Genomic DNA, 50,922 nt, shown 5'->3' with positions numbered 1-50,922 from the left:
GGACAGCCGCCCACGGTAAAAACCAGGAGGGAATCCCCGGATATGAAACAACCGTGAGCGATACGGAGGATTCGGTCAAGGTCGATGCGATATCAGGCCCGACGCCGCCGTACGGGTCGCCTGACCAGGGCTGGGGAAAAGGTATGCGACCTGCCATCACCATGACCCACCATGCCGCGATGGTGTACTGTGAATGGCTCTCGAAGGTCACCGGAAAGAAATTCAGGCTCCCGACCGAAGCGGAATGGGAATACGCCTGCCGCGCGGGAACGACCGGGCCGTACTATTTCGAGGGGAATCCGAAAAAGCTCACCCGCAAGTCGTGGATCAACCGGATGTTCAGAAAGGACACGAGCGCCATCGACCGGTATGTCTGGTCCGCAACGGACAGCGGATACAAGACCTACCCGCCGTTTACCAAAGATGCCAATCCCTGGGGACTGTACAACATGCTCGGAAATGTGATGGAGTTCTGCCTCGACTGGTATGCGCCCGATGCTCTCGATACATATCCCGGAGGCGGTCCGGTCGTTGATCCGGCAGGGCCTCAGACCGGAACGGAGCATGTTGTCCGCGGGGGATCCTATAACAGCGATCCCGCCGATCTGCGCATCGCGAACCGTGACCACACGCAGCACGACCGGTGGCTCGTGACCGATCCGCAGTCGCCGAAGAGCATCTGGTGGTATTCCGACACGAAAGAAGTGGGTTTCCGTGTCGTCCGGGTATTCGATGAGGAACAGACCGGAATGAAGTAATTCCCTTAAATGATGAAGCATACAATCTATACGGAGGTCGGCAGCCATGCTGAAAAAAAGTATCAAAGCAGCGGGTCTGATTCTCGTGAGTCTTCTGATCATCAATGGGGAAAATACTGTTCAAGCAGCGGAAAACGGCGCACTCGCAATCATTCCAAAGCCGGTCAAGGTGCTGCCCCAGGAAGGCTCGTTCACCCTGAAAAAGGGGCTTGTCATCTCACAATCCGGGCAGGTCCCGCCTGAACTCGGACATTATCTTGCGGGTCAAATCGTCGCAGCATCGGGATTCACACCGGCTGTCACGATAGTGTCCGGTGGAAAGGTGCCCGACGGATCGATCAGGCTTTCCCTGGACGAATCGCTCTCCTCCACCCTGGGCGATGAAGGCTATTCCCTCATTATCGCGCCGGTCTCAGTCAAACTGACCGCACCAAAACCGGCGGGCCTCTTTTACGGTATTCAGACACTGCGCCAGCTTCTCGACAGCCGCAAAGGAACGACTCCTGCCCTCCCGTGCGCTGAGATCGAGGATAGACCGGTGTACTCATGGCGGGGAATGAGCCTCGACTGCGCCCGTCATTTCATGACCATCGATTTCATCAAGCGGTACATCGATCTTCTGGCATACCACAAAATGAACGTGTTCCACTGGCACCTGACCGACGATCAGGGCTGGCGTATCGAGATCAAGCGCTACCCGCGCCTCACCGGAATCGGCGCTTGGCGCGAGGAATACGGCGAGCGCTATGGCGGATTCTACACGCAGGAAGAAGCGAAAGATATCGTGGCCTATGCGAAAAGCCGTTATATCACCGTTGTACCGGAAATCGAAATGCCGGGACATGCAACAGCAGCCGTCGCAGCATACCCCCCGCTGTCATGCAGCGGGAAACCGGTGAACGTCGAGACCGGCTGGGGAGTGTTCACGAATCTGTTCTGCGCCGGAAAGGACGAGACGTTTGTATTTCTGGAAAACGTACTCAACGAAATCTGCGAGATATTCCCATCACCGTACATACACATCGGCGGCGACGAAGCGAAGAAAGACCAGTGGGAGAAGTGCCCTCTCTGCCAGAAACGGATCAAAGACGAGGGTCTCAAGGACGAGCGCGAGCTTCAGGGGTATTTCACGAAGCGCATCGATGCGTTCATGCAGTCGAAAGGACGCACGATCATCGGCTGGGACGAGATTCTCGAGGGCGGCATATCGCCCGGTGCGGTCGTACAGTCGTGGCGGGGCATGAAAGGCGCCGAGGAGGGCACCCGGAAAGGCCATCGGGTGATATCCTCGCCCCACGATTACACATACTTCGATTACCCGTTGTATTCCCTCCGCTCGAAAGCATGGTGGATGGGTATCACACCACCGGAGAAAACCTATTCGTTTCAGCCGGCGCCCGATAATTTCACGAAGGAACAGGCCGCGCTCATCATGGGAGGCGAGTGCTGCATGTGGGCGGAATACGCGCCCCAGCCCGAAATCGACCAGCAGGTATTCCCCCGGCTCTGTGCGCTGTGCGAGGTGCTCTGGACGCCAAAGGAACAGCGTGACTGGAACGATTTCTCCGGGCGCATGGAAACACACTACCGCCGTCTGGATGCGCTCGGTGTCGATTACTACAAAGAGGATGTCCGTGTCGGCGGATGGACGTCGGACAGGATTTCACCCACTCTAAAAGATGTAGAATGGGACATCACGAAGTATATGAAGGGTAACGGTCATTACCGGGTGACGTTCGACCATGAAAAAGGCGATGGCGGGATTTCTGTCGAATGGGCGGCCCTGCTCCGTAACGGCGGCGAGATTTCACGGGACCCGCATCCGTTTCAGAGCAGCGACAAGAACCTGTATCAGACCTACCGCTTTACCGTTGACAATCACCGTGATAACGACGTTTATACCCTGCGGGTTCATATGAGCGGAAGAAACGGCACAGACACGACGGGGTCGATCTGGCTTAATTATTTTCATTCGAGTGTGGCACAAAAACAAAAATAAGTTATATGAAATATAATTTACATTATATTTCTATTTATATTCTCATAAGATAACCAGATATAAACAGACAGATGAACTCGTCTTACATCAGATTATCGATCATTGTACAACGATACAGAAATGTAACCACACGAGGAGACCATCATGAGCACGAACGGATTTGAGCTTTCACGCCGGAAATTTTTCGGCACTGTCGCTGCCGCGGGAGCGCTGGCAACGAGCTGCGGTAAAGCAACACCGCCGCCGACTTCGACCACGAAACCGGTATCGAGACCGAATGTTACCATTACCACACTGACCGATACAGCGCCGGACGGCCCCGTGCTTAAAGCCGGGCTTGTCGGGTGCGGAGGAAGAGGCTCGGGCGCGGCGATCAATTTTCTCGGCGCCGGGCCGAATCTCAGGATAACCGCCCTCGCCGATGTGTTTCAGGATCGTATTGACGGCGCGCTCAAACAGATAAAGGAAAAAACGACACAGCAGACTCCGCCCGAAAACATTTTCGTCGGTTTCGATGCCTATAAGAAACTTATCGATTCCGGCGTCGATATCGTATTACTTGCCACACCACCCCATTTCCGCCCCGAACATTTTGCCGCCGCCGTAAACGCCGGAAAGCATGTCTTTATGGAAAAACCCGTGGCGGTCGATCCGGTCGGTGCCCGGTTAGTCATGGAAACGGCCGGACAGGCGAAAACGAAAAATCTGAGCGTGGTAACCGGAACGCAGCGTCACCACCAGAAAAACTATGTCGAAACTCTCAAACGCATCGCTGACGGCGCAATCGGTGACATCGTAGCCGCGCGGTGCTACTGGAATCAGAGCCAGTTATGGTACCGTGACCGCCAGAAAGGCTGGTCGGACATGGAATGGATGATCCGCGACTGGGTCAACTGGGCATGGCTTTCCGGCGACCACATCGTGGAACAGCATGTCCACAACATCGATGTCATCAGCTGGTTCACTGGGATGCATCCGGTCAAGGCAGTCGGTTTCGGAGCCCGTCAACGCAGGGTGACCGGCGACCAGTACGACTTTTTCTGCGTCGACTTCGAATACGAGAACGGCATGCACCTCGAAAGCATGTGCCGCCAGATAGACGGCTGTGTTAACAATGTCTCGGAGTTCATCGTCGGAACAAAAGGATCGACAAACTGCGCCGATACAATCTGGAATCCCGATGGGAGCATCAAATGGAAGGCGGAAACCATTAAAAAGGGCGATCCAAAGGACCCCAGACCGTATGATGTGACGTGGCTCGAAGACCCGCGGGGACCGTACGACCAGGAACACGTCGATTTAATCACTTCCATCCGCACGGGTACACCGATCAACGAAGCCGCCCTCACCGCGGAATCCACCCTCCTTGGCATCATGGGGCGTGTATCCGCTTATACCGGCAAGGAGATAACATGGCAGGAGATGATGGACTCGACCCTGAAACTCGGGCCTGCAGAGTATGCATTGGGACCTGTCAAAATGGAATTCCCCGTCCCCGTGCCGGGTGAAGGGAAAGCCAAATAAATACCCGCAGGTTAAATGACCGGTACTGATGATCGGCTTATGAGAGCAAGGACAGATCATCCCTTTTCCTGTTCAGTATATGCCGAAAAATACGAAGAAGGAGATTAATTGATGAATATGGGACGTCGAACATTCATGGCTACCTCAGCGGCAACCGCCGGAGCTGTGAGCCTGCTTCCGGGTAAATCGGACGCATTCACCCTGCCCGACCCTCCCCGGAAAGCGCAGCTCAGGCTCTCATCCCAGGAGGGACAGCCTCCGGGAAAAACACTCGACGAAAAGCTCGATTTTCTCGAAGCGAATGGATTCACGGGGTTCGAGCCATCCGGTAAAAACCTCCGCAGCCGTGTCGTCGAGTTCAAGAAAGCCCTCAATGGCCGGAAAATCAAAATCAGCGCGATATGCGCCGGATTCAGCGGGGTCATCATCTCCGAAAAACCGGAGGTACGCAAGGAAGCGATGGATTCCATGAAGGAAATCCTGACCGCGGCGGGTGAACTCGGCTCGACCGGGCTCATCATTGTCCCGGCATTCAACGGTCAGACCACACTCGGCCACAAGGAATCCCGCGACCTGCTCGTCGACCTGCTTGGCGAGCTCGGCGAGCATGCCGTCACGGTGAAATCGCGGATTCTCCTCGAACCTCTCAACCGCAAGGAAGCCTTTTTCCTCCGTCTCGTTGCCGATGCCGCGTCGATCTGCAGGGATGTGAACAGCCCCGGTATCTGCTGCATGGGCGACTTCTGGCACATGACATGGGAGGAAACGAGCGATATGGGCGCTTTTCTGTCCGGAGGCCAGTACCTCCACCATGTCCACATGGCGAGCAGAAAAAACCGTAAGATGCCCGGCGAGGACGAGGGCGACAACTATGTGGACGGTTTCAGGGGACTGAAGCTCATCGGCTACCAGGACTATGTCAGCCTCGAATGCGGTTCTGTCGGGGATGTATCTAAGACCATTCCGGCAGCGGCCAAGCTGCTCAGAGAACAGTGGGATATGGCCTGAAAGCCGGTTAAACGATACTATCTGAAAAGCCACTTTCATGTCCATGGAAGTGGCTTTTTTAAAATCGAATATTCAAGGATGAATAGAACGCGGATTTACACGGATTAAGCAGGTTTACAAGGATTTGTATTTTATATATCTTAATAAATGTTAACCATGAATATTGTAGATGCTTTTATAAAAAACCAAATATAAATAATCCATTATATCTTTTGTGCCTTTGTGTCTTTGTGGTTGAATATTTTTTATTAATAATCCGGAATTGACAAAGGGAGGAATTCATTATGCGGAAAAAATTATCTCTATTCAGCACACGATTATTATCTGCCGTACTATTCCTTGTGCTTTTACTTTCTGCCTCATGGTGCACGGGAGAAGAGATTGAATTCACTTTTCGCAGTTCATTCGACCAGACAGAGCAGAAAGCAGTCGCATACATCCCCAATGTCTGCCGGACCCGCACTACCAGTCCGCTCCTCGTGGTTGCCCACTACATGGGCGGGAACCGTTTTACCGGAGCCCGGACGGGGTATTATCCCGAATGCGATGCCCGAGGTTACCTTCTCGTATGCCCCGAGCTCCACGGGAAGCGGACCAGCGGCGAGACTTCCTGCGCCGCGCTTGAAGCCCAGCATGATATCATCGATGCGATAACCTACATGAAACAGAACTACAGCGTCGATTCCTCGAAAGTATACATCGTCGGCCGGTCGATGGGCGGCATGCTCGCCGCGGTCATGGCGGCGAAATATCCCGACCTGTTTGCTGCCGCTGTGGCCGGTCAGGGAGTCATGGACCTCAAATTGTTTACCGAGACAACGATTCCCTCTCTGATAGGGAGCGTGGAGCGCGAATGCGGCCCGTATTCCGAAGCAACGCGATTCGATTACGAGCGGCGGTCGGCTGTTTCATATGCACCGAATTTCCAATACGTACCCCTCATGATGTGGCATGGCACCAACGATACATGGGTACCGCCAGAACAATCGGAACATCTCACCGAGACCATACGCCGGTTTTACCGCTTTCAACCCGATGTTTTCTGGCTCCATGGTGCAGCGCACTGCCCGACGAATTTTACCGCATCATGGGTCTGCGACCGTCTCACATACTACGAAAACAAGTGCGAATCGGGTTTTGAAACGCCCACGCGTTTCTTCCCGGAGCTGACACTGGTGACCGACGAGGCAAAACGCTTCTTCTGGCTCGATATCACTCCGGCCCAAGAAAACTCATTCGCACGGATTCACGCGTCTCTCAAAGACGATGTCCTTTCCGTCAACGTCGAGAACATCAGCCAGGTGAGCATCGATCTCGACTCCGTCTCGAAGCTTGTCAGGGTTTCACGGTTCGAGGTCACCACCGATGCACCGCTGAAACTCACCATCGTAAGGAACGGAAAGGTACTGTTCGAAACCGCAGCGGATAAAAAAATATCCGGAGCGCTGCCGGATAAGCTGTTTGAGAAATAAATGAGGCCGAATGAGGTATCCTGACCCCCTGTAAGGTATGGACAGGGGGTCAGAATAGTAGTATCAGGTGCCGTTCAGAAAGTAAAAATAAGCGCGGTCTGGAATCGTACGCTTGAAATATCCTTTGTCTGGTTTGCTCCGCGATAATAACCGGTTGTCCAGTGGGAGACCTCGAATGCCAGAGATGTCTTATAGGCAATCGGCGTATAGACGTTTCCAAAGACACACCGGTTGGAGTTTCTGGCCGGAAATGCCAGGTTTTCATCTTTTTTCGGCTGATCGATACCCATGCCGGCGTTAAAACGGGTGTTTGCGCCTGTTTTTAACGTTGCGCTGAACCACCCGCCCGTGCTCTCGACTTCACGGTCGAGCTTATAATCGAATCCCTGACCGATACCGGCCAGATACTGGCTGAGCGTTTTACCGGTAAATGCCTCTCCTTTTATCAGCAGGGATTTGTTGATCGCATAGCTTGCATGAAAATTCACCGAATACGACGTATACTGCTTGTCCTTACCCTGCTGATTGGTATAATCCATGACCCCGTAATGCCCCGAAACACCAGTATTGATGGTTGGCGTGATATACGAAAACCGGGCCTGGACTGTCGGAATAACACTGTCTTCGCCATCATCTTTTCCGTCATTATCCACATCGCCAGCAATATTCCTCGACAAGGCGCCGACTACTTCGATGCCGTTTTTGAACGTTGAGCCTATCTGAATCTGCGGATGCCGATACCCGATGTTTCCGCAGTTCCATAGAACGGTATAGTTTACTGTCGTGGGCACAAGCGGAGAAATAACATCCGAAGTCTGACCGGCAAGCACATAATAGCTGCCGAAATCCGCCTTGAGATAACCATGACGTATGAGCGGGATATTCTTGTTTTCAGCACCGCCGCCGTAAAAATCGAATTCAAAACGGGCGGTAACGGGATGTTCCTTGAGACCTTTATAGCTTACATTCCACCCGATACGGCTCTGACGGGCTGTCATGTTCAATTCGTTATCTTTCTTTTTAGGCGGGGGAGTGTCGTTTACCCAGAATACATAGTTACCCGATTCGGCCCGCGCCTGGTCATATGACATATCGAACATGAAATAGCCATAGGGTTCAAAAGCGAGCTTCGGGGTTTCATCCGTTTTTTCAGGTTCGGCGGTTCGAGCCCCGGATTTATTCGACTGCGGCGCAGGCGTGGCTTCAATCTTTTCCTGAAGCCGGGCGATCACCGTATCGAGCTCCCGGATGACATCCTGCGATATCTGAGGATCATCGTTCTTCTTGACCTGATCGATATCGCGGGCAATTCTGGCCACTTCCGATGAAATCCTCTCCATGTCCGTTTTCATGTTTCGAACTTCCGACTGAAGAATCCCGTTCGATGCATCCTGACCGGAGGGGTTCTGAACCGATTTCATTTCGGCAAGCTGTTGCTGAAATACCTGGGTGTCCTTGTCCTGTTTTGTTCCAAGACGATCGAGGTTGTCTTCGATAGTTTTCAATCTGTCCAGGATATTTTTGTATCCCTGGGCATATCCGGGAGAGTTACCCATCGCAGTCAGGAGCGCTATTAACAATAACATGAACACTTTTTTCATTGCAGACCTCCGGAATCCAAGACATATTGTTGTATTACATTGTCCTTATTTTTATTGAACGGCGAATAATCTTTTCATACGTTTTGAAACATGTTTTAAACAGAGTATTTCATTATCGATACGTCATTGTCAGGAGATATTTGAAGAGTGAGGATAGTTTGTCGTTCAATGTGGAAAGGCTCCCGGTAAGACAATTCCACCGGGAGCCTCTCGTGGGATCAGCGCTTAGAATTCCTCGAATTCTTCGGTATCAAGGGGAATAACATCATTCGGTTTCATGACGGATGTTGCAGTCTTTCCCGAAATTTTCTTCGGTATGGCGGTTGTTTTTTTATGGAGATTCGATCCTTTCCTGGGGGAAGGTAATGAAGCGCGTGAATACGATCTGTCAGCGTAGCCCTGCCCGTTATTACCATTACCGTTTGATCCGCCGATAATGGAAATCAGGGTTGAAACCATGGTGTTAAGCTCTGCGGCCTGAGAAGTAAGCTCCTCACTTGCCGATGCCGATTCTTCGGCATTTGCAGCGGTCGACTGGGTAACCTGATCCATCTGGGAGACAGCGGTATTGACCTGCTGGAGCCCCTGTGACTGCTCATTGGATGCGGCGGCTATCTCATCAACCAGTCCGGCAATCTTGACAGAAATTGCCGCATTCTCGTTAAATCCTTCCTGAGCGGCGTTGGTTAATTCGGTACCCTTCTTGACTGCATTGATGGTGTTCTGGATCAACTCGGCCGTATTTTTCGCTGCATCGGCCGACCGCATGGCAAGATTTCTCACTTCGTCGGCGACAACGGCAAATCCCGCGCCTGCCTCACCGGCTCGTGCAGCTTCCACAGCCGCGTTCAGAGCCAGCAGATTGGTCTGGAAAGCGATCTCATCGATAGTCTTGATGATTTTACCCGTTTCTTCGCTCGACCGTGTAATCACCTGGGTTGCTTCGACCAGGTCACCCATCTGCTTGTTGACTTTTTCGACGATTTTATTGGCTTCAAACATCATCTGCTTTGCCTGGTTTGAATTCTCTGCGTTCTGACGAGACATCGAGGCAATTTCTTCCATGGACGATGAGGTTTCTTCGAGGCTTGCCGCCAGTTCACTCGAACCTTCAGCCAGCTGCTGGCTGCTCGACGAGACCTGACTCGATGCCGCGGAGACCTGGTTTGAGCCTTCCGTGAGCACATCGATGACACGGGTGATGGGTTTTGTAATACTCCGTGTGAAGAAAACGAGCGTTACGATGGTTACAGCCAGAAAAATTAATCCGACAATAAGAATCATGTTTCTTATGGCGGTGGGAGCCGCAAGGAATTCCGAAGAAGGCTGGGTAACACCGATGCTCCAGCCGGTCAGTTCAACCGGGGCATATCCGGCAATTTTGGATACTCCTTCAAATACATATGATTCGACGCCGACCTGGTGGGCCAGCATATTGCCCATAATGACTTCCATGCCATTCAGTTTGGCAAGGTTCGTCTGGAGAATGTGATCTTTATTGGGGTGAACTACGACCAGGCCGGTCTTATCCACCATAAAAGAATACCCTGTTTTTCCGACCTTCACCTCGGTGAATTTTTCCGAGAGAAAATCAATCTTGAGAATTGCGGTAACTGTCCCGGTAAAACGGCCTGATTCGGAAAAAATCGGTGCGCAGAAAGGAATAATGGGAGATCCGCTCAGTTTTGATTTGATCGCTTCGCTGATATTAACCCTGCCGCTTTTTGCGATACTGAAATATTCACGGTCAGCCAGTGAAGTCCCTTTATATTTACCCTCGCTGCCATCGGCGAAAACGGTTCCATTCACATCGGTGACAAGTATCGACTCATAGTCATTACCAACCTGTTTCATGATCTGATCGAGCTGTTGAGTAAGAAAATCGCTCGCTGCTATAGCATCTTTATTTTCAGGCCCGACTTCGCTTACCTTCCCTGTAACCTCTACAACCGTATCGAGAACTGACAGCTCTTTTACAAACTTCATTTCTTCCATCAGTACTATCTGAGTCATGTTTGCAAGGTTTTTCGCAATATTTACAGTCTGTTCTTTTGATACCGTTTCAAGAGAAGTCGTTGCCTTTGTGATGGAAAAAAATCCGACAACAACCAGAGGAATCAAAACTACCGCAATGCCGCCGGCAATCAGTTTAAATCCGAGTGTCCGCTTTTTCATTTCTTTACCCTTTCAAGTGAGTGATAAATCGATTCTGAACAGTGTAACGATACTTTTTCTCGCTGAAAAACTGAATGTGTGGTACAACTTAACCGATACTCCTTTCTTCATGGCAATTCCATGGATTAAATAGTAAAATTGTTAACGGTCATTTTTATTTCTGTCCCACTTAAGAGCATAAACCATGCCAAACTATAATGACATAACATTAATTAATTATTATTCAATATGTTATATGAATATATCATCTCGAAGCATGCGTGAGATCGGAGATACTTGAAAGGGGGTAATGTGTCAGATGTGAAACATCGAATCCATGAATTGAAATTATTACAGAAAGGCAGGATACGGATACGGTAGTCAGAAATTACAGGTTATAATCCTTCAAAATCCTGTAGAGTTTTGATCGTGATAAACCGGCGATACGGTATGCCTCGTTTCTTTGACCATCAACCATTGTCATGAGTCTCCGGAAATACTTCTGACTGCATGATTCGGAGAATTTCTCGAATGTCGGGAAACTCTCGAGCTCGACACTTTCGATATGGTCTTCCGGTCTTAAGCTGGATTGGGAAGGTTTTGTTTCGGAAAAAGAAGACTGTGCTATCTTTATCCGGAAAAATGAGGGGAGATGGTAGGGGAAAAGGATGGATTCATGCCGGGCAATAGTTATAACACGTTCCATGGTATTGACGAACTCACGGACATTCCCGGGCCAGTCATAGAGCATCATCGCTTCAAAAAAATCCGGTGATATTCCTTTTATTTCCATGCCGTACATTTCGCAGAATTTCTTCACATAATGAATTATTAGTTCCTTTATATCCTCTTTCCGTTCCCGCAGGGGGGGGAGCTCAAGGGTAAAGGAATTGATACGGAAAAAGAAATCCTTTCGAAATTCGCCGGTTTCTACCATCTGCTCAATATTACGGTTGGTTGCGGCAATGAGCCGGAAATTGATTCGTTTTTCCTTTTTTGAACCGACGGGGAAAAACTGACGCTCCTGAAGAACACGGAGAAACGTCTTTTGAGATACTGGTGAAAGCTCACCTACCTCATCGAGAAATAACGTGCCTCCTTCAGCCTGTTCAATAAAACCCTCGGTCGCGCGTTCAGCTCCGGTAAAAGCGCCCTTCTCATATCCGAACAGAATACTTTCGATGAGGGTATCAGGGAGCGAAGCGCAATCGACCACCACGAAATTTTTTTGTGCGCGGGAACTGTTTTTGTGTATCGTCTCGGCAAAAAGCTCCTTTCCTGTGCCGGTTTCGCCGGTAACGAGAACGTTCGCGTCACTCGATGCTGCCCGGGCTATCAAATCAAGGATTTCCTGCATCTTGGGGCTGTTTCCGATTATTTCGTCTCTCTTAAGCGAGAATAAGCTTTTTTGGGTTTTCTGTTCACGGAACTGGAGGGCGCGGATCAATGAAAGCTTGATATCACTGATAAACGATGGTTTCTGAAGGTAATTCCATGCGCCGTTTTTTATCGCTATTTCAGCACCGTCACGGTCGCCGAAAGCAGTAAGAATTATCACTTCGGGCTGGGAAGCAGAGGCATGAATATCAGCGATTGCATCCAGCCCGCTCCCGTCGGGTAGTCGCACATCGAGGAAGACCACATCATAACTGCCGGAGAGTACTTTTTCCATTCCCTGGGTAAGAGAAAATACACATGTTACAGAATGCCCCAGCTGGATATTTATCTTCCTGAGAATCTGGTTAAAATCTTTGTCATCATCAATGATCAGTATTTCTGCCATTGGTATCAAATATCCTGTTTTACTTTTTTTCAAAAATATTACGGAGAGACTGTGCGATATCACTTCTCCGGAAAGGTTTCTTAAGAATTGCATCGAAACGGATTTTCTCGTGCTCCGAGAGATATTCATTATAACCGGTACAGAGAATTATCGGGATATCGGGACGTATCTCGATGATTTTTCCAGCCAATTCGATTCCGGTCATCTTGGGCATCGTTATGTCGCTTATGATAACATCGAAGTTGTCCGGCTGCTGACTGAAAATATCCAGGGCTTCCACAGAACTCGTGGCAAGCGTGACCATATATCCCAGTTCTTTTAATATTTTTTCAAGAATTACCACAACTTCCCGTTCATCATCAACAATAAGAATCCGTTCATTGCCGCCGCGTATATTTTCCACAGGACCGTGGTTTTCGGACATAACATGCTCGATACGAGGCAAAATCACATGAAAATTACTTCCCTCTCCCGGTTTGCTCTCATACGTGATGGCGCCGTTGAGATCTTTCACAATTCCATGCACTACCGAGAGCCCGAGACCCGATCCTTCGCCTGGAGCTTTGGTTGTGAAAAACGGATCGAATAATTTTTCCTGTATCGAGACATCAATACCTGTTCCCGTATCACTCACCGAGAGTTTCAGGTATCGGCCATGAGGCAGATGGTTAAACACCAACGAATTTTTTTCATCAATATCAAGATCTTCGAGGGAAATCTTCATTATCCCCGGCTTGTTTTTCATTGCATAAGCGGCGTTATTACACAGATTCATCAATATTTGGTGTATCTGTACCGGATCACAAAAAACATATCCTTCGATAGACAATATGTTTTGAACAATCTCAATCGAAGTGGGTACCATCGAACGGAGCATTCTGAGCGCTTCTTTTATGGTATTGGCTATCGGAATTGGCTGCTTTTCCAGATTGGTCTGACGGCTGAAAGTCAGAATCTGGGTAACGAGGTCTTTAGCTCTGCCGGTAGATTTGATTACCTGCTCGAGTTCTTCATGGACCGGAGATTCGTCGGGGAGACTCAACAAAGCAAGTTCGGTGTTTCCGAGTATTGCTGCGAGAATGTTGTTAAAATCATGCGCAATTCCGGAAGCCAGAGTTCCTATCGACTCCATTTTCTGGGCCTGGCGCAGCTGAGTTTCCAGCCTTTTTGAATCGGTAATATCGACTATCACCCCGACCAGCCCCATAACGGTTCCATCCGATTTACCGAACGTTGCCTTGTAAAAGACAGCATTACGTTTGGTGCCATCGGCATGGATTACGTCTCCTTCATAGGTCTGAATCCCAGGATTATTAAACAATTGAACATCCATTTTATTATATATTAAGGCTAAGTCTCTTGGAGCAATATCAAAAACCGTTTTCCCCAAAATATCCCCATCAAAACCCATAAACTCTTTGAAAGCTTTGTTGCATCCCATGTACAAACCGTTGACACTCTTATAAAAAATCGGATTGGGTATGGTATCCATGAGTGTTTGCAGAAAAATCAGCTGTTCCTTGAGCGCAATCTCTGCAAGTTTACGTTCGGTAATGTCCTGGAGTGTTTCCACGGCGCCTGTTATATTTCCTTCAGCATCTTTCAGCGGGGCAGCAGTGAAGAAAAGCCATTTCCCGTTTTTACCCAGATCCGGGAAAAAATCGTCGGCTTCATATGCTTCTTCAATAAAAGAGGATTTATTGAATTTACCGCTGTAATATTTTGAGAAACCATCAGGCTGGCCCCCGTCAACAATGAGGTCGGCCATAATCGGTCTTTCGTCAGCATAAAACGCTTTCCACTGTTTATTCGTGCCGATCACGTCACGGGCCGCAATTCCGGTCATTTTTTCACACGCCTTGTTCCAGTGGGTGATTTTATGATTTTTACCAATGATAATTAACGAAATTGAAATCCCGTCGATGATTTCCAGCAGCTTTTTTTCATTTTCCCGAAGAATTTTCTCGGTCAGTTTTCTCTGTGAAATGTCTCTGGCAACACCTTCCAATCCAATTAAATTCCCTCCGTCATCGATGACCGGTATATATCGAAGCTCGATCCAGACTACAGTTCCATTCTTGTGATTCAATCGAATTTCTATCTGTTTATGAACAGAATCAGATAATTTAAAAATTGATTCGAATTTTTTTCTGTCATCGGGATGAACTATCTCGAAAATGAGTCGCGGATTATTATAAAATTCTTCCGGCGTATAACCTGTTATCGCAGTGGTCAAGGAACTTATATGATTTATTTTCAGAGGTTCAGCCTGAAGATTGAAAACAATATCCTGTATGTTTTCGGTAATGCTCCGAAAACTTCTTTCACTCTCTTGTAATGCCTGTTCGGTTTTAACTTGCCGGGTAACATTCTCAAACATCACCGCAAGGAATTCCATCTTCTTTTCTTTATTACTGATCGGGACAGCAATTCCGGAGAAAAACATGGGTATATCAGGAAATTCGGGAAACAGTTCATGAATATTATATTCAATTCCAGGAATTTTAATGATTTCACCTTTTTTGAGTTTCTTCATTAATTCACGAAAATACGGTTGCCGTAGAAATATTTTATCTTCAAAAAGAGAGTAATCAGGAGGAGGATAGAATTTGATGAGGTCGTGAAAAGCCCGATTCCCCCTGATAAAATGCCCGTCGGCATCATATATGGCAATGCAGAAGGGACTCTGATCGATAAGCGTAGTGAAAATATTTTTTTCCTGAGTCAGCTCATGCTCAATCTGTTTCTGGTATGTGAAGCTCCGGCAGATAATTCCAACCAATTCAACTTCGTCTTCCGGACTCTTTATCGGGTAGAATGTGAACAGGCCATGTTTCTTCAAACCGGCTGAATCCAACGAATGCTCACAGGTTAAATTCTGACCGGTCTCAAAAACGCCTGACTGATGCCTGCGGATAGTATCAGCCATCTCCGGAGGAAAAAGCTCATATACCGATTGTCCGATGATTTCATGGGGAGTGATTTGTAATTCCGGAAGATTTCTGCCTCCGGCCTTTCTGATAATGCCGGATTTGTCCACACAGAAAAATAAATCGTGAGAATGATCGATAAGCCCGCGACTGCACTCTTCTTCTATATGTAATGAATGCTCAATGCGGATATGTTCTTTTTCATACTTTTCCAGTTCGGATATACGTTTCCGCAATTCATTCACTTCGTTGATAAGCTGTTGTTTCTCTGTATCATTACGGTTCACGTACAATCCCCTTCTCAAGGAATATTCTATAACATCGGAAATCCTCAGCACCACTCCGGCTAATACATAATTAAATCCAAGATTTAGACTATATACCTAAACATATCCGGCATGAAACCGCCCAAAATCATCGAATAATCAATGGAGTATTTAAAACCATTATCATTACGATTCCATACACTATATGACCTTGCCACATTAAAGCAGCTCCTAGTATATTATACTCTTGCGATAGTAATATCGAAGCAAAAATATAACTGTGAAATGAGCTCCACAGGAAGGATATTGCATTTATTTATATAGTCTGAGAATATTATAATGGTTTTTTTATAACTCCTTTTTCGAATCGTATTGTAAGGATATCGGTCAAGAAGATAATACCTGCTCAAGAAAGATAACAACATGAAAGATAATAATAATTATCGTTTCTGGAAATAAATGTGTTGGAGAGCACAAAAATATTTTTTTTGTTAAAAAATTGTTAAAATATTATTCAATCCATTATTCCAACCGGCTCTATTTTTCTTCCATATTCCCCGTTACCCGAGCTCGGGACCGCTGATTCCGAACATATACTCCGGCTGACCGGGATTGTTATTGACGTTATAATACATCCGCCCGAAGGACCGTTCTTCAGAAAAACCCATTTCACCGAGCAGCCCGATAAACATATGCTGATTATCCGGTATATCGATAACCACCGGAAGCCCGGCCAGGGCGCCTGTCGCTTCATTAACCAGCCCGAAAGCATCATCCGCAGTCTGTGCCACAACAGGGCCGATCTGATAGAATCCTGTTCCGGGTCTTCCCATACAGTATCCGCGGAGTACACCATCACGAACAATCTTCAAAGCCGTTTCAGGATTGTGTCGTGCAAACGACCGGAGTACTGCAATCCTGTCCGCTCCGAAAACAGCATGATCCATGACTGCCAGCACCGTCCAGTCACTGTCAACGAGAGGAGATATACGGGTGTCCGATGGTTTATCGACCTGTGGGGAACGGGCAATCAGACGCAACAGCCTGTATTCATCCCTGAATCCGAGCCTGTCGTACACCATTTTCCCGAGAGGCGTTGCGTCCAGTTTGATCGTGCCGCATGAGCCAAGGTATTCAAGCGCATGTCTCATGAGCCGTGACGCGATTCCCGTTCTGCGGTATCCGGGATCAACAAGCATCATACCGATCCACGAGATGCTGTCATGGTAGTTGATCGCCGTTATTGTCCCGACAATCCTGCCGTTCATCTCGGCGACAAAACATCCCCCGGGGCTGAGATCAAGGTACAGTTTCCAATCCGAGACTGTCTGGTTCCAGCCTGCCGCTGTTTTCAAACGCATCCCTTCGGGGATGTCATCCGTTTTCATCGGTCGAATATTGAGCAAATCAGTATTCATGGCAACCATGCGGTTCATTCCGGTCAATGAAAGCGCCTTTGTGCTGTCTCTTGCTGCCTGTCATGCGCCCGATGCATCAGAAGAGCCTTTCGACCAGATTGAGAAGCGGTCCTGCGGTTTTATAGAGGGTATACCCGACACTTGCAAAAGTAACCGCAAGCGAAAAAATCATTGCACAATTCCAGTAAAGAGCCTTTTTCCCGACCGGTTTCTCACTCTGCAGGTACCGGGAGCTGTTATGGAGTATGAACCATCCCACATACGCGATGGGAAGCATGAGGAGCCCGAAAACAAAAGCCGGAAGGGCAATCCAGGTTCCCATCGATTTCCACAGGATAACCCCCAGAAACGACGGCGCCGGAATCATGCATGCCAGGCGGTAGCGCCATCCGCTGGGTTCTATTCCGAGCATTTCACATGCGGCGAACCCCGAAACAAGCATCTGGATGGTAACCGTGCTCAGCGTCATGCCGACCAGGCCGAGTCCGAATACAAACCGGCCGACAATCGGCCCGATACCGGTAGCGCCGATCAGCACACCGGCGTTGACGGGATTTATGTCCTCTGCCTCGAAACTCGTCCCGTATATGGTGCATCCGGCGGCAATGACGATGAGCGATGTACCGATAACGAAGGGAATCAAAAGACCGGTAACTAGATCGAACCGTGCCAGCCCACGGTGCTCCTTTCCCCAGCCGCGGGCAAGCTGAGAATACCCGAACAGGAATGTCTGGTTGATTCCCACCGCAGCTCCGAACGCCGCCATGATCTTTGTAACTCCAATCGGATCGGTGGGAACATAGAGGGGCAGAAATCCCCGGAACAACCTCCCCCAGGCTATTTTACCCGCGAGGGAACTGCGTATCACCACAACAAGGAATGCAAGAATAATCATGCCGACAAAGAATTTCAGGATGCGTTCATACAGCCTGACACCGCGCAGCCCGCTTCCGTAATTCCAGGTAATCGCAGTCGAGATAGCCATATAGACAAAACCGATTAAAAGCAATAGACCGTTTCGTCCGGCTCCGGTAGCTTTCCAGTGAGTAACCACGTTTATCATGTCCTCCGTGACACCGGCAGAGAGAGCATACTGTGGAAGCTGAAAAGCAAACGACGCAACGAGCGTGGCAATCGCCCACGCCCATGCCACAGAGGGGTGCACAAACCGTCGCATGGCATCGAACGGCCGTATCGACGTGGAGAGGGTCTGGTACGAGGCGGCCATGAACATGATAATGCCGACAAGCATGGCCAGCGGCTGAACCCACAGAAGCCTGTACTGAAAATGAGCGCCCAGATAGAGCGACGAGATGGCTGTTCCCCCGCCAAGCGTGATTGCGCTCTGGAGCCAGCCGGGGCCCGTTTTTGAAAAGTAACCGCGCCATCGCTTTCCGGGGCTTTTTCCTTCCAGCTCGGCCAGCTCGGCTTTTTCACGGGCTATGACCTCGGGGTCCGAGGCCTTGAACATGGGCAGTCCACGGAGTATTTCCGAACCGCTCCCGTTGTTTTCAGGCATTGCATCCCTTTCATATGGATATAAGAGCCGTTAAAAAATTAACCACGGAGACACTGAGAACACGGAGTTTTTTTCAAGTAATTTTATATTTTAACTGGAAGCTCATAATACTAATTGTACGGGTCATTTTGCAAGGACTGTTTCGTTGAATTTCAGGAGCATACCTGCGATGACCTGATTATGTTTCCTATAAATCCCCGGTTATTACGGATAATTTATAGATTTCTTAGAACGCGGATTTATGCGGATCGGATGGATTTACGCGAATTTATTGTCAATATATCTTTCTCATGACTATTGATAATTACTTATAACAGTACACGTAATTTTGATGTAATTCTCAGTATTTCAGTAGCATTATGACTGCGAGATATTTAAAAAGAATAATCAGGATTATTTCTCTCTCAATTTTATCACCGTGTCTCCGTGTCTCCGTGTCTCCGTGGTTTAATTCATTTTGTTATCCGGCCAGGGGTTTTTTATTTCAGGAGCAGGATCTTTTCGGTTTTCAGGTATTGATCCGCCCGCAAGGTACAGAAGTATATACCGCTTGGCATTCCCGAAGCGTTCCATAACACCGTATAGTTCCCTCTGTCGAGGTACCCTTTGCGAAGTACGCACACGACCTGGCCCGAAACATTGTATATCTGCAGGGTCACGTGGGAATTGCATGGTAAACTGTACGCGATGGTCGTTGACAGATTGCATGGATTGGGAAACGGAGACTCCATGCGGAATTCTCCGGGGACACTCTCCACGAGCGTGACAAGATCCGATGTGACTTTTTTGCTCGCATTATCCGCTCCGACAGCCTGAAGCCAGTAATAATACGGCACTCCGTTCAATGGTACATTCTCATCGGTATATTCCCGTATTCCCACTGCCACGGAATCAATGAGAATAGGATAATATTCATCGGCAGTCACAAGGGAATCGATTGACGTGAATTCGGTGAGCGGAACCGGTTCGGTAAACTCCTTCGATCGCGAGCGATAAATCCTGTAGTACGATACATACCCTTTCCCGTCATCCGGCGATACATCCCATGTGAGATGTATCCTGTGACCCTGATTCGAAGGCAATTCATTCACCGCCACATTCAACGGGGGATCGAGAACATTCAAAACATCGATAGCGGTCGCGAGTGTATCCGCCAATCCCCCGGAATCCGTGACCTCTACCATCAGGAGTATATCGCTGCCGACATCATCGTTGGAAGGGACACCCAAGAAAACACCTGTTTCGGAACCAAGCATCAACCATTGAGGCCCCAGAAGCATCGTATACGTAAAAACGTCCCCTTCATCAGGGTCTTCGACGCGCACGGTATCGGCATATGCCATATCCTGCGTGGCATCCGCCAGTTGAACATTAACGATTACCGGTGCCCTGTCGACATCGAGCACGGTAAGGATAAAGGTTACGGATGCTGATAATGTATTGCTGTCTTCGACTTTCACCGTAACGGAATATTTCCCTGCACGGGTATAGTCAGGTGTCCAGGAAATTACACCCGAGGGTGATATGACCATTCCCTCAGGAAATTCGGTTAAAGAACAGGTCAGTGAATCACCGTCCGGGTCTTCAGCCTCGACATGGAAGACAAACGACTCAAGTTCATATATAGAAGTGTCCGGAATCGCCGATATGACCGGCGCCCGATTTACATGGCGCAGTGCGATATTCACGGTCGTTGTCGAATTGGCATCGATAACCACGTTGTCCACGGAAGAAGATATATAGTCGTCTCTTGCGGCTGTAACCGTGTAACTGTTTCCCGCGGGAATACCGGAAATCCGATAACTCCCGGAACCGTCGGTCACAGCGCTGTAATCGCCGGGACTCACGGAGACCGCTGCATTCTCCAGACCTTTTTCAGTGGAGACATCCGTAACCAGCCCGGCCAGGATACCCAGATTCGATGTATCGATACGGGCTCTGATACATACGTCCTCGTTGAGATGGTAGAAATTAATACCATCGGTCGAGTAATACGAGCGGTTTGAATCTTCCCCATAAACATCATAGGAAATAGCCCATGGGACATTTTCAACCTTGACGCTGACAAAAAAATCTTTGTCCGGTTTGATTATGATCGGCGGAGACGGCAGTTCGACGGTAAACCATCCGGCTGCGGAGGAAACTCCCCGGACAGATGCAAGCAAATTCCCCGGTTTAGAATTTACGAACGAATCATATACAGCCAGTTCATACGTGTAATCACTCAGATAAAATCCGAGATCGACAGCTTTCAATATCCCCGTTTCGGAGGGTGAAAAGAGCATTCCCGACCAGGTATCCCGCGAATCCGACCATCCCCGTCTGCCGGAAAGGCCATATTCGTCATACTCGATTGTATATCCCAGAGTAGACCTGACCATGACATCGGCGGTCATGACAGTTCCGGGATTGCTGATGTTTCGTATCTCGATTCCGGTCTGCACATCAGCGTAATCGTTGCTGTTCGGATTTGTCGAGGCATTGAACAGGCGGTTATTACTCGTTCCGGGAAAAGGATCTCCCGCGTCACCCCGGTTTGTCTTCGCATCCATATCCGCATTGCCGTCAGCCTCTTCTATATCGACCAGTTTATGGTGCTCATCATCGTTATTCGCTCCTGTGCTCCATGATTTGGGGCCGAAAAATCTCTGTTCATCAACATGATAGACAAGCAGCCCGGAAGTGCTCAGGTATATATCGAATCCCATTTTCTGGCGGTTTTCAAGCAGGAAGTATCTGCTGGACTCATAGCCGTCTTCCCAGAGCATACATACCTCGGGGTACGTTTCTATCTGGCGTATCGAGAGATTGTTTACGTTCTGTTTGATGATAGTCGGAGTAACCCAGCCCAGACGGAGTTTGCACCATGCGGAAATGTGCGCGGGCCTTTCGGAGTGGCTTCCATCCCCCCCATAGCACCCACCCGCCATGAGGCACCAATTACCGATACCTTCCGAATCTTCATAATCGGGCGGTTCAGTTTTATCCGTACGGTCATAGAGGTCCGGAAGCCCGAGAACATGCCCGAATTCGTGGGCAAATACCCCGATCCTGACTATCTCTTCATTGCAGTTGAGCTCGGGACATACGACATAGGTATTGATCTTGATTTTTCCCCCGTTTGCTGAAGAGTCGTTCGTTATATACGCGTGCGAACCCAATGACCCCTTGCACGACCACAAATTGTTATTCTCTTCGTAACATTCGGAGCCTTTTCCCGAATGCACCGCGGTGACAGCATCGACATAACCGTCGTCATCACCCGAATTGGGAATACCATCGGGACCATCGTTGTCATACTGGCTGAAATCGACCGAAGGATCAGCCTTCGCCGCAAGGTCATATACAAATCCGGCGCTGTTGTTCGGAAAATTAGAACTGAGACCGTAATTTTCACCGACATAATACGACTGTGAATAATCGAGACTATACCATCCGTGAACATCACCGGAAATGACGAACTGATTATACGATACTTCTTTAAAATAATCCGTCAAACTGCCGGTTGGATTCGATCCCCAGAGAACGGCATCGATATCGTCAGCGTTAAAAACAGTCGAATTATCCGAAAATTTACCCATCAGCACGGGAACAATCATGTTTTCAACCGGCAGCGGTTGATACAGGGAGATTTTATCGAGAGCTCTGTCTTGCACAGCTTGTTTGCGGGCATTCATTTTCTTTACCCACCCCGGATCACCATCCTGATTCAGGGAGGGTTCACGATCGATAATCTCCCAGAATCCACGGGGGAAGTGTCCGTCACGGGGAGGAGGTATCGCGTGGGAAACTCCGCAGATAAAAAGAATGAGGACTGCAACGAAGAATACTCGTGTCATTCATTCCTCCTGTATGCAGAATTACATTTTCTTGATTGGATGAAAGCAATACAAATAAAGGAATATTTCACTCTATGTTTTTATAGTATGATCGATATTTGATTGAATAGCAATGACTAAACTGACTCGGAGGGGAACTTCCCCTTTTTCATGAGAGGTGATTGGGGAGTAAATCAATAAAAAAACTATACTTTACAGCTCCGGTACGGAGTGTTTCATTGCCCGCTCAATCCGAGAGACCGGCGGCGCACCGGAAGCTTTCGATGAGCGCTTTCTTGACAAGACCCCATTTTTCAGGAGCTCCGGTTATATATTCCTGATTGATTTCAAGTTCCAGCCCCCGGTAAGAATCCTCGCCGTACCGCGCCCGTAAAAACGACACGAAACCGTCCGACCGTCCGCGATATGGGTAATTCCGGCGTATCCGGAATCCCGGCAGGCTCTGTTTCAACCGCGCCTGCCATCGAAGACACAACTCTTTTTCGAGCACCCGTGAGGGATCATAAAGCAGCCCGATATCGCCATGACGGACAATCCCATCGAGAACAGGGGTAAAGGTATGTATGGAAAGGTGCAACACAGGGTCTCCCGCCTCGATCCGCTCACCGATCCATGACTGGACTTTATCCCGGTATGGATGATAATACCGTTCGATAAGCGTCATTTTCTCTGATGATGTAAGGCCTCGTGTGGCGGGTGAAAAAAGCGCCCGATGATGAAGAGACCGGTTGAGATCAACCAGGAGTCTGCTCACCGTTGCGGCAAAAAGGGGGACATGGAATTTATCTGAAAACTCGCGGGCAAGCTCCAGGGCGCCTGCGTCAAATCCACGATGACTTTCGATGAGATTCCCGTACTCACCGAACAGCCCATGGTACTCCGGGGGAATCTCGTTTCCCCCGTGCTCACAGGTGATTATCAGGCTCGGTTTACCCAAGGAACAGGGCGCCCTCCTCCAGACAGTTCATAAGCTTCCGGTAGCACAATGCCAGATTTTCGCGGGAAAAATCACCACATAGCGCTCCGATGATACGCCTCGACAGCGGCCCGTGATCGAGCAGTGTTTCGAAAGGATGATGCCAGACACCGTTGAGGTCACGCTGTAAAACTGACTCATACAGATACCGCCATAGTTCCCCGACAGTGCATTCCGGAAGGGAATCCAATCCGAACATCCGTAAATAGTCCGAGTCGGAAATCAGCGTTCCTTCCGCATCCTTTATGACCCGTACGAACAAATCGGCAAGGTATTCCGTAGGGAAATCCTGCTGGGTACGGATATCTGTCCACCGTTCGTCGACGAGGGCTTTAATGAGCGCACCCGCCGCCGCAGTTATGGCGAGATCGGCCAGAGGACACTCCTGGATATCGAGCACACGGATTTCTATGGCGTTACGTTCAAAGCGGGCGATCGCACCCCGTGAATTCAGCCATTCATGACGGAGAATCCCATCCGGATCACAGGGCTCGATGTCACGGTACAGGTTTTTCAACAACCGCTCCCGGTAATCCCGCTTCGTATAGACAGGCTCCGGAACGACCCGGCCGACAATCGATGGAATCCTGTTCTGGTTGTTACGGTAATACTCGAGCCGTGAGTCCGGAATACCGGTTAATACCCCTCCAACGATGGGCGAGCTTGCTGCCAGGGCAGGCAGAATGGGCAGAACCAGCCGTATGGCGGCATGCAGCCTGCCGAATTCAGCGTCGCCGGCAAAGGGAAGGTTGATATGAAGGCTCTGGAGATTGGACCAGCCATGCCCCTGACAGCCAAAGATACGGTTGTATGCTTCATAAACGGGGTTGTAATCATGGGGCCACAACCGTGTTTCAGCGGACGGGTTCATCCAGGGGTGCATTCCGGTCGGCATGAGCCGCCCGCCGAATGGATCGAGGATTCCGTTAATTTTCTTAATGTGGGATTGAAAAATACCGGGAAGCGTTTCGAGCGACGATGCGGGGCCGTTTGTTTTCAATTCGATGACATGGAGAACGAGCTCGTTTGACCAATTGAGCGGGCCCATGTCAATTTCCGAATCATAGGTTCCCGAGACGGCGTGAATCACCCTGTCGGTGACGGGGAGTACATCGAGCGTATCGCGGTCTACGATCATATACTCAAGCTCGATGCCATAACCTTCAAACAGGTGCAGGGCGCGCACTTTCACGTGGAATCCGTCCTTCCCTTGGACTTTTCGATTCTCCGCAGGAACGATTCCATGACCCGTGTATACAGTACATCCTTCAAAACGGCATCCTCGATACCGCTGTCGATATTCGGGTTGTCGTTGATCTCGATGATATACGGTATTCCGTTGATTTCTTTCGCATCGACGCCATAGAGGCCGTCCCCGATAAGATTCGCAGCCTTCAAAGCCGTCTGAACGACGCGCTCGGGCGCATCCTCGACTGCAAATGTCTCTGCCCTGCCCTCGAATATCTTTCCCTCGCCGTCACGCCGTATTATCTGCCAGTGTTTCCTGGCCATATAGTATTTACAGACATAGAGCGGCTGACGGTCGAGGATGCCGACACGCCAGTCAAAAGATGTGGGAATATATTCCTGTGCAATGACAAGGTCCGACTTGTCCAGGAGCTTCTCCACCTGAATGCGGAACTCCTCACGGCTTTCGATCTTCATGACACCCTGTGAAAACGCGCTGTCCGGCTGTTTGAGAATACAGGGCAGCCCCATGTCGTCACAGACCGTATCCTTGTTGTCCTTATGGATAAACAGTGTCCTTGGTATCGGGATTTTCTGGCGCTGGAGACGCTCGGCAAGAAAGACCTTGTTGGTACAGCGGAGGATGGAGAGCGGATCGTCGATAACCACCAGTCCTTCGGCTTCAGCCTTACGTGAAAGCCGGTACGTATGATGGTTGACATTCGTCGTTTCCCTGATGAACATGGCGTCATACTCGAGGAGACGTCCCGCATCCTCGGGAGTGATCAATTCCGCATCGATGCCGAGGTTTTCAGCCGCCCTGATAAATTTCTGGAGAGCCCGCGCATCGGAGGGAGGTTCTTTTTCCTCAGGGTCATGGAGAATCGCCAGGTCATACCGTGTCTGTACCTTCCTGGGAACACTGATCTTTTTGCCCGAGAAATACTCGATCGCCATTGCATGGACAAACTCCATGTGTTCTCCGGGAATTTCGCTGGCGGGAATGGGAACAATGTTCTGAAGCTGCCACTTATGGTTATGCACAAAAAATGCCCTGAGCAGCGGGGACGGGAACAGATTGTAGAGATGATAGCTCAGACGGTCGTATTTTTTCGCAATGTTATGTCCGAAATAGATACTCAGGGTGAATTTTTCACTCAAAATCCCTTTCAGACTTTTCTGAATCAGCTCATCCAGTTCATCGGAGACAAAACGGATAATTGACTGCGATTTCATATCCTGAATCGTCACAACATTGGGAACGGGGTGGTGACCACGGGCGGCAGCGAGCAGTGACACGTAATATCCGAGACTCTGATACCGGTATGACCTGCTGAGATTGAAGACTTTTACCCCTTTGAGCTGGCTGTACAGCGGATCCGTCAGGTAGGCCTTCGAGGAAATCACTTCCGCATTCGGAATGGTGAGCGGCCAGTTATTGGGGTTGAATACGACGACTAAGTTTGGCATTTCCCTTTACAGTGTGATCGGGTTCAATGATTAAAAGGTTTGCATCATAGGTGAGGATTCCGAGCATGATGGCGCAGATCAGCCGGTTGACCTGTATGGAATATTCCGCCGAATCCGATAAGGGATTGGGCTTCTGAGGGTCTGCGATCCAGACGCTCCGGGCTTCCTGTTCATAACCGGTCAATACGACAAAATGACCCATCGGTTCACCGCGAATATCATCATACACGATACGGTTTTTTTTCAGGGATCGTTCTCTGGAACAGTTGTATAAATAGGTAGCGCTCAGGCCTGTCAGAACCGGTTTTTCTTTCTTCAGGTGTTTTCTCAGCAGGCGCGCAGTCAGATCCTCGAAACGTATCTTTCCTCCATGTTTGAGAAAATCAAGATATGCCCGTGATGCCTGCTGAAATTTGACGCCTTTTTTATGGTGTATCTGTTCAGCCAGCTTCTCCCGCAAATCGATATTACGGGTCAAAAACCATGTCGGGTCAAAAACCTGAAGATTATAGGTATAGAGCGTTGCCCGAAAGCCATGCTCGAGCGCATGAAGTCCTAAGTAAACAGCGAGCGTTCCACCCTCTTCAAGATACTTCACTTCCGAGATAACCTGCTCGAGAGGAATATCATAGCCAAAATACCGGTAAACCGCATGAAGACAGGTCGGACCGCAGGTTATATCATCAGGCTGCCTAAGAATCTCAAAATAGAGTCTGATATCTATTTTCATATGGACCTTTATTACAGAACACAATACTGATCGGATATATTTGTAATGCACTCCTCACAGTTTCCCAAGCGTAATAATATAATCCATATTGTTACGATTAACCATAATAATTAAAAGCATTGTGGAGAAGTATTCTTTAAACAAACCTTCTGCCAAACCGTTCCGTGATTTTTCCTCTAAAGATATATTCCTCTGTATTTCCCTATCTTCCGTTTGAACCCGCCACGAAATCAGGAGCCGCATACCCTGCGGAATTTTTCAGCGGCGGCATCGATTTCCTCATCGGTGGAGTCGATGGCGATACCGAACGCGGAACCCAGTCCGGCATCCACAACACCGACACTGATATTGACCGCCCTGCTCAATATATCGTCCGTCCGCGGGTACGCGCCTTTGCCGAAGGGTTGACCGACATCTTTCAGGTAGTGGTTGATATGCTCCATGTTTGCATACACGTGCCAGCCGCTGTGATCTACCGTAGTGGTTCCGAGCGCCGTGCTGATCCGGGCTGCCTTTTCGGCGCTGTCGAAGATGACCGTGCACAGGGTGCCGCACTCGCCTTCGGGATCGTTCAGGACGCGGAACCTGAATCCCTTACAATCCGCTATCTGCTTCTTGAATTTTGCTTTCTTTTCTCTGAGTGTTGCGATGATCCTGTCGATTTTGCGGAGCTGGGCAAGAGCCACTGCACCGAGGAGCTCGTTCACCCTGAAATTGAGCCCCAGGATATAACGGCTGCCCACTTCAACTCCCGCCCTGTTGGGAGAATGGCCCTGATCATGTATGGCAAATGCCCGCCCGTACAGCTCATCATCGTCGGTTGTGATGATACCGCCATCGCCAGCGGTGATCGTTTTGAAGATATTGAGCGAAAACGCCCCCATCCGTCCGATCGAACCGAGTTTCCGTCCCCCGTACGAAGCGCCGCCGGCCTGGCAGGCATCCTCCATCACCATGAGCCCGTGCTTTTTGGCGATTGCCCTGATCGCATCCATGTTGCACGGGTTACCGAGCATATGAACCGGCATGATCGCCCGTGTTTTAGGCGTTATACGGGCTTCGATGTCTCCCGGATCGAGGCTGAGGCTCTCGTCAATCTCGGCCAGAACGGGAACCGCTCCGGCGAATATCACCGCACTGTATGTTGCCACGAACGTGTATGCGGGAACGATGATTTCGTCGCCGGGTTTTATTCCCATAGCCAGGAGGGATATCAATATGGCGCTCGTTCCGGAACTCGTTGCCAGCGCATACTTTACTCCGCAGTACCGGGCGAATTCCTCTTCGAGCGTATAAACCTTGTGCTTGAAATTTTTATCCGCCATGTTGCCGTAACGGAAGAGATGCCTCGATTCAAGCACTTCAAGTACCTCTTTCTTCTCTTCCTCGCCAATCCAGTATGATCCGGGTCCTGCCATTGTCAGTTTCCTTTCAAAAAAATCATTGGTTTATACATAATCATCCATCGAGTCGTCATATTATACTCTAAATAGGAATATTATAGAGTATACTTTTATAGCTCGTGTATCATTTCAAGCAGATTTTCTCGCAACACTTTTTCAGCGCCTGCCTTCACACGTGTGGATTTCGCTTCATAACCTCCTTCCTCATATGCCTTGTCCGTTATGAGATAACCGCTGCTTCCGTTGCAGTGAGTAACCACGAACGTAAAGGCATAAGGGGACTGCTTTTTCAACGCTGTACCGATTTCGTTGAACAATTCGCCCGAAACCCCGGCAAATACGATATCGCCAACCTTCAGCACCGTGAGACGGACGTTGAGGTCATCACTGGCTCCGACATCGGGCTGCTGCAGTTTCGAATCGTCGGTTTTCCTCGGCAGGGAAACGACACGCTGCGATGCGCTGATCGAACCACCGGGCCGTGGTGTGGTTTCACGGGCGACCCTCATGGCCTCCTCGCCTAAAATCATACCGATCGAATCGACACCGTACGAATACCACTTTACAACCTCGAAGTCTATGTGCGGCCCGTAAATCGGATTGATATCGCCCGAAGCTCCGATGGTGACCGGGGCGACACAGTTACCACCCATTTTGGTTTCGACGAACCGCTCCGCCGAACCCGGCCAGTCACCGGTAATCAGGTAATTTTCGGGCCCCAGAACGGTGCCGTGGCAGGGCCAGTTGAACAGAATCGATACTGGATTCCCGCGGCTGTCGTCGATACGTACGACGCCGACCTCGTGATCGCACGGACCATAGGGATTCCTGCCCAGAGCGATACTCCCGTCCGGGTGACGTGCCCGGCGGTTGATATTCATGAGGCACTCTCCTTTACCTACCCCGACAGACACCGGTTTCAGACTTGCGGATGCCTGTTTTACGGCACTGACAAGAGAATCCTCGAGCGCCCGGACATACTCGATCACCCCCGGAGCAGGATTCCTGGTGTATACGGCGGTGTCAGGGCCGCCATGATTGTGGACGGCACACAGCATGATATATTCCTGCCGGATACCCGTTTCGCGCTCGATGCGCTCCGTTGTTTTTTTCCAGAAATCGTGGGAAAGTCCGATAATATCCGCCGTTATAATCGCAGCCTTATGTTCGCCGTCGCCGAACACTACCGCACGGGCAAAGAGTTCGTCGTGGACACCCTTGAACGGGTCTTTTCTGCTCGCGTAACCGCTCATCGGTATCGGAGTCCGGGGAGTGATATTCACTTTCGCGCAACCGGCAGAAAGTACATTTTTCGGGGCTCCATACACTTCAGGTACAAACCGTGAGCATAAAAGAAATATCCCCAGGAACAGCGCAAAGAAACACCATAACGTCCCACTCTTTTTCAGCATGACACACCACCTGTCAGTTATGAACGTGAAAACTTCCAGAAAGGCGAATATCCTTTGACGAATGACCGATGAGAACCTCGAACTCGCCGGGCTCGACCACACGGTTGAGATTACGGTCGAGGAGCGAAAAGTGTTCCGGTTTGAGGGTAAACGTGACCGTCTTCGTCTCGCCGGGTTCGAGCGGAATTTTTTCGAATCCCCTCAGTTCTTTGACCGGCGACGATACGCTGCTGATGACATCGCGCAGATAAAGCTGGACGACCTCGTGTCCCTCACGGCTGCCGGTATTCGTTACATCAAGGCTGACCTTAACCTCGCCGCCGACGCCGATTTTCTCCGGCATGATCCTGAGATTACCGTACTTAAACTCCGTGTAGCTCAGCCCGTAACCGAACTCATAAAGTGGTTCGACACGCATATTGACATAACCGTCTTTGAGACGCGCCGCTTTCGTATGTGAGTAATTATAATATACCGGCAGTTGACCCACATGCCACGGAATTGTAATCGGAAGCCGTCCGCTCGGATTGTAATCGCCGAACAGGACATCGGCGACCGCCGCTCCTCCCTGCTCTCCGCACATCCATGCCTCCACGACAGCAGGGGCATGCTCCGCTACCCAGCGAACGGACAGGGGACGGCCGTTTATGAGCACCACGACTGTCGGTGTCCCCGTCCCGCAAACCGCCTCGACGAGCTCTTCCTGGAGACCGGTCAGATCGAGGTCTCCGGCATCCCTGTTCTCGCCATCGGTATCCTTGCCTTCACCGAGAACAACGATCGCCACATCAGCCTTGCGGGCAATTTTCCGGGCTTTCGCTATCTCGTTTGTGCCGGTTCCGATGATGTCGCACCCCTTTATATATTCAACCGTCGTACCGGGGGAAACTTTATCTTTAATTCCTTCGAGAACGGTCACGATATCGGTGATGACATTGTACGGACTGTAATCGCCGAGCTGATCGATGGGTGCATCGGCATCCGGTCCTATAATCGCAATTGACTTTATGGTTTTCTTCAGTGGAAGGAGATTATGGTCGTTTTTGAGGAGAACGATCCCCTCACGGGCAACCTGAAGAGCAAGATTCCGGTGTTCCGCGGAATGAACGATTTTCCCCGCGCGGGCAGTATCCACGTATGGATTTTCAAAGAGGCCGAGCCGGAATTTCAGTGTCAGAATCCTTCGGACGGCGCGGTCGATGACAGCCATCGAAACCGATCCCTCGCGAACGCTTTCGACGAGTTCCGCGAGATACGCATCCTCGAGTGAAATTCCAACATCCACACCGGAATTGACCGCTATCTGACCGGCCTCCTTCTGTGTTGCGGCAACATGTTCGTCGATAATGGTGCTTATACCTCGTCCCTCGCTGAGCACGACACCATCAAATCCGAGCTCCCCTCTCAGAATCTTAGTGAGTATCTTTTCGGAACTGTGGACAGGAACGCCGTCTATGGCAGGATAGGTCGCCATGACACCAAGAGCGCTGCATCGTGTGATCCCTTCTGCCCACGGCGGCAGGAAAACCTCTTTCAGCATCCTGTCGGAAATATGCATTGCCCCCCGTTCGAGGCCGCTGACCGGCTGGCTCTGTCCGGGATAATGACACAGCGCCGCAGCGAGCTTGTCTCCGGCGGATACGTCATCACCCTGCGCCCCCCTGACTATCGATTCGGCGATACATGAGCAGAGAAACGGGCATTCGCTGTACCCCTCCTCATTCCTTCCCATCCGCGGGTCCCTGTTGGGCTCGATGACGAGCGTACAGAGCATATGAACCCCGATAGCCCGGCCTTCACGTGCTTCTGTGGCATACACATCGCGGACGAGGTCCATGTTCCATGTACTCCCAATGGCCAATCCTTCGGGAAAAATAGTCGCGCCCGAACACATCAATCCGTGCGTTCCCTCTTCGATCTGAAGAACGGGGATTTTCAGACGGGTTTTTTCGGTCGCGATTTTCTGGAGCTCGTTGAGAAATTCCGCCTGTTTCAGGGTTCCCTCATAGATCAGCCTGTCGGAAAGGGTAAAAAAGCCCCCGCCGGGGCCGATTTCTTCCGCCCAGGTGCCTTCGGCAAATCTTCTGCAGCCGTCCATCTGTCCGGTGCGCTCTTCCGGTGTCATTATCCTGTGGATAGATGTGTCTTCCGAATGAAGACCGCCGCTGAATCGCTGTTTGTAGGTACAGGGGATGTTCATCTGTCCCACTTTTTCTTCGAGAGTCATCCTCGACAGCAGGTCCTCGACCCGAACTGCTATCGGTTTACGCGTGTCGAGATATGCAGGTTTATCTCCGCCCTGCTGAGCGCAGACAGTTGCTGCGAGTATTACGGCTGCCATAATGGAAACACCAATCACGGATTTTGTGTGTTTCATGTGTTTTTCCCCAAATTCACTGTTTTCGTTATGAATGTGTTTTGTGGTTTTTCACTCTGTAAACTACCGGAAATACGAGCGTCAGCACATACACGTTCTTTTGATTATTTAAAAAAATTCACCACAAAGACACTAAGACACTAAGACACTAATAAAAATAATTGATTATTTATATTATTGCTCCGGCGGATAAATAATGATACCAATAGCAGGAATAGATGCCGAAACAAGTTCGGCATGACGTCATCCGATATCACTGTTTAATCGCCGAAGCAATATCTTTAACAGTAATTAATCGTTCACGTCTAAAAAGATAATAAAACAAATCCGCGTAAATCCGTCCAATCCGCGTTCTATCGAATCTTGTAAAAAGACCGGGGCTCAATCCTTTATTTCAATTGTTCCCTTGAGCCGTATATCCTTGGAGGAATGGCCGACCATGACCTCGAACGTTCCGGGCTCGACAACACGCTCCATGTGACGGTTGATGAGCGAGAGATGTTCCGGACCGAGGACGAAGTCCACCTTTTTTGTCTCTCCGGGTTTGAGAGCAATCTTTTCGAAACCCTTGAGCTCGATGACCGGAGTCGAAACAGTGGCAATAACATCGTTTATGTAGAGCTGGACAACCTCTTTACCCTCACGGGCTCCGGTGTTTTTCACATCCACGCTTATTTTAACTTCACCAGCGGGGCCTGTTTCTTTAGGGGTAATCCGGAGGTTGCTGTATTCGAATGTCGTATAGCTTAGACCATGCCCGAAATAAAACAACGGCTCGGCGCTCATATCAGCATAAGGCTTACTCCAGCCATGATGAATCCAGTAATCCTTCGACTTCTTGTAGTTATAGTACGCCGGAAGCTGCCCGACATGGCGGGGAACGGTGATCGGCAAGCGCCCGCTCGGATTGCAGTCGCCGAAAAGGACATCTGCGACGGCATTTCCGCCCTGCTCGCCGCACATCCATGGCTCCAGAATGGCAGGGACATTCTCGGCAATCCACCGTATCGACAACGGTCTCCCGTTGACAAGCACGACAACGGTGGGAGTCCCGGTTTCATAAACGGCTTTGACCAGTTCCTCCTGACGGCCGGTGAGATCGAGGCTGGCCACATCACGACCTTCGCCATCGGTGCCTCTGCCTTTCTCGGTAAGCCATTCGTTCTCGCCGAGCACGACAATCGCCACCTCGGCATCGCGGGCGGCTTTACGGGCTTTCGACAGTTCATCAGTATCCGTGCCGACAACATCGCATCCCTTGACATACACAACTCTGGTCTGCGGCGAAACCTTGCTCTTGATACCCTCCAGAACAGTGACAACATCCTGGAGCACTGTCCATGCGACATAGTCGCCGAGCTGATTTTTCACATGATCCGCATTCGGCCCGATTACCGCGATCGATTTCATATTCTTTTTCAGAGGCAGGAGGTTGTTGTCGTTTTTCAGGAGCACAATCCCCTCGCGGGATGCCTGAAGGGCCATGTCCTGATGTTCCTTTGCATGAACAACCCGGACAGCGTCATCGGGGCTCACAAAGGGATTTTCAAAAAGGCCCGAGCGGAATTTCTGCCTGAGGATTCGCCGGACAGCGCGGTCGATCAACTCCATGGAGACTTTGCCCTCTTTGACATTCTCGATCATGGGGAGCATATAAGCGTCCTCGTAGGAAATCCCTACATCGACGCCGGCCTTTATCGCCAGCTCTCCGGCTTCTTTCTGGGATGACGCCAGACCCTCGTATATGAGGGTCGAAATACCGCCCCCCTCGCTCAGGACAAGCCCCTGAAAATCCAGCTCCTCACGGAGTATTTTTGTGAGAATCTTCTCAGAGGCATGTACGGGAAGGCCGTCAATCTCGGGATATGTCGCCATGACACCGAGTGCGCCGCACTTTTTTATGCCCGCCACCCAGGGCGGCAGAAAATTATCCCTGAATACCTTCTCCGTGAATTCGATAGCCCCCCGTTCGAGACCGCTGACAGGCTGGCTCTGACCCGGGTAGTGGCAGAGTCCCGCAACTATCTTGTCTTTCGCCGAAACATCATTACCCTGGACGCCCCTGACAATCGACTCGGCGACGCGCGAGCACAGATAGGGGTCCTCACCGAAACCTTCCTGGTTCCTGCCAAGCCGCGGATCCCTGTTGGGCTCAACCACGAGGGTGAATACCTGGTGAATGCCTATGGCGCTTCCTTCCCGGGCCACAACGGAATAAATCTCTTCGAGCAACTCCGTATTCCACGTGCTTCCAAGAGCAAGCCCCTCAGGGAAAATCGTACCGCCGGAGCACATGAGGCCGTGCGTACCCTCCTCGGTCATCAGGAGCGGTATCCTGAGACGGGTTTTCTCCGTGGCGATTTTTTGAAGCTCGTTGATGAACTCAGCCTGCTGACGGGAGCCTTCGTGCAGCATGGTATTGGGAAGCGTAAAAAAACCGCCGCCGGGCCCGATGCCATCAATGTATGTCCCTTCGGCAAATTTTTTACAACCCTCCATCTTGCCATTGATATCCTTGCCGAGTTCATCGACATAGACGCAGGGCATGTTCATCTGCCCGATTTTTTCTTCGAGAGTCATCCGTGACAGCAGGTCTTCGACCCGTTCATCGATCGATCTGGCGGCATCGAGGTAAAGCGGTTTTTCACCGGCCGTTTGCGCACAAGCGCTGAAAGGACTCAATGCAACAAGACATGCCGAGACGCAGAGGACGAGAAAGCAGTTTTTCGCGGACATAGCCACTTCCTTTTGGGTATGGGTGCCTGAAACGCTCAATACAGGAATAATCGTATGCTACAACGTTATAGCATGGGAATGATTATATACGAATTATAAGAAATTGTAAAGAGATTTTTTAAAAAGATTCCCTGTTTTTTTGATATGATACTTTTTTTGCCCGCCCAAAGAAAAGTATCCAAAGGAAAAAACGCCCGTGAAAAGCTTTTTTCCTCACTTGCTACCCGTTTTCCGGGAATGTGTGAACTCGCGGGTTTATAAAATCCCGGGGTATTATGAACTATATTTCATTTACAATCAATACGAATCCGGATTAAATGGCTATCTTCGTTTTTCCTTGCAATTTCGTCCGGTCACCTTCATTTTTAATGTTAAACCGATGGTTCGTCATGACGGCCTGTACCATTGTTACGAATCATATTCAGAAAAAACAGTTATACACATCTCCTTGATTTCAGTAAATAAAACACATATGAAACAGAAAGCCGAAAAAATCCGCCTTAAAGACATCGCCCGTGAGACGCACTACTCTCTCAGCACTGTGGCGAAAGTGCTTTCCGGTTCCGCCGAAGAGACACGGATATCGCCGGAAACGACATCGAAAATCATGAGCGCCGCCCAGCGGCTTGGATATGTCCCGAATCTCATGGCGCGGAAATTACGGTCGAAGCGATCGGGGCTGGCCGGGATTTATCTCTCGTATGCGACCGATCCCATCTGCGCCGGAATTTTAACCGCCATTCTCATGGAACTGCCGAAAAGGGGATTCTCCCCCATCCTGACAGTCGAGGAAACGGATATCAGGGAATGCCGTGATATATGGCTCAGGAACAGGATCGAGGGTCTCATACTGTGCGGCCCTCCGGATAAAGTATATCCCGGACTCTGCGTCGAACTGCATAAACACACCATACCCTGTGTGACTGCGGGAAATATATCACGGTTCCCCACAGATTTACCGGAACTCCCGGGCGTACGGATCAACAACCGGATGGGAATCGAACTCTCGGTGAATCACCTCATCGGGCTTGGCAGGAAACGTATCGCGTTCATTACCGGCCCTAATCTTCATAACGATGCAGTGGAACGTCAGACCGCATACGTCGATATAATCAAAAAATATCATCCGACCATAATCATCGACATCAGTAGCGAAAACCAGTACTGGCAGCGCGGCTACCTGTCGACGCAGCTCCTCCTCGAAAAGCACGGAAACATCGACGCCATCATCGCTTACGACGATATGGTTGCGATGGGGGCAATCAAGGCGCTTACCGAGCGGAATATCAGTATCCCCGGCGATATCGCTGTTATCGGCTTCGACAACCAGCCACTGGCAAAGTATTCGATTCCCTCGCTGACAACCATCGACCAGCCGGTCGATGAAATCGGCATCCGGGCGGTTCATATCCTCGACGACATCCTGAAAAAAAAGCATCACTCTACCCCTCATCACATCTACCTCGACCCGACGCTTATCCCGAGAACAAGCACATTGGGATGATGGAGATTCTAAGGAATAATCCGATATTTTCAGAAGAATGGAACGCGGATTTACGCGGATCAGGCGGATTTACGCGGATTTTTGTTTTAAAGGGGTGAATATGCCCGGTATTGAAATATATAGAAAAATCATTCTTGACTTTTACTATATATAAGAATATTGTTAACAGATAAAATAATTAACAGCTTTCATTACGTAGCATGTTACTTATTGTCGGATAAGTAATAAACAGTGGTTAGGTGCAAACAGGTTAATGATTATAGAAAATATAGAAGGATACAGGTATCCAGTTAAGATAGTGGTTACCGTGAAAGATGAAAGTATACTACGATGATGAAGTCGATGCTTTGTATTTGCATTTGGGAGATGAAATCCCTGAAGGGGTTATAGAAATATCCGAAGGAGTCAATATCGATACTACTTCAGACGACAAGATAGTGGGTATAGAAATTCTGAACGTCTCAAAAAAGATAGATTTGAAAACAATACTTCATTACTCGCTCGAATTTGAAAAAGATTTGATAAAATCCGTAACGGCTTGACAATACGATACACGGATACTATCCCCGTGCCGCTGATTTCAATCATATACATTAAAATCAATATATAAAATCCGCGAAAATCCGCCTGATCCGCGAAAATCCGCGTTCAATGTAATTGATAACAGACCAGGGCGAATCGACTTTTTAATATATCCGCGTTCTATTTTATACCCTCCAAATCCACCGTGTTATTATACCGGGTAATTTCGGTCAATTCTCTGTCAGGGTCGATCACCACACGGCAGCCGTTCATGGATATTCCCTTGGGAACAGCGAGGACAACACCAGCCGTTTTCGGCTTGAAATCGAGCGGCGCCTTCAATGCAGCAACCTGAGCTTTCGACAGCATCTTGCCCGATCCGTCAACCAGCGCTATGGCGGCGGACGGCGCATCGACCGAACCGAGGCTGTGAACGGTCACACTTATCTTGCCGCCCTTTATCCGTACATCATCGTTTCCGATGCCAAGATCGGGACGTGACCAGTAGGGGATCCCCTTCTGTTTGAGCTCCATTTGAACGATGAGCGTCTTACACGGCGGAAACGTGATTGTGACCTCGCCAGTCCGCTCGAACATTACGGTGCGGTTATCGGTCATGGTATCGGGCATGTCGTCGCCGTTATCGTCCGTACCGCAGGTCATCTCCCAGGTACCCGGCTCGACGTTCCAGCCGACGAGCGATGCGTTGATCGGTTCGTTCGAGAGATTGAAGGCGATTATTTTGAGTGACGAGGGCGTTGGCGACGGGACAAGAATACCCAAGTTCATTGCATCGTCCGGTCGCGCGAATTTCCAGCTCACTGCATGGCGGGGAAACTGATTACCTCGGTAGATGGGCGCCCCGCCGAGACGGTCATCAAGAATCGAGCCATAGGTTATGTACGGGCCGTCATCCCAGGGGAATCCCTCGGTACCCATGTACATCCGCTGGGCGTTGTACTGAATGGTCCGGGCATAGGCATCCTCGAAACGTTTTTTATCGGTGGTGACCCGTGCGCCGGAAGTGGCGGCACTACCAAGCCGCAGGAGATATTTTCCCTCCCCGGTCCACCGGTAGAGCACCTCGAATATCTCCGAAACCGTACCGGGTGAATAATCACGCCCCTCATCGGTGATGAAATTTATCTCGCGGGGAATGGTGACCGTTCCTCTTGCATCCTTGACCGCATGGGCGAGATACCCATCGCCGACCTCACGGATGAGCTGCATGGTAGCAGGATACCCGTTGAATTCGACGAGCACCATTCCGGGATGTAGAACAGTTATCGAATAGGGCGAGGACCAGCACCAGGGATTCTCGGTTGCCATAAACGTGGAGGAGTAGAACCGCGAGGGGAAATGACGGTGCCCGGCTTTGTTGATTGCAGTGATGTCTGGATATCTGGTCGAGGTTTCCATGATGCGCTCGATCAGTTTCGGGTTGCCGTACTCGAGGAGCATCAGCTCCGTCTGAACATTCGTCCCTTCTTCGGAGACATGGAGGGCGTCGGTCACGATGGTGTTGAGACCGTTGGTAAACATCCCGTTGGCGTAATAAGCTTCCATGAGACGGTGCAGGGAATCGGTGATCTTTTCGGTGTCCACGCCGGAAAGGGCAAGCCCGGGCATGCAGTTCGCGAAATCACCGTCATCGGAAAGCCCTCCTCCCAGTTCACCGTTCTCAATCTGACGGTTGTCGATCCACCAGTTGAGGAAATATCGCCACTGTCTGACAATCTCGGTCTGGCGGAAAGCCCAGAGCGGAACTCCGGACGGCGCTTCCGGTTGTTCGAATAAGGGCCAGCCCTGCTCGGGAGTAAACGTGCTCCAGTAGTACCGTCCGGGAATATGATCCGGGTTGACACGGAAGAGATCGGTTATATCACGGTAAAACCGTGCCAGGTATTCGAGTTTCAATCTCTGGGGGAAGGTTTCACTCAAGTTTGCAGCAAAATTATCACGCACCTGGGTGAACCGGTCTTTTTCGTGTTCGGGAATCGCTTGCTCCCGCTCTTTGAATACGAGCCTGATCTGACCGCCATCGAGCGACGACGGGCCGAAATCGGCTCCCGATCCGGCGATGGTGATGTACAGACTACAGCCGTCCGGGAGTATCCGGTCACGGGTATCGAGCCAGAGCGTGCGGGGTTCTCCGGGTTTCACGGAGAATGAAAAGTCTATCATGTTTCTGTTCGGCCACAGGGGGTCCTTGACCTGAATGTTGAGCAGGAAGTACTCGCCGTGGGTGGGTTTAACCTGCAATCCTGGAATGTCCACGGCGATGCCATCGAGACCCCATTGGAGGTTCACGAGCTCGTAATGGAATCCCGCATAGGCGCCGCTGTTTGTTCGCGGGCCCTCGTTTCTGAATTGACCCGGTACAAGAATATGAACGAGGGGAAGCGGATTTTCGACACCGGCTTTTTTCGGATTCCGCGGAGCGCCGCCCGGAAGAGCGAGCATGATCTGACGTTCGTCCGGCAGAAAACGTTTCTCGATATAGGTGAGCAGTTCCCCGAGGCTCGGATTGTCCGGATCGGCCTGTCCGGTCAGTAAATAGGTCATTTTGTGAACGCCCACCGGCTCTGAACCGGGAGTGACATTATACACCTGAAATTCGGCGAGCGGCGTTTCCCGCACATCGTTTTCATAGCGGATTTTCCCCCCGTAATACGATTTACCGAGCAGGTGGAATGTCCGCTCCTGACCTTTCGGGCGGCTCAACAGCTTCTCTTCGCGATACTTCTGACTTTCTTTATCCAGAAACACCCCTGAGGCGTTCCCATACGCGGCGCCGGTGATTTCGCAGTAGTTCCACGGCTCCTCCGGCAGTGTATATGTTATCGATTTACCTGAAGTCGAATAACAGTACCAGTCGGGCTCGATGAAGTAATCGCTCCTTCCGGGCAGGCTCGACCGGTTGTAGACATCGGGCCAGGTGGTTTCACGGATGCCGTCATTGCTCCGCCACGCCCATTTTTTCTGGTCATACGCATCATGGATTTCAACGGCGCGCACTGCAAAGTTCCGATCCGACAAGTAAGGCGGGGTGTCTCCCGGCCTGTTCCAGCCATACCGGTACCACCACTCGTCACGGTACCGGGGATCGGTCAGCGTGCGTTTCAATTGCCCCGTAATTCCGGGGGATTGCCCCTGTGCAAGATTCTTGACCTGATCTTCGCTGAGCATACGGTCATAAATCGAGATTTCATCGATATCTCCGCCACGGAGATGGCCGCAGTTCGATGTCACGGTGCCGGGAGTGGAGAACCGCCCATGGGGGGTGAACAACCCGAGCCCGGCATAGAAAACCACGGTCGTGTCTTTTTTCGCCGCAAGCGCGCCATCGACATAAAGCCGTACCCCCTGCGTTTCATCCCAGGTCAGAGCGAAATGAGTCCACTTTTCCGGCGGCGGTAGACTGGATGGCTTGTACGATACCCGTATGCGGGCCATGTTGGCATCGGTGACAAAGGCATCATAACCGCTCCCGTTATAGTCAATCCGGAGCCAGGTCATGTCGAGGCTCGACTGGTCGCAGTACGACACATAAAAAATCTTGAACGGCATTTTCCCCACCGGGTCGCGCGGGCGCCAGTAAAACGAAATCGTTCCCCGCTCGGCGTAAATGTTGCCGGGCGCGAGATACGCCATGAGCTTCTCCTCGGAATGGGGCGCGCGAAAGGCTTTCCCCCTAGCGCCGTCCGGAATGAGCACGTATTCGTTGAGATACGCCGGTTCAGGGTCGCCATGCGCATAGTCCGCGGTGAACCCATCACCGCCGCCGTCCCCCGACAGGTAGAAGAGAAGTCCGCTGTCCGATGACTCCGCAGCGCCGAAGGCCGGAAGTGCAAAAAGCAGCAAAAAGCAGGCGAAAAAACCTAGTGCATGATGGGATTTCATAAAGCCTCCGCAGGTGTAAATACCGTATTTTTTATTGTTGAATTATTCCGATTTCTGCCGTATAGAAGTGAAAAAAATATCATTACCTACACCGATCGATTCATGGAAAAAACGATTACTGAAAAAATATAATTGGTTACAGGGGTATTTCAAAGAGTTAAAGAAATAAAAGAAACCGAATACACTATGCTGGTTACCTAAATAAAATGAGCGGCTGAAGATTTTACTCATCTTTTATGAAAATGTATTTTAAAAGCAGTGACTGAAAGATGTTGTCTTTCATTCTTGCATCTCTGCATTTTTTTCAGTAAACTTATTTCATGATAAGATACGTTTAATCACCTGAGCACTAACCATACCGTCACCCCCCCCAAAGGAGAGCATATGCGTCCTATCACCATGTTATCGATACTTCTGACACTGATACTGATTTCGACGGTCGCACAGGCTCAGGACCGCGCATTCCTGTTTACCCTGACTACCCCCGAATGCAGGGAGCAGCCGATGCTCGTTCACTACGACACGGCTTATGGTCATAAAACATTCGAGCCATTCGGCGGAGACGATCTCGAACAGAATCTCGGGCTGCAGGCGAATTTCGGAAAGTCCCTTTCACTCATCGCTCATTTCGGACTGGCCATGGACAACAGAACGACCAGCACATCACAGCATGTAGAGCTGCTCGCCCATCTGATGAAAGCCGAAGACCATATCATCGACTTTTCCGCGGGCGCGGGAGTACGTCACGAATACAGCGACACCGACGTTCTCCTCAGCCGGTTCATGCTGGGCCGCCGGTTCACCTCATGGCAGTCATACAGTAATCTTCTCCTGGAAAAACCTCTGTCTTCCGATCGCGACAACATCGATCTCATGACAACGGTGGGAGTGTCATATAACATTTCCGGCGCGTTACGGCTCGGAATCGAGATGGTCGGGCAGGACATAGAGGGTTTCTGGGAAGAAAACGAGGCCGAAGGCGGTGCGGTACTTTTTGCCGGACCTACCGTGGGCATTACTCTTCCGTGGATTCCCTGTACTTTCACCATTGGGGGCGGTCCGATTTTCCGGGCTAGCAAGAGCAGCCGTACAAGCCAGGCTTACCGTGATATTCCCTTCAAACAGGGAAACGGTTTTGTCATACGGAACATGGTGACTTTCGGGATGTAATCAGAGCAGGAACAACGCGTATTCCGAGTCATACCAACCATGTGAAAAAGTCCGTTTTCGGGAGCTGATTTTCGCACGGCAACCTCTCATTACTTGATGTCCTTGTACTTCAGTTTCCATGCTGTGATTTGTGTCGTCTGAAGGGTAAAAGAGAGAGCATTACGGAACCACATAACAATAACCGGGCTGTTTTTCGGGGAGGAACACACATGACGATAATCGAGCAAAACGAGGCGGCTGCTCGACGGTGCATCGACCTGTTCAACAAGCGGACACTGGAATGGGTTGAGACATGTTACGCGCCTGACGTTGAGTGGATAGAATTACCGCTTCCGGCCACACCGGGCGGTCAACATGGCAACCGGGCATTTTTCGGCCAGGTTGCCCGGCGAATACTTTCTCTCTTTCCCGACCGTCATATGGAGATACGGAATCTTGTAGCCCAGAGCGACCGGGTTGTGCTTGAACTGGATTGGCGCGGAACCGCCGCAGCGTCAGTCGGTAACATAAGGGCCGGTATGCCGATTCGGTTCAGAGTGGCTTCATTTCTTACATTTGCCGGGGGAATGATCATCAAACAGGTGGACTATTGCGTTCTTATACCAACAAATGAAGCCTGAATCCATCGCGATACCCGGGCAGTTTCCGGGCTAATCGAGAATGCAGCTCAAACCGCTTCCCGATCTTCCGAATATCCAGAATACCCCACTGTTCTTATGGACATATCGAAGTTTTTTCGCAAAGACGCATGCCGGAATTCTTACATATGGCGCCGAAAAGGGAAACAATTTCTCATGACCGTTCAGCCCGCGGGATTTCGGTTCTGCGGTACGAAACAGGAGAGCTTTGTGTCGATCATGAGGAAATTCATTCTCAAAGCAGTTTCATTCAGTCGTGTTTTTTGTGTGTCATACGATAAAAAACAAGATATTCGAACCCGGAAACGACAAACAGAATCCCGAGCTTCATATAAATCAATGCTTTCAGAAAAAGCGGCTTCTCGCGAAAGGTGCCGGGACGAAATCGGTCGGTTGAAACGATTTCCTTCGCAAGCCAGATACCGAACACAGTTCTTGATTTCAATCCTCCCGGCGGAAGAAACCGTACTGCAAGCCAGCGCCGTCGTGAGGAATGCCAGCAATCGCACCGCAGCTCTTTGCGAAGAATGATCCTGCTCGATTCCTCCCAACGGAGCAGCTCGGAATCATGTTGACTGCGAGTATCATTCCCATCTGCAAACGATTCCACTCCATAGAAGAACGCTCTGATGAGATTGGGCATCCGGTCATGTTCGGCCCTTTGAACGAGGACGTCATGATCGATGGTGAGTTTACAATCGCGAATCAGCGAATACTCGATGATATCCGGTAACCGGGGAATGGTGACCCGTTCGATGGTATCGGTGCGCACCATGATCCAGACATGATCGGTCGGACCGGGTACGAGAATCGGCGTTTCCATGAAAAGAACGATCTCCGCATGAGACCAGAGTTCATTCAGGGACCGTTCGTCTGCCTCTCCCAGAGGGTACGGGGTAGTGTGCAATTCAACTTCACCGGGGTGAATGGGATGAGAAAGCGGTGGCAGGTGGTGTACCTGTTCGACTCCATCGGATTTTTCACAATATCCGGCCGTTTCGAGCAGGTGCAGCGATCGATCACGGTCTTTCCGATGCACGAGGATATCAATATCCGTCATGAACCGCCAGCCGCTCGGGTAAAGACCGCGAACCAGGCAGGCCCCTCCTTTGAAAAACATGCAGGGAATGCCTGCCGTACTGAAAAGTTGCGCGATCGAACGGATCTGGAGGGACAGCACGGCGTTTCGGGCGATGTTGGCAGACAGGTCACACCGATACTTTTTCACTACCTTTTCGGGTATATCCGGATGTGGGCATTCGCCAATCAGTCCGGCAAGAAAGAACGATATCCGCAGCCGTTCAGCAAGAACGGGTATCGTGTCCCATACGCGTGATGGCGGGAGGCTCCCCGGTACGCCCGTTACCGAAAGGAGATAACCGAGAATCGATTCATACGATATCATGACGAACCGTGAATCATCTGCTGAATGGTTTGTATCGCATGCCAGTGGTCATGATAACGGATTTCATGCGATTCGGTCATACGAACGAGTTCGATAAGAACATGCATGAACTCGTCAGGCCGCTGATATATGTTAAAACCCTGCGGAAGAAGTCGTTCGAGTGTTTCACGCTGTGTCAGAGGCTGCACTTCGGTACCGCCGGACCTTCTCACCGGAAAAAAGATATGACGAATGCGGGTTTCGGGCCTGTAGAACCCCAAAGATGGAATCGAAAAGAGAAGGTGTGTGATATTATCGGTCGACAGCAGGGACGGTATGCAGGATGGGATAACAGATGGATGCAACTCCAGTATACCGGGCCGTACACGAAAAGGCCGGGGAAAACCCAGCGCGAGATTTGCCTTCCGTATCACGGTTATTTCATCGCTGAGAGCGGTACATCCGCATGAGAGTGCTGTCAAAGCAAGCGTCGTTTTCCCCGCACCGTGCGGTCCGGCAATGGTGAAGCCGTCGCCTTTCGAGTCAAGAGTCGCTGCATGCAGCTGCAGGTAGTCCTGCATGCTTTCACGCGCGGCACACGTAATGATCTGCTCGATAACGCTTACCAGTGAGCCGGCTTCCGCCTCGATGAGGTTGGAGTCGGGCACGGCTATCTGATAGGTATTGCCCTTTTTCGTGATAGTCAAATGATATGCGTCGCTCCGGTCCCTCTCGTCCCGTTCCTGACGCCAGGCAGCAAATAAATTGGAGAGCGTATCGAAATAATCGTCGGCATTGCCCGTTAAGAGCAACGATTTATCGCCGATTGCGAGTGATATGCGCATTACGATTTCTACTCGTGGATGAGATTCGCCTTCATAAGAGCCTGAATGAAGTCCATAACGTACCCTCTAACATCAGTCCCGTTGTTCTCTTCGATCATTATGCTGACGATTGTTTCATGCATCCGCGAACCATCGACCAGATCAAAAATCCGTACGGCGGTCTGGTTGAGAACATGGATATGTCCCTCATGCTTGAGAACAACGCCGTCGTCCACCTCTATGCGTTCGATTCCATCGGATTTATGAAGCGTCATCGTGTGCATGACAGTGAGTTTCTCCACTTAAGATATTCCAGATAAATCCGGGGATGCAGAATCGGGTCTCCTTGTGTTTTAAAGAAGGTCCGCACCTGAAAATCCTACGAAAACCTGCTTCCCTGCATAAATGAGCTAGAGGCGATGAACGGGAAATCGATTTAAAAATCTGATTTCCCGTTGAAGGGAGAGGCAGCGAACGAATCTCCGCCAAAAATGGCGTAATTACTTGCTTGCTGCAGGTTTCTGCGGTTCAGTTGGGAAACTGTTTTCACCGGAAGCCTTTGCATGGAGATCCTGTACATCGAATGTCATCATGGTCGGGATAATGAAAACTCCGGTTTTCGTCGCCTTTTTTATGATTTCCCTGCGGTTGACTGTTTTCCGATTCCCTGATTCCATATTTTCTCCTTATACTGGTTCATTTTCCTGATTGTTTACTGTCCATGGTTCTATGTTTCAATCGTCACAGGAGTCCGGTTCCTATCGCATCAGCATTACTTTCCGGACATCCCGCTTTTCCGATGTCTCAAGAATCACAAAATAGACTCCGGAGCCCTGGCCTGCGGCATACCATGTTACGGAGTGTTTCCCGGCATTCATGATTCCCTCAGCCAATACAGCAATTTTCTGTCCTGCAATATTATAGACGGAAAGCTGTACATTACCGGGATGATCGGTGATATATTCGATAGTCGTGGCGGGATTGAACGGATTCGGACTTGCCCCGACTATTCCGAATGCCCGTGGAATACTCTCCTCCTCAACGGCCAGCGGTTCGGCACGTGTAAGGGTGAGCCGGTATACGACATCCGCATTACTTGACAGCGTAACAGGAATATGGACATCTCCGGTCAAAGCCGTCACAGTCAGGTCAGGAGCTGTCAGCGTCGCCGTGTACAAATCGGGAATGGAACTCAGGTTGCCGAGATCGAGTATGGCCTGTGCCTCGTCCATCGAAGTCGAGAGTACGACATTCCAAACGCAGGAATTTTCAAACGGGCCGCGGTAGTCGTAAGAACGCTTGTTTCTGTCCTGGTCATCCGGATCGAGCAGATACAATCGAATATAATCATCCGCAAACGGCTCCATGTCCACTGCATTCAGCATATAGCTGTAATCATCCTCAGAAAGAATCACGCCAGCCTTATTATTGGCATCTACGAAAATGCCGTTGGTAGTGGAGAGCTTCAATTCGACATCCCATGTCCGGATATCATTGAAATCAACCGGAGCGGCAATCTTTCCCGCCTGAAGAGCGTCTGTCATAGGAACGCGTACTTTTACAGAACGCCAGTCGATGTTGTACGGATACGGGTTGCCGATCATATGATAGGTTTCCCCGCCGGTGCTTTTCAATTTGAGTGAGTAATCACTGGTATTGGAAACAGGATTGCCGGAAACCGTGATCGTCCTGGTTTCGTCATAAATCTGACGGATCCAGACGCCACGCCCCGGAATGAGCTCGGGGAAACTGCCGGTGCCGGTATACCGGGTATAATCTCCACTGTCCACATTCCATTTCGAGACGCGCCATTTCTGACCGGTGGAGCCGTCATAAAGTCCATCACCGAGATCGTCGCCGAAAACCGCGTTTACATCTTTGTTAACCGGATTGAGCGGAACGGAAATCAGATAATACCAACTGTTAAGCAGCTCTTTGGACATGACGTTGCCCGGAGAGGGAATCTGCGCGGTTGGATTGTGGGGAAACACGATATCGACATCCTGATTCACAATCACCCAGAAACCGCACCATGGCGGCAGAATGGTGTTCGCTGCACCGGGAAGGCCGCTGATTTGAACATATTGGATATCCTGCCAGGGATAGCAATACAGGTTCACCCAGCCCCGTGCGGCGGCTTCAGCGATGGTGACTTCAACCTGCGCCGTCGTTGTCGCATCCACAGTCCCTCCATATACACCGATATTGATCCTTCCGCCGTTTGGAGATGGTTCATCGCCTACGGGGTCGTCGGGATCACCGGTATCGATACAGGGGGAACCGGATCGCAGATGTGCATCGGCGCACCCATCCACAAGGAGGGGATCAACCGAGAGAGAACCGGTACCGGGTATGCAGTTCGAATAATTTTCGCGGTTATTCCAGATATCGTTGTAAGTAAGCGAGAGATTCTGGACGGTTCCCCACTCACACCGGATGCCCCACGTCCAGTACGTTTTCCCGTTATTTACGACAATATTGTTACGAATGTTTACACCGTTGACCGAACCAAGACTGATTCCGGAATCCAGGTTGTTGATGACCGTATTGTTCTTTATAAGGGTGGAGTTGCTCGAGCTTGTAAGCAGAATACCCTTGCGATTAGAGCAGAGAAGGGTATTTTCTATCGTGCATCCTGCAGAAGCCGTCACGGTGACGCCGTCATACCCGCCGTTTTTAATCTCGCATCTCCGGATAACCGTACTGGGAGAATTGGTTACAGTGACGCCGCTGGTTGCACCTCCTCTGCACAGCATCCGCATGTCCAGAATATTCGTTCCTGATGCATTGCTGAGTGCTATAGCCTCTCTGCTTTGCGGCTGAAGCGTACCGTTCCGTATTACGCAGTTGTTTGAGGTGTTGATGGCTATATTCGTATAGATTATGTTCTCGCTGTCAATACTGTCCATTACCGTTCCGGGACAGGAATCGAGACTCAATCCGTAATTACCGTATACCATATCGAGGCCGGTTATCGTCACTCCGGTGCACTGGCTGAGAACCATATTCCTGTTCCAACTTCCCAGAAATGCCCGGTTGATGGTTATATCAGTGGTTCCGGTAATCTCAATGCATTTGTTGATCGTGCCATAATTCGCGGCAGTGACATCGCTGATGGATACCGAATCGGAATTCTTTATGTTGACAGCCGAACCGTTCACCTGATAAAACGCAAGAGTGGAAATGGATATGCCGGTAATCCCGTCAAGAAGCACTCCATTGCCATTGGCGTTGTTAATACGCAGATTGTTCAGAACAAGATTGTTTACCCCGGCCGCTTTTACAATATCGAGAGCCCTGATGATATCAAGATTACTGAGGTTTACTCCGTTGCCTTCGATTTTAAGGCAACATCCGTTCCAATTGAAATCACCGTTGAGAATGGCGGTTACTCCATTCGCACCGCGTAGTGTAACATTATTCTTTTTAATGGTGAGCCCCGGACAGGGGTATGTTCCCGACGACCGTATTTCGAGGGTTTCGCCATCATTAAGTGCATTTATAGCATCTGAAAGCGTCCCGTATGATATACCGCTGGTGATATTTACGACAGGGCTCTGAGCCGCGGCCATACCCAGCGTAAACATAAGAACTGTCGATAGAAAGGCGACTCGCTTCCCAAAAAACATTTTTATCTTCTGCATAAAACAACCTCGCTTGAAATGTGGACGGGATTATCTCGAATCGGTCACAATGAGGTTACAGAAAGGCACTTGTCAGAATAACTTGCGCATGCATAAAAACCAGACGGCATCGGCCCTCATATTTCAGCAATCATCGCAGTTGTCCTCTGCTCATGTATACCATCAACTCAATGAAACAATCCCATAACAATATAATTTATTCGGAGTTATTAGAAAAGTACTTTTTTCTATTATCAGATTTCCCTTATATTCGACACATACTGAGGAAAGAAGAAATGAATATCGCATAGAAATTTTTTTATACAAACCATTTGGCAACGAGAGAACCGATGTCCACCAGCATGAAATATCATGCATTTATAAATCCGTTTAGCCAGACTCTTCGAGACAAACTCAGGGCGGTTATCGCAGAAAATGGTTTCAGGAAATGCGCTCGTCAAGCAAATACTCTCATTTTTATTTGTACGATTTTCGGGGGGCAGGTCAGTCGAGGACTTTCAAAGACTATTCGGTATTAAGTTCTTTTGTCATAGTATCCCAGTCGGTCAGACCATCGGTGGCATTCACACCATAGAGGTTGTTTCTTCCTGCACACATTGCATATTTTACGGCAATTTCAGGATTTTCACCCTTCAGCATGGCTGTGAGAAATCCCGCAACCGCTGCATCTCCGGCTCCCGATGCATTTATCACTCGGTATGCATCGATCCGAAAAGCCGGCGACCTGATTTCACGGTGATTCCAGCAATTTTCAGATAATGTCATACCCGGAACATCATTGAGCGGGCTGATATCACCGGTGAAGAGGTATGCGCCAAGCTTTCCTGACTTGATCAATACTACACGAACACCGAGATCGATCATTTCTCTGCCGATATCAATGACCATCTCTTCCGGAATCGATTCAATGATGTCTCCATCGGTGAAATTTGTCGTGATCTGTGAATAGAACTCCGGTTTCATCATAAACACAATTTCTTCTACGCTCGGTGCGAAAATATCCACATAGGGAAGCACACGCGTCAGAATACATTTCCAATCGACTTTTCCTGACTCACTGTCTGGATCGGGTAAAGTCATATCGAGTGATGTTATGGCATCGAGAGTTTTTACGATGGAAAACATTTTCATCAACTCTTCGCCATTATTAATGTAAAATTCCTTCATGAGAGGAGGATAACCAAAATGGAAAATGCGGCTTTCCGCGATTGCTTTATAATTTATATCAGACGATGTAAAATGTTTGCTGCAGCCGGGTGATTCAAAAAAAACACGGTCCATTCCCGGCGGTGACAGAACGATTCCGTAAGCAGTTCCGGATTTATCGGTTGTCACTATTCCTTCTGATAATCCATTTTCTCTGAGGATTTTCAGGGCAATTTCTCCAAGCAAGTCCTTTCCGATAAGCCCCATGAGCAGGACCCGCTGGTTAAACATTTTCAGTGCCGATCCCGTGTTCGCCACAACACCCCCGAGGGAAATTGTTAAACCATTCACCTCGGTTAACGATCCGGGTATAAAAATATCGGCTCTGTTTGACTCGCCGCTCGTTTTAAAGAACTCGGGCGCCAGATCAACGCAAAGATAACCGCTGACAACGACATCGTATTTTTTTTCTTCTGTCAAGTTTTTATCCAATCATCAAGGTACGTCACATCATTTCAATACCCAGAATGCCGCATAAGTCCCTGAATAACCGGGTATTGTTCCCATAGGAAATGATATAATGCTGGCTGAGAACTTTATGTATAAAATCTTCAACCGGTGTGTTCAGGACTATCTCAAGACTCGGCAATCGGGGCGCCGGGGGCTGCCAGCCAGCCTCTTCCCATTTCTTCGGTGAAATACCCTCACCCGTCACAACGTGCATGCAGTATTTATTCCCGGTATAAGATAAGCGCGCCAATGTGACTTCACCTGTCTTGATTTTCGATACATTCAAGATCCCTTCACCGAACTCGCCAAACGATGTGGGCATGACTGACACCCTGCCATCGACAATTTCGGAAGGAACATAGTCGGGAACACCCATCAGCATGCCGTTCTTCATGAATTCATAGAATTCAAGATACGCGCCGACCTGTCCGGTCAGATATCTCGTCATAAGCTGTGTGACAGAACCCAGTGTATCGTTTTCAGGGATTGTACAGATATCCTCTTCATCATGAAGAAGCATGAAAACTCCCGCGGGGGCGAATTTCATCAATTTTTTTACCCCGTCGACATCAATCAGGGAAACCGCTTCATACCCGCGCTTTTTCACTTTTTCGCTGATAGCGAGATAGAGCCTGACTGCATTTTCGACAGTACCTTTTGCCGGTTTTTTTACAAAGTCCCACCTTTCGAGTACTTTCTCCTTCAATTGCTCGACTCTTTTTTCGGTGAGCGTATCCATGATTTGCTGCATTTCGAGCATTTCAAAAAACTCGACTTCAGGACCGATAACGGAACGTAATGATATACCGTCATATAACGTCCCGTAAAGTTTCATGTCCCGATACCCCATCATGCCGATGCGGGCATGTCTGAGCAACGATACTGCGCGGGCTGCCTTTGCATAACTCACTATCTCTTCCATGGGCGGGGGACCGCCGTAGAGATTTACGATATATTTGAATGTGTATCCGAGGTCTTCCATGGGCTTTCTCAATGCCGTTGTCCCGGCCTGATCGGCAGTCGTAATAAATCGCCCCTCTTCAGTCCACCCGGTAAGACCCCAGAGAAGCATCGGTTTATGACGAAATATGTCGATAACGCCAATAACCGCATG

The 50,922-nt window shown here is 49.8% G+C and carries 32 protein-coding genes; 9 read left to right on the top strand and 23 right to left on the bottom strand.

Annotated features, from left to right (window positions below; genetic code table 11):
- From LLG96_06235 to LLG96_06215, 5 genes are all read left to right on the top strand, one after another.
- On the top strand, positions 1 to 758 hold a 758-nt coding region (locus tag LLG96_06235), incomplete at its 5' end, for a formylglycine-generating enzyme family protein (protein MCE5249803.1).
- Positions 759 to 804: 46 nt separating this feature from the next.
- Positions 805 to 2,757: a beta-N-acetylhexosaminidase gene (locus LLG96_06230; protein ID MCE5249802.1), complete on the top strand. Its 1,953-nt coding sequence runs from the start codon at positions 805 to 807 to the stop codon at positions 2,755 to 2,757.
- Positions 2,758 to 2,901: 144 nt separating this feature from the next.
- Positions 2,902 to 4,281, top strand: a complete 1,380-nt coding sequence (locus LLG96_06225) for a Gfo/Idh/MocA family oxidoreductase (protein MCE5249801.1) — start codon at positions 2,902 to 2,904, stop codon at positions 4,279 to 4,281.
- Positions 4,282 to 4,392: 111 nt separating this feature from the next.
- On the top strand, positions 4,393 to 5,289 hold the full coding sequence (locus LLG96_06220) for a sugar phosphate isomerase/epimerase (GenBank protein MCE5249800.1): 897 nt from the start codon (positions 4,393 to 4,395) through the stop codon (positions 5,287 to 5,289).
- Positions 5,290 to 5,573: 284 nt separating this feature from the next.
- Entirely contained in the window at positions 5,574 to 6,761 is a 1,188-nt protein-coding gene (locus tag LLG96_06215; GenBank protein ID MCE5249799.1) for an alpha/beta fold hydrolase, read from the top strand.
- Between the two features lie 74 nt (positions 6,762 to 6,835).
- Here LLG96_06215 and LLG96_06210 read toward each other — a convergent pair whose 3' ends face one another.
- The 15 genes from LLG96_06210 to LLG96_06140 form a co-directional block, all read right to left on the bottom strand.
- Positions 6,836 to 8,362, bottom strand: a complete 1,527-nt coding sequence (locus LLG96_06210; protein MCE5249798.1) for a hypothetical protein — start codon at positions 8,360 to 8,362, stop codon at positions 6,836 to 6,838.
- Between the two features lie 225 nt (positions 8,363 to 8,587).
- Entirely contained in the window at positions 8,588 to 10,537 is a 1,950-nt protein-coding gene (locus LLG96_06205) for a methyl-accepting chemotaxis protein (protein ID MCE5249797.1), read from the bottom strand.
- A 367-nt stretch (positions 10,538 to 10,904) separates the two neighbouring features.
- A complete protein-coding gene (locus tag LLG96_06200) occupies positions 10,905 to 12,299 on the bottom strand; it encodes a sigma-54 dependent transcriptional regulator (protein MCE5249796.1) in 1,395 nt (464 codons plus the stop codon).
- Between the two features lie 19 nt (positions 12,300 to 12,318).
- A complete protein-coding gene (locus LLG96_06195; GenBank protein ID MCE5249795.1) occupies positions 12,319 to 15,516 on the bottom strand; it encodes a PAS domain S-box protein in 3,198 nt (1,065 codons plus the stop codon).
- Positions 15,517 to 16,055: 539 nt separating this feature from the next.
- On the bottom strand, positions 16,056 to 16,931 hold the full coding sequence (locus LLG96_06190; protein MCE5249794.1) for a GNAT family N-acetyltransferase: 876 nt from the start codon (positions 16,929 to 16,931) through the stop codon (positions 16,056 to 16,058).
- A 58-nt stretch (positions 16,932 to 16,989) separates the two neighbouring features.
- Complete coding sequence (locus LLG96_06185) at positions 16,990 to 18,432, bottom strand: divalent metal cation transporter (protein MCE5249793.1); 1,443 nt, start codon at positions 18,430 to 18,432, stop codon at positions 16,990 to 16,992.
- A 479-nt stretch (positions 18,433 to 18,911) separates the two neighbouring features.
- Positions 18,912 to 22,271, bottom strand: a complete 3,360-nt coding sequence (locus LLG96_06180; GenBank protein MCE5249792.1) for a M6 family metalloprotease domain-containing protein — start codon at positions 22,269 to 22,271, stop codon at positions 18,912 to 18,914.
- Positions 22,272 to 22,497: 226 nt separating this feature from the next.
- Positions 22,498 to 23,208 (bottom strand): N-formylglutamate amidohydrolase, encoded by a 711-nt coding sequence (locus LLG96_06175; protein MCE5249791.1) that lies wholly within the window; start codon positions 23,206 to 23,208, stop codon positions 22,498 to 22,500.
- Positions 23,201 to 24,439: a glutamate--cysteine ligase gene (locus LLG96_06170; GenBank protein MCE5249790.1), complete on the bottom strand. Its 1,239-nt coding sequence runs from the start codon at positions 24,437 to 24,439 to the stop codon at positions 23,201 to 23,203. Before LLG96_06170 ends, LLG96_06175 begins: the two co-directional genes overlap by 8 nt.
- Positions 24,436 to 25,905, bottom strand: coding sequence for a RimK family protein (locus LLG96_06165; GenBank protein MCE5249789.1), 1,470 nt, complete (start codon positions 25,903 to 25,905; stop codon positions 24,436 to 24,438). The genes LLG96_06170 and LLG96_06165 overlap by 4 nt, the downstream gene beginning before the upstream one ends.
- Positions 25,871 to 26,635 carry a C39 family peptidase gene (locus LLG96_06160; protein MCE5249788.1) on the bottom strand — a complete coding sequence of 255 codons (765 nt, stop codon included), beginning with the start codon at positions 26,633 to 26,635 and terminating at the stop codon, positions 25,871 to 25,873. The genes LLG96_06165 and LLG96_06160 overlap by 35 nt, the downstream gene beginning before the upstream one ends.
- Positions 26,636 to 26,865: 230 nt before the next feature.
- A complete protein-coding gene (locus LLG96_06155; protein ID MCE5249787.1) occupies positions 26,866 to 28,053 on the bottom strand; it encodes a DegT/DnrJ/EryC1/StrS family aminotransferase in 1,188 nt (395 codons plus the stop codon).
- Between the two features lie 95 nt (positions 28,054 to 28,148).
- Complete coding sequence (locus tag LLG96_06150; GenBank protein MCE5249786.1) at positions 28,149 to 29,450, bottom strand: neutral/alkaline non-lysosomal ceramidase N-terminal domain-containing protein; 1,302 nt, start codon at positions 29,448 to 29,450, stop codon at positions 28,149 to 28,151.
- Between the two features lie 13 nt (positions 29,451 to 29,463).
- Positions 29,464 to 31,827, bottom strand: a complete 2,364-nt coding sequence (locus tag LLG96_06145; protein MCE5249785.1) for a glycoside hydrolase family 3 C-terminal domain-containing protein — start codon at positions 31,825 to 31,827, stop codon at positions 29,464 to 29,466.
- Between the two features lie 381 nt (positions 31,828 to 32,208).
- Entirely contained in the window at positions 32,209 to 34,563 is a 2,355-nt protein-coding gene (locus tag LLG96_06140; protein ID MCE5249784.1) for a glycoside hydrolase family 3 C-terminal domain-containing protein, read from the bottom strand.
- Between the two features lie 472 nt (positions 34,564 to 35,035).
- Here LLG96_06140 and LLG96_06135 point away from each other — a divergent pair, with 472 nt between their 5' ends.
- Entirely contained in the window at positions 35,036 to 36,067 is a 1,032-nt protein-coding gene (locus tag LLG96_06135; GenBank protein ID MCE5249783.1) for a LacI family transcriptional regulator, read from the top strand.
- Between the two features lie 314 nt (positions 36,068 to 36,381).
- Positions 36,382 to 36,609, top strand: coding sequence for a DUF2283 domain-containing protein (locus LLG96_06130; GenBank protein MCE5249782.1), 228 nt, complete (start codon positions 36,382 to 36,384; stop codon positions 36,607 to 36,609).
- A gap of 160 nt (positions 36,610 to 36,769) precedes the next feature.
- On the opposite strand, the gene LLG96_06125 is transcribed toward LLG96_06130, so the two are convergent.
- A complete protein-coding gene (locus tag LLG96_06125; protein MCE5249781.1) occupies positions 36,770 to 40,492 on the bottom strand; it encodes a LamG domain-containing protein in 3,723 nt (1,240 codons plus the stop codon).
- Positions 40,493 to 40,876: 384 nt separating this feature from the next.
- Here LLG96_06125 and LLG96_06120 point away from each other — a divergent pair, with 384 nt between their 5' ends.
- Together LLG96_06120 and LLG96_06115 are read left to right on the top strand one after the other, a co-directional pair.
- Positions 40,877 to 41,662 carry a hypothetical protein gene (locus LLG96_06120; protein ID MCE5249780.1) on the top strand — a complete coding sequence of 262 codons (786 nt, stop codon included), beginning with the start codon at positions 40,877 to 40,879 and terminating at the stop codon, positions 41,660 to 41,662.
- 209 nt (positions 41,663 to 41,871) lie between these two features.
- Positions 41,872 to 42,282 (top strand): nuclear transport factor 2 family protein, encoded by a 411-nt coding sequence (locus LLG96_06115; protein ID MCE5249779.1) that lies wholly within the window; start codon positions 41,872 to 41,874, stop codon positions 42,280 to 42,282.
- Between the two features lie 268 nt (positions 42,283 to 42,550).
- On the opposite strand, the gene LLG96_06110 is transcribed toward LLG96_06115, so the two are convergent.
- The 7 genes from LLG96_06110 to LLG96_06080 form a co-directional block, all read right to left on the bottom strand.
- Positions 42,551 to 43,705 carry a nucleotidyltransferase family protein gene (locus tag LLG96_06110; protein ID MCE5249778.1) on the bottom strand — a complete coding sequence of 385 codons (1,155 nt, stop codon included), beginning with the start codon at positions 43,703 to 43,705 and terminating at the stop codon, positions 42,551 to 42,553.
- The gene (locus LLG96_06105; protein ID MCE5249777.1) at positions 43,702 to 44,529 is read right to left on the bottom strand and encodes a hypothetical protein; all 828 of its coding nucleotides are present in this window, start codon (positions 44,527 to 44,529) and stop codon (positions 43,702 to 43,704) included. Before LLG96_06105 ends, LLG96_06110 begins: the two co-directional genes overlap by 4 nt.
- 8 nt (positions 44,530 to 44,537) lie before the next feature.
- Positions 44,538 to 44,810, bottom strand: coding sequence for a PqqD family protein (locus LLG96_06100; protein MCE5249776.1), 273 nt, complete (start codon positions 44,808 to 44,810; stop codon positions 44,538 to 44,540).
- Between the two features lie 198 nt (positions 44,811 to 45,008).
- On the bottom strand, positions 45,009 to 45,185 hold the full coding sequence (locus LLG96_06095; protein MCE5249775.1) for a hypothetical protein: 177 nt from the start codon (positions 45,183 to 45,185) through the stop codon (positions 45,009 to 45,011).
- A gap of 81 nt (positions 45,186 to 45,266) precedes the next feature.
- Positions 45,267 to 48,152 (bottom strand): right-handed parallel beta-helix repeat-containing protein, encoded by a 2,886-nt coding sequence (locus tag LLG96_06090; protein ID MCE5249774.1) that lies wholly within the window; start codon positions 48,150 to 48,152, stop codon positions 45,267 to 45,269.
- 504 nt (positions 48,153 to 48,656) lie between these two features.
- Positions 48,657 to 49,778 carry a carbohydrate kinase family protein gene (locus LLG96_06085; GenBank protein MCE5249773.1) on the bottom strand — a complete coding sequence of 374 codons (1,122 nt, stop codon included), beginning with the start codon at positions 49,776 to 49,778 and terminating at the stop codon, positions 48,657 to 48,659.
- Positions 49,779 to 49,803: 25 nt separating this feature from the next.
- The coding region (locus LLG96_06080; GenBank protein MCE5249772.1) for a hypothetical protein at positions 49,804 to 50,922 on the bottom strand (1,119 nt) is incomplete at its 5' end.

The organism is bacterium (genome assembly GCA_021372535.1).
Lineage (GTDB): Bacteria > Latescibacterota > Latescibacteria > Latescibacterales > Latescibacteraceae > JAFGMP01.
This window is presented reverse-complemented; position numbering and strand designations above follow the sequence as displayed.

What these genes read in the sequence shown, in the direction of transcription:
- LLG96_06165 (MCE5249789.1), bottom strand. Translation starts at nt 25,905, where the DNA reads ATGCCAAACTTAGTCGTCGTATTCAACCCCAATAACTGGCCGCTCACC.
- LLG96_06190 (MCE5249794.1), bottom strand. Translation starts at nt 16,931, where the DNA reads ATGAACCGCATGGTTGCCATGAATACTGATTTGCTCAATATTCGACCG.
- LLG96_06210 (MCE5249798.1), bottom strand. Translation starts at nt 8,362, where the DNA reads ATGAAAAAAGTGTTCATGTTATTGTTAATAGCGCTCCTGACTGCGATG.
- LLG96_06150 (MCE5249786.1), bottom strand. Translation starts at nt 29,450, where the DNA reads ATGCTGAAAAAGAGTGGGACGTTATGGTGTTTCTTTGCGCTGTTCCTG.
- LLG96_06115 (MCE5249779.1), top strand. Translation starts at nt 41,872, where the DNA reads ATGACGATAATCGAGCAAAACGAGGCGGCTGCTCGACGGTGCATCGAC.
- LLG96_06225 (MCE5249801.1), top strand. Translation starts at nt 2,902, where the DNA reads ATGAGCACGAACGGATTTGAGCTTTCACGCCGGAAATTTTTCGGCACT.
- LLG96_06220 (MCE5249800.1), top strand. Translation starts at nt 4,393, where the DNA reads ATGAATATGGGACGTCGAACATTCATGGCTACCTCAGCGGCAACCGCC.
- LLG96_06110 (MCE5249778.1), bottom strand. Translation starts at nt 43,705, where the DNA reads ATGATATCGTATGAATCGATTCTCGGTTATCTCCTTTCGGTAACGGGC.
- LLG96_06200 (MCE5249796.1), bottom strand. Translation starts at nt 12,299, where the DNA reads ATGGCAGAAATACTGATCATTGATGATGACAAAGATTTTAACCAGATT.
- LLG96_06125 (MCE5249781.1), bottom strand. Translation starts at nt 40,492, where the DNA reads ATGAAATCCCATCATGCACTAGGTTTTTTCGCCTGCTTTTTGCTGCTT.
- LLG96_06145 (MCE5249785.1), bottom strand. Translation starts at nt 31,827, where the DNA reads ATGAAACACACAAAATCCGTGATTGGTGTTTCCATTATGGCAGCCGTA.
- LLG96_06105 (MCE5249777.1), bottom strand. Translation starts at nt 44,529, where the DNA reads ATGCGCATATCACTCGCAATCGGCGATAAATCGTTGCTCTTAACGGGC.
- LLG96_06215 (MCE5249799.1), top strand. Translation starts at nt 5,574, where the DNA reads ATGCGGAAAAAATTATCTCTATTCAGCACACGATTATTATCTGCCGTA.
- LLG96_06160 (MCE5249788.1), bottom strand. Translation starts at nt 26,635, where the DNA reads ATGAAAATAGATATCAGACTCTATTTTGAGATTCTTAGGCAGCCTGAT.
- LLG96_06155 (MCE5249787.1), bottom strand. Translation starts at nt 28,053, where the DNA reads ATGGCAGGACCCGGATCATACTGGATTGGCGAGGAAGAGAAGAAAGAG.
- LLG96_06230 (MCE5249802.1), top strand. Translation starts at nt 805, where the DNA reads ATGCTGAAAAAAAGTATCAAAGCAGCGGGTCTGATTCTCGTGAGTCTT.
- LLG96_06205 (MCE5249797.1), bottom strand. Translation starts at nt 10,537, where the DNA reads ATGAAAAAGCGGACACTCGGATTTAAACTGATTGCCGGCGGCATTGCG.
- LLG96_06120 (MCE5249780.1), top strand. Translation starts at nt 40,877, where the DNA reads ATGCGTCCTATCACCATGTTATCGATACTTCTGACACTGATACTGATT.
- LLG96_06090 (MCE5249774.1), bottom strand. Translation starts at nt 48,152, where the DNA reads ATGCAGAAGATAAAAATGTTTTTTGGGAAGCGAGTCGCCTTTCTATCG.
- LLG96_06140 (MCE5249784.1), bottom strand. Translation starts at nt 34,563, where the DNA reads ATGTCCGCGAAAAACTGCTTTCTCGTCCTCTGCGTCTCGGCATGTCTT.
- LLG96_06130 (MCE5249782.1), top strand. Translation starts at nt 36,382, where the DNA reads ATGAAAGTATACTACGATGATGAAGTCGATGCTTTGTATTTGCATTTG.
- LLG96_06180 (MCE5249792.1), bottom strand. Translation starts at nt 22,271, where the DNA reads ATGACACGAGTATTCTTCGTTGCAGTCCTCATTCTTTTTATCTGCGGA.
- LLG96_06135 (MCE5249783.1), top strand. Translation starts at nt 35,036, where the DNA reads ATGAAACAGAAAGCCGAAAAAATCCGCCTTAAAGACATCGCCCGTGAG.
- LLG96_06185 (MCE5249793.1), bottom strand. Translation starts at nt 18,432, where the DNA reads ATGCCTGAAAACAACGGGAGCGGTTCGGAAATACTCCGTGGACTGCCC.
- LLG96_06095 (MCE5249775.1), bottom strand. Translation starts at nt 45,185, where the DNA reads ATGGAATCAGGGAATCGGAAAACAGTCAACCGCAGGGAAATCATAAAA.